The sequence below is a fragment of the Streptomyces sp. SID13031 genome, assembly GCF_010548305.1.
Classification (GTDB): domain Bacteria; phylum Actinomycetota; class Actinomycetes; order Propionibacteriales; family Kribbellaceae; genus Kribbella.
This window is the reverse complement of sequence record NZ_JAAGLV010000007.1, coordinates 226,136-281,342: the sequence shown is the minus strand read 5'-3', so window position 1 is coordinate 281,342 and position 55,207 is coordinate 226,136. Positions and strand designations below refer to the sequence as shown.

Below are 55,207 nucleotides of genomic sequence, written 5' to 3'. Positions count from 1 at the left end.
GGCGAATCACCGGCCGCGTCGCCGAGCGTCGGGTACGCCGGCGCGCTGCCCGGCTCCGGTACGTCGTCACCGGGAAAGACCCTGACCCCGCGCGCACCGAGGTCGGCGGCGAGTTCGAGGTGCGCCTCGAGCGGCTGCTCTTCGACGGCGCACAGCTTGACGTAGCTGTTGACGGCGAGGATCTCCAGACCGGCGTCCTCGATCCGGGTCCGCAGGTCGCGGCGCTGGGTGGCGTCGAGACCGACGTTGGTGAACTCGTCGTCGGCGGTCCGCAGTTCGAGGCCGGCGATGTTGTTGCCTTTAGCAAGCTTTAGGACGTGGTCGAGTGGGGCGCCCGGGCAGCCGAGCGTGGAGAAGGCGAGTTTTGTCATCCCTTGATCCCTGAGGTAGCCATGCCCGCGATGAAGTACCGCTGGCCGAAGATGAACAGCAAGATCATCGGCAGCGTAGCGAGTGCGGACATCGCCATCAGGAACGGCCACTGCACGCTGCCGGAGCCCTGCGCGAAAGTGGCCAGGCCGAACTGCAGCGGTCGCAGGCTCTCCGAGCTGGTCGCCACCAGCGGCCAGATGAACCCGTTCCAGGCGGACTCGACGTTGAACAGCGCGATCGTGACGAACGCGGGCGCGGCCAGCGGGGCCATGATCCGGAAGAAGATCCCGATCTCCGAGACACCGTCCACCCGGGCCGCGTCGGCCAGCTCGGCCGGCAGCGAGACGAAGAACTGCCGGGCCAGGAAGGTGAACAGCGGCGCCGACACGAACGGCACGATCAGCGCGGCCCAGGTGTTCAGCCAGCCGGTGCCACCGTTGCCGAGGATGTCGTTGCCACCCGCCAGCGGGATCCGCCGCACCACCAGGAAGAGCGGAACGATGAGCACCTGGAACGGCACCACCAGCAGCACGATGAAGTAGTTGAGGATGCCCTTGCGGAAGCGGATCGGGAGCTGCGCGAGCGCGTAGCCGGCCGCCGTACAGAACAGCAGGACCGGGATGGTCTGGCCGACCACGACGATCAGGCTGTTACGGAAGTACGTCGCGAACGGCGCCGCCTTGAGCGCGTTGACGTAGTTCATCCACTCGAGGTGGTTCGGCAGCCAGGCGAAGCCGTTGACCTCGTTGAGGGTCTTGAACGAGGTGAGGATCATCCACAGGAACGGGACGACCATCAGGAACCCGCCGACCGCCAGGACGACCGTCAGCACCGCCTTGCCGGGCGCGAGCCGGGGCGCCGTACCGATGCTGCTCACAGGTCCCCCCGGTTGCGCAGGCTGAGCCGGCCGAAGCTGATCAGGATGCCGACGAAGACCAGCATCACGACGGTCTCGGCGGACGCGTAGCCGATGTGCAACCGCTCGAACGCGTTGCTGAAGATGTCGAAGGTGAGCACGTTGGTGGCATTCGCAGGGCCGCCGCCGGTGGTCACGTAGATCAGGTCGAAGACCTGGAACGAGCTCGCGATCGAGGTGACCAGGACGAAGAAGTGCACCGGTGCGAGCCCGGGCCAGGTGACGTTCCAGAACACCTGCCACTTGGAGGCGCCGTCCAGCTTGGCGGCCTCGAGCAGGTCCGGCGAGATGCTCTGCAGCGCGGCCAGGTAGATGATCATCTTCGCGCCGAGGCCCTGCCAGATGCCGACCAGCATCAGGGCCGGCAACGCGACGCCGGGATCGGTCAGCCAGCCCGAGCGGGCGACGCCGAAGAACGAGAGCACCTGGTTGCCCAGGCCCGCGGCCGGGTTGTAGATCCACAACCAGACCGCCGCGACGGCGACCGTCGAGGTGACGACCGGGATGTAGAAGAGCGTCCGGAACAACGCCCGGCCGGGGACCTTCTGGTTCAGCCCGATCGCGACGGCGAGGGAGAGCGCCATCGCGACCGGGACGACCGCGACCGTGTAGAGCAGCGTGTTCTTCAACGCTTTCGCGAAGTCGGCGTCCTGGAACAGATCCGCGTAGTTCTTCAGCCCGATCCAGTCCCCCTGACCGGCCACCCGTGCATTGGTGAAGCTCAGGTAGACCGCCATCGCGCCGGGAATCGCGATGAAGATGACCGAGTGGACCAGCGAGGGAGCGAGCAGCATCCAGCCCGCCCGCGCCTTCGCCCGCTCCACGCCGTTACGCCTGCGCGGCTTCGGCGCCGGTACTACGGCTGCCGCGCGTTCGGCCAGCTGGGCGGTCATTTGCGGGCTACCGCGTCGAGGTTCTTCAGCGCGTCGGCCGCGGACTTCTTGCCCAGGATCACCTCGTCGAGCGACGGCCCGAACTTGGCCCGGAAGTCGAGGAAGGTCGCACCGCCGTACTCGAAGATCGCCTTGTCCAGGTTCTTCCAGGCGAACGAGCCGGCCGGGTTCGACTTCACGAAGGCCGAGTCACCCGCGTCGCTGCTGATCGGCACGCCGACATCGAGCTTGGAGATCGCTTCCTGCGACTTCTGGTCCTGCATCGCCTTGATGAACGCGAGCGCCGCCTGCGGGTACTTCGTCCCGTCGCCGACCGCCGCCACCCGGCCACCGACGTACATGACCTCCTTGGCGTCCTTCAGGTTGAAGTAGACGAGGTCCTTGCACTTGGCCCCGATGCCCTCACCAGAGGTACCGCAGTCGACGTACGGGCTGGCGAAGCCCATCGCTGCCTCGCCGGTCGTGACAAGCGCGGTCTTCGCGGTGTTCTGGTAGCCGTACGTGGAGGACTTGTCGACGGCGACCATCTGGTGGATCAGCTCGAGTGCGTCGGTGCCCTGCTGGCTGGCGAAGGTGGGCTGGTTCTTGTCGTCGAACATCTGGCCGCCCTTCGCGCCGAGGAAGTCGACGAACTGCTGGCGGTAGTTGCTGGCCGGCGCCCAGAAGTCGAAACCGGTCCGGGTGAGCTGGCCCTTGGCGTCGCGCTTGGCCAGCTTCTTCGCGTCCTCGCGCAGCTCGTCGAGCGTCTGCGGCGCCTTGGCCGGGTCGAGACCCGCCTCGGTGAAGGCGCTCTTGCTGTACGCGAGCAGCCGCGGGTTGGCGACGATCGGTACGGCGTACAGGTCGTCGTCGAACTTCATCGGCGGGATGAAGGCCGGGTAGACGGTCTTCTCCAGGTCCTCGGTCTTCACGCCGAGCTTCGTCAGGCTCTGGATGGCGCCGAGGTCGGCGAGCGGCTGGACCCAGCCGATGCCGGCGCTGACGACGTCGTAGTTGCGGCCGGCCGACAGTGAGGTGGAGATCTTCTGGTTCAGGTTGTCGTAGGGGACGAAGTCGGGCTCGACCTTCATCTGTGGATAAGTTGTGTGGAAGATGTCCACGATGCCCTGGAAGACGGCCTGGCCCTCGTTGTCGGCCGAGAAGTTCGGCACCACGACGCGCAGGGTGCCGGTCGCGGTCGCCGGGTCCTGACCGTCCTGACCCTCCTGGGCCGAGTCGCCGCCGCCGCAACCGGCCACCGTCGCCAGCGCCACGGCCAGTACTGCTGCCCCCGCAGCCTTGATTCCTCGCTGCATAACCCTCACCACTTCCTGCAGACAACGCGGTCATCCTGGTAAACGCTTCCCGCTACAGTAGGCATTTCTAGTATCGTTACGCAATACCTAGAAACAGACCTATCTGTTACTACGAGGAAGGCCGCCGCCATGGTCGTTGTGTTCGTCGATCTGCCGCCGAAGCTTGAGATCGAGCTCTTCGGGGCTGATCTCGCGCGCAAGCTTGCGCCGCTGGCCGAGGTCCGCCGCCGGGCCGGCAACACCGATGAAAGGGCCGACGCCGATGCCGAAAGGCTGGCGGCGGACGTGCTGATCACCGGCTGGGGGTCGCGCCCGCTGCCACCGGATCCGGGCGAGCGGCTGAAGCTGGTGGTGCACAGCGCCGGAACGATCCGGTCACTGGTCTCGCCCGGCCTGCTCGACCGGGGGTTGCGGGTGAGTCAGGCCTCGGCGGGGATGGCGCAGTCGGTGGCCGAGCTGGCGGTTTTCATGACGATCTCCCGGCTCCGCGACCTGGACCGGGTCGATCGGGTGATGACCGGCCGTCGCGACTGGGCCGGCGCTGATCTGGGTCTCGGCCTCGGCCGGACGCTGGCGGAGACCACGATCGGGGTGATTGGCGCGAGCCGGGTCGGCCGGGCGTACCTGAAGCTGGTCGTCGCGGCCGGCGCCGAGGTACTACTGCACGATCCCTATCTCGACGACGGCGAAGCCAAGCAACTCGGTGCCCGGCTCGTCCCGCTCGACGAGCTGCTCTCTGGATCGGCTGTCGTCGCGCTGCATGCGCCCGTCACCGCGGAGACCCGCTCGATGCTGGGTGTGGCCGAGTTGGCGCTGATCCCGGACGGCGGTGTCGTGGTGAACACCGCCCGATCGGGGCTCGTCGACACGGCGGCGCTGCTGGCCGAGCTTCGGACCGGCCGGTTGAGCGCGGCCCTCGATGTCTTCGACGAGGAGCCCTTGCCGGTCGACTCCGAGTGGTGGCGGCTGCCGAACGTCCTGCTCACGCCGCACCTCGGCGCCCGGACGCAGCACTCCCGCCGGACCCAGGGCGCGATCGTCGTCGAGGAGATCCGCCGCTACTGCACCGGTCGCGACCTACGGCACGAAGTACTGCCGGCTACTTACGAACTGATGGCCTAGTCCGACCTGAAGGCTGGGTCAGACCTGACGGCTTGGTCAGACCCAGCGTCGACGCGGGACCGTCCGGGGTGCAGTCGTCTCCGAGTCGTCCTTCTCGGACTCCGCCGGAGTGGCCGGGGTCGGCTCGGCCGGGGCCTCGTAGGAGTACGGGGACGACTGGTAGTCCGTGGCCGGCTGGTCGGAGTAGCTGGCGCTGTAATCCGACGTGTAGTCGCTGGAGTAGGTCTCCGGCGTGTACGTCGGGCTGTACGAGCTGTCGTAGCTCGTGCCGCTGTAGTCCGAGGTGCTGGAGTCCGAGGCGCTGCTGGAGTAGGTCTCCGGCGCTGCCGTCGGCTCCGGCGTCGTGTACGAGTCGTAGCTCGTGGTCGGGCTGTACGTCTCGTACGAGGTCTCCGACGAGTAGCTGTCGTACGACGTCGAGGTGTAGCTGGTGTCAGGCGTGTACGTCGGCTCCGGCGTCACGGGCGCCGTCGGCTCGGAGTACCCGTAGGTCGGCGAGTAGTCCGAGGTGTAGGAGGTCTCGTACTCCGGGGTGCTCGCCGCCGGGACCACCGGGGCGTCGTACCCGGTGTAGGTCGTCTCCGGCGCGTAGGTCGGGGCCGGGCTGCTGTAGCTGGTCTCCCGCGTGTAAGACGGCTCGGGCCCGTATGACGGGACGGTCGGGAGTGGCTTCGACGGGGTCAGGTAGTCGTCCTGCGCGGGCAGGGCCGGCGCCTGCTGGTAGTAGCCGTCCGATGCGGGCACCGCGGCCTGGACGGTCGACGGGCTGTCGACCGCGACCCGAGCGGCCCTGCGACCAGCGCGCGCAACGGGCGCGGGCTCAGGCTCGGGTGCGGGCTGGGGAGTCGCTACCGGCTCGGAGGAGGTCAGGTAGTCCGAGGTGTCGCTGTACGAGTAGGGCTCGGAGTACGAGCTGGCCCACGAAGGCTCTGACGGCTCAGCGGCGCGGGCGGCCGGCTGGTACGCGTACGGCTCGGGCTGGGCCGGTGCGAACGACGGCGGCGCGATGGTCTCGGCCTGCCAGCTCGGCAGCGGCGCGGAGAGCAGGTCGTCGCTCGGGGCCGGGAGGTACGGGTTGGAGGGGCTGGACCAGGTCGGCGTCTCCAGACCGGAAGCCGTCTGCTGGTACGACGGCAGCGCCTCGATCACCTGGCCGGTGTCCTCGCGCCAGCTCTCGACCGGGCTGAACTGCTCGGTGGCCGGGCCTGCGTCTTCCCACGACGGCGCGGCCGCGGTCTCGGCGGCCGGCGCGAACGGGCTCCACTTCGGCGGGGCCTCTTGGGTCGTGTCAAAGGCAGCACCGGCGGCGATCGCCAGCGCGGGCTGACGCTCCAGCCGCGGGGCCGGGGCGGCGATCGGCTCGGCGATCGCGGGCTGCTCGGAGGTGTCGTCGTCGGCGGCGATCCGGTACGACGGGACGGCCACCAGCTTGGGCTCGCGCTGGTCCCACCAGGGCATCCACTCGCGGGTGGTCTGCATGGAGTTGATCTTGCGGATGATCAGCGTCGCGGTGACGGCGGAGACGGCGGTCAGCAGCAGGGACGCCGTACCGGCGAGGGCGATGCCGCGCAGGGAGCCGACGGTGGCTTCCATCCACATCAGCGCTCGGCGGATCACCACGTCGAACACGAGAGCGCCGACCCAGGCGACCCACCACACGTTCGTGAGGAGGGGCTTCCTGAGCCGGCGCAGGTCGTCGGCGTACACAGGAGTTTTCGGATCGCTGGCTAGCCAGATGTCGTCGACGATCTGTTTCGGATAGATCAGGTTCGGGCCGGGGCAGAACCAGCTGGCCAGCACCCAGCCGTGGCTGCGGCGGTGGTCGGCCTGGCAGAAGACCTCGGAGTTGACCCGGACCCGCCACAGCCAGATCACGAAGACCACGGCGGCGGCGACGGAGACGATGACGTTCGGGATCGCGGTGATCCGGGAGATCTCGTCGGCGCGGTTCAGGTCCGGGTTGTCGACGCCGGGCCCGCCGGACAGATAGGTGTTGACGACGGAGTAGGTGTTCCAGTCCGACCACGTACAGAGCAGGTGAGTGATGGTGGAGGCGCCGAGCAGGCCGATGGCGATCTTGCCGACCGTGCTGACCTGCTGAAAGTCCTCAGCAGCATGTGGCTGCCACTCATCGTTTTCTTCAACAGCAGAAAGAACTGCTCGTTGCGGGTGGCTCACGTCGTGCGTCCCTCGCGTTGCTGGAACTCCGTCTGTTCGGCGTTTCGGTCGAATCCTGCCCCCGCGTGACCGAGCCACATTGATACCACGAAGTAAGTACCCCTGTGGAGTCGATGCCAGCACGGAGGGTATCGACTTAACGCGGTCTTTTCGTAGGTCCATCACCACTTGTAACGATGAACTCGACCTTGTGTAACGGTTTGGTTTACCCCGCAGGAGGCTGGAAGCCCTGGCCGAGCGGGTATCCGGCCTGGTCCTGGGCCCACCACGGCGTCCACGGCCGGCGTAGCTGGAGTTCGTTGACGCGCTGAATCAACAGCACCGCGAGGACGGCGGCCGCGGTCGTGCTGATCGCGGAAATGCCGGACATCACAGCATTCGTCCGGAGTTCGGAGAGATGTGGTTCGCCGTCCAGCACGCTGCGCTGGGCGACGTTGTCGAGCACCAGTCCGACCACCCAGGTCAGCCACCAGGCCCAGACCAGCCGGGTGCCGGGGATACCGCGCAGCGTCGGCGTCTGCGGCGGCGTCCGCGGGTCGCTCGCCGCGATGATGTCGTCCACCACCCACTTGGGGTACCAGAGATTCACCACCGGGCAGATCCAGCTGCCGAGCACCCAGCCACGGGTGAACCGGTGCTCGCCGCGGCAGAACATCTCCGCGTTCCAGCGGACCCGCCAGAGCCAGACGACGAAGACCGCCGCGGCGGCGAACAGCGCAAGCGCCGCGACGATGCCGAGCGAGCCGGAGACCAGGTCGGCCTGGTCGAGCCGGCTCTCGTCGTCGGGGTACCGCTCGAGGGTGCGGAAGGAGTACCAGTCGGACCAGGCGGTGGCCCAGCCGAGCACCGTGACCACGCCGATCAGCACCGAGGCGCCCAGGCCCATCGCTTCCTCGGAGCTGAACCACCGATCCATCGGCGGCTGACCGGTCACGTGCACCCCCTTGGCAGACGGCTCGGTACGACGAGGAAACAGAGATAGCACACAGACAGTGATCGAGTGGGAACCATCCGTACGGGCGAACGGTGTCGGTATCAAAGTGTCGGTGTTGAGGTGGACGATAGGACCATGCGCTGGTCCGTGTTCGATTCGCCCATCGGGGAGCTGTCCGTCGCCGTCGACGACGACGGTCTGTGCCGGCTGCGGTTCGGCGCCATCGAGCTCGGGCCGGATCGCGCCCGCGACGAGGTGCTGATGGCGGCCGAGGAGCAGCTGAAGGCGTACTTCGCCGGCGAGTTGACCGAGTTCGACCTGCCGCTGTCGGCGCGTGGCGGGTCGCAGTTCGAGCGCGCAGTCTGGGAGCAGCTGAAGCAGATCCCGTACGGCGAGATGCACACCTACGGCGACGTAGCCAAGGCGGTCGGCGACCCGGGAGCCGCGCGGGCGGTCGGGGTCGCGTGCAACCGGAACCCGATCGCCGTGATCGTGCCCTGCCACCGCGTTGTCGGGGCCGGCGGCAAGATGGTCGGCTTCGGTGGGGGTATCCCGCTGAAGCGGCATCTGCTCGAGCTCGAGGCGCGGATCACGCTCGAAACCAAGTGGCTCTGACCGACCGCCGCGGGCGAGGTCCTGAACACTGCGTGAAGAAGTTCCGGCCGGAACGTAAAGAAGTTACGGCCCGGTCGTTGCGATGGCAGGGTTCGGCCAGGCAGGCGCTAATGTCGCCGTGTGCGATCGCACTAACACGGTTCGATCACACGTTTGACCAAGAGCTCCGGTCCGTTCGCCGCTGCCGCGGTCGCACCCTGGTTCCGCCCCGACCCGCCGGAGACGAAGAGATGACGCAGCCCAGCTCGGCGTCGCATGACGACCTGAGCCAGTTGATGGACAAGAGCGCCGAAGAGTGGTCCGCGCCCGAGATCCAGGACGCGGCCCGATCGGCCCTGCAACTGCACGCACCGGATCGCGAACCGCTGACCCGGATGAAACGGTTCGGCGTGCTGCCCTGGTTGCACCGCAACGACGCCGTCTGCCGCGAGTGCGGCGGCAGCTACCCGTGCATCACCCACCGCTACGCCACCCAACTGCTGTCGGCCGGCCGGATCACCATCACCCGCCCCGACCGCCACGAGGACGACTCCGAAGACACCACCCCAAACTGACCCACCGCACCGCACCGCGCTACGCGCGGCACGGCGGGTGGGAGGTTGTCCGGGAATGACGAAGGCCGCGACCTCCAGCTGGGGGTCGCGGCCTTCGCCGTTGCGGTGGTGTCGGCGGGCTGGGTGCCCGCCGGCGATCAGGAGTCGGTCGGCTTGGCGTCGGTCGACTTGCGCGGGGCGGTGGGCTTCTTGGCAGCGCCGTTGGACGAGGCCATCGGGGCTTCGTCGGTGCCGGCGTCGGCCGCCTTCGCGTCCTCGGTCTTGCCGTTCGCTGACGGCGTCTCGGCCTTCGGCGCGGCAGCGGCCGGCTTCTCGGCAGTAGGGCGCGACGTCGTACCGGCCGGGGCCGAGCTGTAGTCGCGGCCGCTGGTCGGGGTCGACTGCCAGGCCGGCTCCGGCGGGGTGAGCAGCTTCTTCACGGCCGCGGCGGCGATCGCCCCGAAACCGAGGAACAGCACCACCTTGCGCAGCTTGTGGCTCTTCTTGGGTGCGTCGATCTCACCCTTGAGCGCGGCCGCGGTGGCCTTGCCCCGGCGTGAGCTCTCCTCGATGACCGGCTCGGCCGCGGCGGCCAGCGTCGCCAGCGCGGCGGTCACCTTCGGCAGCACGTCTTCGTTGAACCGCTCACGAGCCCGCTCAGCGGCGTGCTCGGTCGCCGGTCCGACCTTGCTCAGTGCGTCGTCGATGACCGGTCCGGCCTTCTCCACCGCTGCATGGGCCACGGCGGCGCCCCGCTCGACAGCCTTCTCGGCGTACGGCGTCACCTTCTCCCGTGCGCTGCCCACGGCGGACTCGGCCAGCGGGCGGACCCTGTCCTTCGCGGTCTCGACCCGGCCCTTGGACTTCAACAAACCCACGGTTTCCTCCATGGAGGCTTCGATTCGACTCTGGACAAATCCGGCTTTGTTTGCATCGTACGACGTACCCGGGTGCTAAACGTTCGGGCCACACCCTGAGATCACCCTGGGCACGTCGATGCGGCCCGAACTTGTGGCCCATGACAGGATCGATGCCGTAAGCCGTAACCCGATGAGGAGTTTCCCGTGGCCGAAGAACTGTTCGCGACGTTGCAGACGACGAAGGGCGACGTCGTCATCAAGCTGTTCCCCGATCACGCGCCCAAGACGGTGCAGAACTTCGTCGGCCTCGCCGAAGGCACGAAGGAGTGGACCGACCCGACGACGGGTGAAGCCAGCACCGCGCGCTTCTACGACGGACTCGGCTTCCACCGGGTCATCGACGGGTTCATGATCCAGGGTGGTTGCCCGCTGGGCACCGGCACCGGCTCGCCGGGCTACAGCTTCGACGACGAGATCCACCCGGAGCTGCAGTTCGACCGTCCGTACCTGCTGGCGATGGCGAACGCGGGCATCCAGTTCGGCAAGGGCACCAACGGGTCGCAGTTCTTCGTGACCGTGGTCCCGACGCCGCACCTGAACCGCAAGCACACCATCTTCGGTGAGGTCGCCGACGACGACTCGAAGAAGGTCGTCGACGCGATCGCGACCGCGGCCACCACGGCCGGCGACCGGCCGACCGAGCCGATCGTGATCAGCAGCGTCAAGATCGAGCGCAAGACCGTTTGATCCACCGCGAACCGGCCGCCTCGACGGCGGCCGGTTTGTACCCTTTCTCACGACTGCTGCACGACTGCGGAGGATCAGGGCGTGACCGAGACCGTCTGCTACCGGCACCCGGGCCGGCCGGCCGGCGTCCGCTGCCAGCGGTGCGACAAGCCGATCTGCCCGGACTGCATGAACAGCGCCGCGGTCGGCTTCCAGTGCCCGTCGTGTTTCAACGAGGGCGTGAAGTCGATCCCGAGGGCCCGGACGTCGCTGGGCGGCGTGGCGCGCGGTAACACCCAGATCGTCACGATCACGCTGATCGTGCTGAACGTGCTGGTGTTCATCGCGGTGAGCGCCGGCAGCCCGCGGGTCCTGAACGACCTGGTGCTCTTCCCGGTCCTGGTGGAGTCGCAGCCGTGGCGGCTGCTCACGTCGGCCTTCACGCATCAGCAGATCTTCCACATCTTCTCGAACCTGTTCATGCTCTGGGTCCTCGGCCAGCAGTTGGAGCAGTTGCTCGGCCGGCTGCGGTTCGCCCTGCTGTACCTGCTGTCCGCGCTCGGTGGCGGGATCGCCGTCTGGCAGCTGTCCGCGCCCACCGGCGCGACGCTCGGCGCTTCCGGCGCGGTCCTCGGGCTGGTCGGTGCCCTGCTGGTGATCAGCAAGGCACGCAACCTCGACATCACCTGGATCATCGGCTACGTCGCGGTGACCGCCATCTTCTCGGTCATCGTCCCGAACGTCTCCTGGCAAGGCCACCTCGGCGGCTTCATCACCGGGGCAGCAGTCGCCTGGCTCTACCTCCAAGACACCAAACGCCGCCGCGCCAAGTCCCGCCGCTGACAGAGCTCAGGGTTCTAGATTTCGCCGGTCAAGTAGCGGGTGATCGCCAGGCCCAGCCAGGCGACTGCTTCTTAGGCGACGAGACCAAGCTGGACGAGTACGCGACGGCGAGTCGCGCAGAGGCGGTCCGGGTCGTAGCACTCGCGCACCGACTGACCCGCTTGGCGACGGCACCAGCTGCCCTCCGCCCCGCCCGCAACGCCGGCCTCCACCTGCTCGCTCACCTCCCCGCCTTCCGCCGCACCCTCGCCGAGCAACTAGCCGCCATCGGCCACCGCTAAACCCTCACTTTGTGCACCGCCTGAGCGTCGTACTGGCGAGTAGATGCCTAGCCGGTGCACAAAGTGGGAGTTCAGGGGGCCAGCCGGCAGGTGCTCGGTGGTCTCCGCTTCCAGGCTGCGCGCGGGTTTCCCCGCACTCTTCCGGCAATTGCTTTCGCGTTGTGCGTGCGGGCCCTACCCTCCAGTTACCCATCGCAACAACCTCACTACTGGAGGTCACCGTGTTCCATCCCGCCCGATGGCACCGACTCGTCCCCCTCGCGATTGCGGCCGTGCTCGTCGTCGGCGCCGGCAGTCACGTCCAGGCTGTCGCGCCACCCGACCGCAAGGTGCAGGCCTACGAGAAGGCCGAGCTGATCCAGCTGCTCCGGATCAACACCCCGACCATGGCCGACCGCAAGCGGCTGAACACCCTCGACCTCGACCTGGCCGAGTCCGCAGGCAAGAACTATGTCGACGTAGTTGCCTATGGCAACCAAGATCGGCGGCTGCTGACCCTCGCCGGGTTCACCTGGTCGGTCCTCGAGGACGACCTGGTCGGCGCCGACAAGGAACGCGAGGCGGCCGACGCGGCGTACGCGAAGGCGGTGAAGAGCCGGGCGATCCTGGCCACCCTGCCGAGCGGACGGACGGCGTACCGGCAGTTGGCGGACTACACCAACGATCTCGCGGCGCTGGCGTCGCAGTACCCGACGAAGGTCAAGCAGATCACGCTGAAGAACGCCTCGCTCGAGGGTCGCACCGTCCGCGGCATCGAGATCAGCAGGGACGTCAACGTGAGCAGCGGCAAGCCCGTCTTCGTCATGATGGGCCTGCACCACGCGCGCGAATGGCCGTCGGGTGAGCTGACGATGGAGTTCGCCTACGACCTGCTGAAGAACGACGGCGTGGTCCCGCGGATCACCAACATCCTGGACAAGTCGCGTGTCGTCATCGTCCCGGTGGTGAACCCCGACGGCTTCAACCTGAGCCGCACGCTCGGCTACGAGATGAAGCGGAAGAACTGCCGGATCACCAACGGCCAGATCCCGACCACCGGCCAGTGCTCGCAGTCGTCCAACCAGTCTCGCGGCACCGACCTGAACCGGAACTACGCCGGCTTCTGGGGCGGACCGGGCGCGTCGACCAGCCTCACCTCGGAGACGTACCGCGGCGCGAGCGCCTTCAGCGAGCCCGAGTCGCGCAACATCCAGACACTCGTCTCGTCGTACCAGGCGACCACGCTGATCACGAACCACACCTACTCCAACCTGGTACTACGCGAGCCCGGGTACGCCGGTGCCGGCAACACCCCGGATGAGGCGCTCTACAAGTCGCTGGGCGACCAGATGGCCGCGCAGAACGGCTACGACAGCCAGTTCGGCTACGAGCTCTACGACACGACCGGTACCACCGAAGACTGGTCGTACTACGCGACGGGCGGTCTCGGGTTCACCTTCGAGCACGGCGCGAGCAGCTTCCACCCGGCGTTCAGCAACATCGCCAACTACTACTTCGGCTCGGGAAGCACAGCAGGCAAGGGAAACCGGGAGGCCTACCTGATCGCCGCGGAGAGCACGATCAACCCGGCTCGCCACTCGGTCATCACCGGTACGGGCCCGGCCGGCGCCGTCCTGCGGCTGAAGAAGTCGTTCACCACCAAGACGTGGAACGGGACTCTCATCCCCGACGTCCTGGACACCACGATGACCGTCCCGGCCGGTGGCACCTACACGTACCACGCCAACCCGTCGACCCGGCCGATCGTCGTCCAGCAAGGCGGTACGGAGTCCTGGACGCTGACTTGTGAGCGCCCGACCGGTCAGGTGCTGGAAACCCGTGCGATCACAGTGGCTCGGGGAGCCTCCGTCACGGCGAACCTCACCACCTGCGCCGCAGCGTTCTAGCCTGCGGAAGACTCTCTGATCTGCAACGTGTAGGGAACGGTGAGGTCGCGACGAGCGACCTCACCGGTTCCCGCGATCCGGTCCAGCAGCAGCCCGACGGCGTTGTCGGCGAGCCACTCCTTGTCCGGCGAGATCGTCGTCAGCGAAGGCGAGTGGAAGCGGCCGTCCTCGATGTCATCGAAGCCCACCACCGCGACATCGCCCGGTACCGACAGCCCCGCGTCGGCGAGCGTGCGCAAGGCGCCCAGCGCGAGCAGATCGTTGAAGCAGAACACGGCATCCGGCGGCTCCGGCAACGCGAGCAGCTCGCGCATCGACGCGGCGCCGTCCTCGCGGTGGTACCCGGTCCCGGCCAGCTCCAGTGCCGGATCGTGCGGCAGCCCCGCGGCCTTCAACGCCTTGCGATACCCCTTACGCCGTACTGCGCCCGTGCCCGCGCCGCCGCCGACCCCGATCGCGGCGATCCGGCGCCGGCCGATCGAGATCAGGTGCGTGGTCGCGTCGAAGGACGCCTGGACCGAGTCGACCGCGACGTGGTCGAGGGTGCCGCCGGCGTGCCGTTCGCCCAGCAGGACCAGCGGTTTCGCGGTCGCGGCGAGGTCGATCTTGGCCGGCGCGGTGATGATCGGCGAGAAGATGATGCCGTCGATCAGCTGCCCGCGCATACCGTCGAGGACCAGCTTCTCGGCGGCCGGCTCGCCCTCGGTCTGGTCGATCAGCACGGTGATACCGCGCTTCTTGGCGGCCCGGCTGATGGCGGCGCCGAGCTCCGCGAAGTACGGGGAGGCCATCTCCGGGATCGCCAGGGCGATGAAGTCGGAGCGGCCCTTGCGCAGGGACCGGGCGCTGACGTTCGGGGTGTACTCGAGCGCCTCGATCGCGGCCTCGACCTTGGCCCGGGTCTGCGCGGTGATGTGCGGGTAGTCGTTGATGACGTTGGAGACCGTCTTCACCGATACCCCGGCGCGCGCCGCCACATCGCTCAGTCTGGTCGCCATCCATAGTCCCTTCGCCCGCTTGTCGCCTGAGTGTGCCACGGCGCGGTGGGACCAGCTCTTTACAGCGGATGTCAATCGTTGTAGAACTCCAGGTTAATCGTTGTAAAGATCTCTCTGGAGGATCTGTGGCACGTCTTGCGGTCGACCCCGCGTTTGCCGTCGGTGCTCTCGACCGACGCCTGTTCGGCTCCTTCGTCGAGCACATGGGCCGCTGTGTCTACACCGGGATCTACGAGCCCGGGCACGCGACGGCCGACCCGGACGGGTTCCGCGAGGACGTCCTCGCGCTGGTCCGCGAACTGGGCGTGACCGCGGTCCGCTACCCGGGTGGCAACTTCGTCTCCAACTACCGCTGGGAGGACGGTGTCGGCCCGAAGGACCAGCGGCCGCGGCGCCTCGACCTGGCCTGGCGCGCGGTCGAGCCGAACCAGTTCGGCACCGACGAGTTCGTCGCCTGGTCCCGCAAGGCGGGCGTCGAGCCGATCTGGGCCGTCAACCTCGGCACTCGCGGTATCACCGAGGCGGTCGAGCTGCTCGAGTACTGCAACCTGCCGGCCGGTACTGCGACCGCCGACCGCCGGGTCGCCAACGGCAGTACGGACCCGCACGCCATCAAAGTGTGGTGCCTGGGCAACGAGATGGACGGACCCTGGCAGATCGGCCACAAGACTGCCGAGGAGTACGCCCGCCTCGCCGAGGAGACCGCGAACGCGATGCGCCGCGTCGACCCCAGCGTCGAGTTCGTCGCCTGCGGGTCGAGCAACCGGCACATGGAGACCTTCGGCGACTGGGAACGCACCGTGCTGGAGCGTACCTACGACCTGGTCGAGCACATCAGCCTGCACGCGTACTACGAGCCGAAGGACGGCGACCAGCAGAGCTTCCTCGCGGCCGCCGAGGACATGGACCGGTTCATCGACTCGGTCGTCGCGACCGCCGACCACGTGAAGGCGCTCAAGCGCAGCGACAAGGAGATCACCTTGTCGTTCGACGAATGGAACGTCTGGCGCCAGCAGGACTTCCCCGGTGAGCTCGGTCTGGACATCCGCGAGGTCGGCCCGCTGATCGAGGACATCTACACGGTCGACGACGCGGTGGTCGTCGGCAGCCTGCTGATCACCCTGCTCCGGCACGCCGACCGGGTGAAGATCGCCTGCCTGGCCCAACTGGTCAACGTGATCGGCCCGATCCGGACCGAGCCCGGCGGTCGGGCCTGGCGGCAGACGATCTTCCATCCGTTCGCGCTCACCGCGAAGTACGCGGGCTCGACGGTACTGCGAACCGAGGTGGCTGGCCCGGAGATCGACACCGCGCAGTACGGGCGGGTGCCGGCGTTGTGGAGCACGGCGACGTACGAGGAGAGCACCGGTGAGGTGGTGCTCTTCGTGGTGAACCGGAGCGAGACGGACAAGGTCGACCTCGAGGTGCCGCTGATGCCCGGCCTGCAGGTGGTCGAGCACCTGGCCCTGTACGACGACGACCGGAGCGCGGTCAACACCGCCGAGGACCCCGACCGGGTGGTGCCGCAGCACATCGACGGTACCGAGGTCGCCAATGACAGCTGTACGGCCACGTTGCCCCCTGCCTCGTGGCACATGATCAGGCTCTCCCCTGGAGGTACACGGTGAACACCATCAACCGGCGAATGATGCTGGGCGGAATCGGCGCTCTGGGGGCGGCCGGCGCGCTGGCCGCCTGCGGCTCGGGCTCGTCCGGCAAACCCGGCGCGGCACCCGCGACCGGCGACGGCGGCGCGAAAGGGTACGACGGCCCGGCCGTCGAGCTCGATTTCTGGAACGGGTTCACCGGTGGTGACGGCCCGTTCATGCGCAAGATCGTCGACGCGTTCAACACCGAGCACCCGAACATCAAGGTCAAGATGACCGTGATGCAGTGGGCCGACTACTACACCAAACTGCCCACCGCGGTGAGCAGCGGCCGGGGTCCCGCGGTCGCGATCATGCACGTCGACTCGCTCGCCACCAACGCCGCCCGGAACGTGATCGAGCCGCTGGACGACGTCGCGAAGGCGCTGGGCCTCAAGCAGGAGGACTTCGCGGACGTCGTGTGGAAGGCGGGCGAGTACAACGGCAAGCGGTACGGCATCCCGCTGGACGTGCACCCGCTCGGGTTCTTCTACAACAAGAAGCTGATGACCACGGCCGGCCTCGACCCGGCGAAGCCGCCGGCGAACGCCGATGAGTACGCCGCCGCACTGGATGCCCTCAAGAGCAAGGGAATCCAGGGCCACTGGGCGACGCCGTTCCCGTTCACCGGCGTGCTCAGCGTGCAGGCGCTGATCTGGCAGTTCGGCGGCGACCTGTTCAACGCCGACTCCTCGAAGGCGATCTGGCACGAGGAAGGCGGCGTGAAGGGGCTGAGCTGGTTCACCGACCTGGTGAAGAACGGCCACAGCCCGAAGAACGTCGCGCAGGACGCGGACAACATCGCCGTGATGAACGGCAAGAACGCCTTCGTCTGGAACGGCATCTGGAACATCAACACGTTCAAGGAGAAGCAGGGCCTGGAGTGGGGCGTCGCGCCGCTGCCGAACATCGGCGGGACCAAGGCGGCCTGGGCCGGCTCGCACCAGTTCTGCCTGCCGAAGCTGAAGACGCCGGACCAGAACAAGTCGACCGCGGCCAGGGTTTTCGTCAACTACGTCAGCCAGAAGTCGCTCGAGTGGGCAAAGGGCGGCCAGGTGCCGGCCCGCAAGCAGGTCCGTGAATCGGCCGACTTCAAGGCGCTGACGGACCAGGCCGCGCTGGCGACCCAGATCGACTACCTGCACTTCCCGCCGCCCGTGCCCGGTATCGGTGACGCACTGGCCGAGCTGAACAAGGCGGTCAACGAGGCCGTCCTGTTGAAGACAGAGCCGGCCAAGGCGCTGGCCGACGCGTCCGCCCGAGCGGACAAGCTCCTGGAGGCCAACCGCAAGAAGTACGGCGGATGAGGGGATACGGCCGGGCTACGCCGTACCTCTTCCTGGCGCCGTATCTCGCGCTGTTTCTGTTGTTCGTCGTCGGGCCGGCGATCTTCGGGCTGTGGATGAGCCTGCACGACTGGGACTTCCAGTTGCCGGGCAAGCCGTTCGTCGGGCTGCAGAACTACAAGGACCTGTTCGACTCGCAGTCGACCACGGCCGAGCCGTTCTGGCACGGGATGCGGGCGACGGCCATCTTCACGCTCGCGTCGGTACCGTTCCTGGTGACGCTGCCGCTCGGGCTGGCCGTGCTGCTCAACCGCCGCTTCCCCGGCCGGACGTTCTTCCGGGCCGTCTTCTTCGCGCCGTACGTGCTCGGGGTGGCCGTGGTCGGGCTGATGTTCCGGTACATCCTGGACACCAGCTTCGGCGTGCTCAACGCGTTCCTCGGGCTGTTCGGCATCGGCGAGATCGGCTGGACCACCGAGCAGCCGTGGGCGTTCGCCTCGCTGGTCGGGATGACGGTGTGGTGGACGATCGGCTTCAACGCGATCATCTACCTGGCCGGGCTGCAGGACATCCCGGCCGAGCAGTACGAGGCCGCCGCGCTCGACGGTGCGGGTCCCCTGCAGGTCTTCCGCAACGTGACGATGCCGGGGCTGCGACCGGTCTTCACCTTCGTCGTCACGATCACGATCCTTGCGTCCGCCAACATGTTCGGTCAGGCCCTGTTGGTGACGCAGGGCGGCCCGGGTGACAGCACCAGGACCGCGCTGATGGTGATCGCGGACACCGGTCTGTCGCAGTTCCGGATGGGCCAGGCGACGGCGATGAGCTACGTACTGGCGGCCTGTCTCGCCGTCGTCTCGCTGATCAACTTCGCCCTGCTGAGGGAGCGGAAGCCATGAGACGGCGGCCGTCGGTCGGCTTCTGGGTGCTGGTGGCGCTGCTGACGCTGGCGTTCGTCGCGCCGTTGCTGTGGATGCTGATCACCTCGTTCAAGACGATCGGCGAGTCCCAGCAGGCGCCACCGACGCTCATCCCGTCGGACCCGACCGGACGTGCGTACGGCGAAGTCCTCACCACCGGCGGACAGAACCCGGTACTGCGCTGGTTCCTCAACTCGCTCGTCGCAGCGACCCTGCACTCCGGGCTGGTCGTGCTGGTCGCGTCGATGGCCGGCTATGCGCTGGCCCGGATGGAGTTCCGCTTCAAGAAGCCCATCTTCGGGCTGATCCTGGCGACGCTGTTCGTGCCGGGCTTCGTCTTCTTGATGCCGAACTACCTGCTGATGGACAAGCTTGCCTGGCTGGACACGCTCTGGGCGCTCGTCGTCCCGGGCGCGGCCGGTGCGTTCGGGGTGTTCTTCATGCGGCAGTTCTTCCTCGCCCTACCCCGGGAGCTCGAAGAGGTGGCGATGATCGACGGCGCGAACGCGTGGACGGTCTTCACCCGGATCATCCTGCCGAACGCGAAACCCGCGCTCGCCACGCTGACCGTGCTGTCCTTCCTGGCCAACTGGAACGACTTCATCTGGCCGCTCTACGTGCTCTTCTCGCCCGAGCGGCTGACGCTGCCGGCCGGCCTGAAGCTGCTCCAGGGCGCCTACACGACCGACTATCCGGTGATCCTGACCGGCGCGACCGTCGCGTCCGTCCCGGTCCTGATCCTCTACATCTTCGTCCAGCGCTATGTCATCGAAGGTGTCGCCCGCAGCGGCATCAAAGGCTGATTTCTGTGAGAGAGGACCCCGCCCGTGCCTCCTAGACGCTTGCTGGCGGCAGCTCTGGCTGTCGCTTCGGTAGCTGCCGGTACTACAGCCGCCGTCGCATCACCCGCGCCACCACCAGTGACCACGCTCAACGCGATCTCATCACCCTTCGCCGACACATTCGCCGACCCGTCGATCATCCAGGGCCGCGACGGCTACTGGTACGCCTACGCCACCTCGGATCCCCTGGTCGCCAATGGCCCGTTCGGCCTGATGCACCTGGCCAGGACCAAGGACTTCGGCTCCTGGGAGTACCTCGGCACGGTCTTCGACGACAGCACCAAACCCGCCTGGGCCGCGCCGGGGTCGTTCTTCTGGGCACCCGACATCCGGTACTTCGGTGGCCGGTACGTCATGTACTTCACCGTCACAGACACGCTCGCCAACCCAGGTGGCGATCCGGGGATCGGCGTGGCCACCGCCCCGACTCCCGCGGGTCCCTGGACCGCCACCGACGGCCCGGTCGTCGCCCCGAAGCCCGACGGCAACGGCGGCTACTTCGGCACCATCGACCCGGCCATGCTCACCGCCGCCGACGGCAAGCGCTACCTCTACAGCGGTGGCTTCTACGGCGGCCTCTCCGTCACGGAGCTCTCCCCTGACGGCCTGCACTCGGTCGGTACGCCGACCCAGGTGACCGTCGGCGACCGCTACGAGGGCTCCTACGTCGTCTACCGCGACGGCTGGTACTACCTGATGGGCTCGTCGAGCAACTGCTGCGCCGGCCCGACCACCGGGTACTCCGTCTTCGCCGGCCGCTCCAAGTCGCCGCGCGGCCCGTTCGTCGACGCCGACGGGATAGGCCTGAACGAGTCGCGCGTCGGCGGTACGACCGTGATCACCCAGAACGGCAACAAGTGGATCGGGCCTGGGCACCACGCGTTCATCACCGACGCGGCTGGCCAGGACCACATCGTGTACCACGCGATCGACCGCGGTACGCCGTGGCTGACCGACCCGTTCGGGATCAACCGGCGGCCGCTGCTGATCGACCGGATCGACTGGATCGACGGCTGGCCGCGTACGCGGGCGGGCGCCGGTCCGTCCGACACCCCGCAGCCTGCGCCGACGACTGGCTCAGGTCTTGGCATCAATTCGGCTGATCCGACAGGTGGCCTCTGGGGTGCGACCAGGCTGGCTGGTGACCCGCTTGGTGGACCTACTGCCTCGATCCGGGGTGCAGCGACGACACGTCAGGCGGCGCCGGGTGGGTCAGTGCGGGTGGAGGCCAGCGTGAAGCTCGGCAGCAGTTTCACCACAGTGGTCGGTGGTGGCGCGGTGGTGGTCAGCGTTGGCAGCGACAAGATCAGCATCGTCGCGGGCGGCCGTACTGCGTGCGCCTTGTTGCCTGCCGACTTCGACCGGTCGCAGTGGAACCACCTGATCGTGGAGGTCTCCGGCAGCACGGTGTCGGCTCGGGTAAACGACGCCGGGCTCGGGGACCTGTACGCCGAGGCGCGACTCGAGGTTCGTGGGTTGAAGGTGCGGTCGGCTCCGGTGAGTTGGCTGGGTACGGCGGAGGTCGACAACTTGACGGTCCGTCCGGTGGCGGAGCCGGTACGCCGCGCCGCCGCAGTACCGGTGGCTGGGAAGTTGCTGGCCGGTGACGAGTTCAGCGGAAGCCTTGGGGAGAAATGGTCGTGGGTACGGCCAGACGCGCGCGCGATTGTTGCCGATGGCAAGTTGTCGTGGCCGGTGCAGAACACCGACCTGGTCGGCGGCGGCAACAACGCCGGGCTGCTCTTCCATCAGGTGCCGGCCGGGGACAGCTGGATCGCGGAGACGAAGCTGCAGCTCGATCTCGGTGCGGGCGACATCCGCAACTACCAGCAGGCCGGGATGATCGCGTACCTGACCGACGACGACTTCGCGCGGCTCGGGGACGTGTCGATCTGGAGGACGCGGCAGACGGAGTTCGGTCGTGAGTTGGTCGCGCGCGCATCGGACGGGGCCACTAGCTACGGCGGCGCGGCGATCGGGCGATCGGCGCCAACCCTGTGGATGCGGCTCGCCTACCACCGCAATGCGGCTGGTGAGCACGTCTACCAGGCTGGGACGAGTACGGACGGCAAGAAGTGGACCTGGGGTGCGTCCTGGGTGCTGCCGGCCGGGACGGCTCCGAAGCTCGGCCTGTACGCGCATGGCGACCAGACCGGGGTCAGCCCGGCGCCGGTGGCCACGTTCGACTACTTGCGGTTCTACGCGAGCAAGTGATGCCGCGCTGGCCGGGGTTGCTGCTGCTGTGCTTGTCAGCAGCGGGGTGCAGCAACCCCGGCAGTGCTACTGAGGAGACGACGATGGGTTTCACGAATCCCGTGTACGACGGCGGGTTCGCCGATCCGCAGGTGATCGCGGTCGGCTCGCAGTACTACGCGCACGCGACCAACGGGCCGCTGGGCAACGTGCAGACGTTGAAGTCGGCCGACTTGGTCTCGTGGGAGCAGGTCGGCGATGCGTTGCCGACGCTGCCGGGTTGGACGTCTCCAGGGAAGGTCTGGGCGCCGGAGGCCGTAGTACAGGGAACTGATCGTTTCGTCATGTATTACACGACTTCTGACGATGCATCGGGTCGGCAGTGTGTAGGTGTTGCGGTGGCATCGACGGCCAAAGGTCCATATGTCGACAAGTCGAGTAAACCCTTGATCTGTCAGGTTGACGAGGGTGGTTCGATCGACGCGAGCCCGTTCCAGGACTCGAGCGGGCAGCGATGGTTGTACTGGAAGAACGACGGCAACGCGGTCGGCGTCGACACCTGGATCTACGTCTCGCGCCTCTCTCCCGACGGCCTGACGCTGACCGGCAAGACCACCCGCCTGATCAAGCAGACCCTCCCCTGGGAAGGCAACCTCGTCGAAGCGCCCTACGTCATCGAGCGCAACGGCAAGTTCCACCTCTTCTACTCAGCCAACGCCTACGACAAAGCCGACTACGCCGTCGGCCACGCCCTCTGCGAAACCCCCACCGGCCCCTGCGTGAAGTCCGGCGCCCCCATCCTCACCTCATCGAACGACGCCGCCGGCCCCGGCCACAACATGGTCCTCCTCAAGAACAACCGCTACTGGTTCATCTACCACGCCTGGGACCCAGCCCTGATCGGCGCCGACCCACCCGGCCGCACCATGTGGCTCTCCGAACTAACCTGGACCGACGACGTCCCGGTCGTCCAGCCGCCACTGAAGAAGAACCCACAAACGCCCTGACAGTGCCCACTCGCCGAGCTCGCCGCCGACGCGGGAAACAGAGACAGGCACCCTGCGGTGGGTGCGTCAGTCGAAGCGCTATCCGCTCTGGCGAGTTCTACAACTCGGTCGGGGCTCGTGCTGACGGATTGATCGATCAATGGAAACGCGAAGCGACGAGGGGATGACCGTGACCAGGAAGCGTGCCGAAGAGACGACCTTCAGCCGTGGGAACGACCGGCTGAACAAGTTGCTGGCCCGTCCGGAGGTCGCTGCCGGAGTCGCCGCGGTCGAGGCCGGGGCGCGGGAGATGGACCGGGTCTACGCCGAGAACCTGGCGGCGATCCGGAGAGCCGGTGAACTCACCCAGGTCGAGGTGGCCGAGAGTCTTGGCGTCGGGCAGGCAGTCATCTCGAGGCTCGAACGCAGGCACGACATGCTGCTCTCGACCTTGGCGGACTATCTGCACGCCACCGGTGCCGAGCAGCCCCGGATAGTCGTGATGCTCAACGGTGTCGAGGTCGAACTGGATCTTGACCGGCTCCGCGAGGCGAATTCCGCCTGAGACTGGCGTCAGGTGGTTCGGAGCACATCGCAGAGGATCGTCAGGGCCTGGTGGAAGTTGGCGTCGGTGGGGGTGGCGTAGCCGATTACTAGGCCTGGGGGGCCGGGGATGGTGCGGCGGTAGTCGGAGAGGGGGGCTACTTCGACGCCGGCGGCTCTTGCTGCTGCTGCTACGGCTTGGTCGTCTGTGGCTGGTGGTAGTAGGAGGGTGATATGTAGGCCTGCGTCTTGGCCGACGATCTGGCCGTAGGGGGCCAGTACTGCGCACGTGTGGTTGCGGCGGTCGGCGTATAGGCGTTTTGATCGGCGGATGACCTGGTCCAGGTAGCCGTCGCGGAGCATGGCCAGGAAGGCTGCCTGCATGGGCCAGCCGGGCCAGTCGCCTACCTGCTCCCGGTATGCCGCGAGCTGGTTGACCACCTCTGGGGAGGCGACCAGCCAGCCGAGGCGCAGGGCGGGGCTGAGCACCTTCGACAGGGTGCCTAGGTGGACCACCCGGTCGAGGTCGAGCTGGGCGAGGGCGGGCAGCGGCGCCACGTCGTACCGGAACTCGCTGTCGTAGTCGTCCTCGATCAAGGTCGCCCCGGTACGCCGGGCCCACCGGATCAGCTCATTGCGTCTGGCGACGGGGAGCCGGCCGCCGAGCGGGTACTGGTGCGATGGCGTGACGTAGACCGCCGACAGGTCGGTGCCGAGGTCGGAGACCTGGAGCCCGTCCTCGTCGACACCGACGTCCACGACCTCGAGCCCGAACTGCTTGGCGGTCAAGGCCGCAGCGGTGTAGCCGGGGTCCTCGACGGCGATCTTGTCGCCCGGGCGCCGAGTCACGGACAGCAGCAGCCGCAGCCCGTGGGAGGTGCCCTCGGTGATCATCAGGTTCTCGGTACCGCAGGCGATACCGCGCACCCGTCGGACGTGTTCGACCAGGGCGTCACGGAGCTCTGGTAACCCGGCGACGTCTTCGTAGCCACCGGGCGGGGCCTGGCCCGACACCTCCCGCCAGGCTCGTCTCCAGCCCGCATCGACCGTCGGGCTGATGTACGGGATCCCCGGCCGCAGGGTCAGCAGGACCGGCCCGGCAGGGGTCGGCGGGCGCGCGGCAGTACGTAGTACAGGCTGCAGCGGTACTACGTCCGCCACGTAGGTGCCTGAGCCGGTCCGTCCTGCGATCCACCCTTCGGCGTGCAGTTGGTCGTACGCCGCCTGTGCCACCGAGCGCGACACGGACAGCTCTCTGGCTAGGTCGCGAGTGGACGGCAATCGGTGCCCGGCCTGCAGCCGCCCGTCACGAATGGCCGCGCGGAACTGTTCAGCCAGCTGCAGGTGCAGCGGGCCGTTGCCGTCGCGGGTCAGGACGAGGGGGAGTGAGCTCTCCAAGTGGACTACCTGATTCGGGCGGGAATGGACCGTGCCAGCATGCCAATGATAGGCAAAGGTAGGACCATGACGACCACCACGCCGCTCTCGCCGACCGACCGGACCAAGCTTCGCCGGGAGAAGGAACGCGCCGCGATTGACCGCGCCGCGCTGGCGGAGGTCCTCCTGGCCGGCATGTTCTGCCACCTCGGGGTCGTCATCGACGGCGCTCCGCTCGTCCTGCCGACGGCGTACGGGGTGGATCTGGACGAGGGCGCCGACGGAACTCTCTACCTGCACGGCTCGGTCGCCGCCCGCAGCGTGGTCGCCTCCCCCGGCCAGACGATCTGCGTCACCGTCACCCATGCCGACGGCCTGGTGCTCGCCCGCTCCGCCTTCCACCACTCGGTGAACTACCGCTCGGCGGTCATCTTCGGCCTGCCGCGGCTCGTCACCGACCCCGACGAGAAGCTGCACGGCCTCAACCGCATCGTCGACCACCTCGTCCCCGGCCGCTCCACCGCCGTTCGCCCGCCGAGCCGCAAGGAGCTGGCCAAGACCTCGGTCCTGGCCCTCGACCTGACGGAAGCCTCCGTCAAGACCCGCGCGGGCGCCGCGAACGACGACGAGGAAGACCTCGACCTGCCCTACTGGACCGGCGTCATCCCCCTCCGCGTCGTGGCTGAGGAACCCATCACCAACCCCGACTGCACCCTCGCCATCCCCACCCACATCAGGAACCGCGCCGACCAGCTCAGCGCCGCGGTGGTCACGGGCTGAGTGGCTTCAGCTTCCGCTTGACCAGCCGGCTGGTGACCGGGCCGAGGTTGTCGAGCTCGGTCAGCAACGTTTCAGTCAGTACTGCGAGTTGCTCGAGCGACCCGAGTGCGCGGGTGGCGCCGTCAGAGTCGATACCGTCCAGCAGCTCGATCCCGACGAATCCGGCTGAGATCGCCCTGGCCAGGCCTCCCAGGTCGACCAGTGGGAGCAACGGGCTGTCGGCAAGTACTCGGTGCAGCGTCTTCTCGACCTCGGCCACCCAGAGGTTGATCGCATCCGCGACCGCCGCGCCGACGACCTCGTTGCCACGGGCCCCGGCGAGCAACTGGGCCAGTACGGCGACGTTGCCCTCGGCATGTTCGGCGACGTGTACCCGCCGGCCGACCGCGAGCAGTTCGGCGAAGGTGGTCGCTTGGTCGAACTCTCCCCGGTAGAGAGCGATCCGCTGCTCGGTACTGCTCCGGCAGGCCTCGGCGATGAGGTCGTTGACCGTGCCGAAGTGGTAGAAGACCAGCGCCTGGTTCTGCCCGGCGGCCGTGGCGATGTGCCGCGCGGACGCACCGGCGAAGCCAAGGTCGCCGATCGTCCGAAGCGCGGCGTCCAGCAGGCCGGCCCTGGTGTCCTTCGCCATCACGTCTCCTTCGCCGTTGGCAACTGTCGCGGCCCACCGCCCATCCCGTCGAGCAGCAGTTGCAGCAGTTGACGGAGCACCGGCAGCTGAGCCAGCCAGCCCAGGTACGCCCACCCTGGGCCACTGTGTTCGAGTCCGCGTGCGACGGCAGCCAGCCCGCTTGCCTTTAGGCCGTCCGGACCCATGTACAGAGCCCGTTGCAGCCCAGCCACCGTATATCCCTCGGCAGCATGGATGGCGAGGTCCTGCGGTTTCGTGCACTCGACCAGAAACGGGGCGGTCACCCCGGTCACGCGACGATGCCGAGGGCGACCGCGCGACCGCCCCGGCTGCCTGTGCGGGCAACCGGGGCTGGGTCGGGCGCCGGGTCGGGCGGCCGGTGGTCGAGCGGGTCTGGGTGATCCGGTGGCGGCATCATGACCGCCAGCATAGACCGCGTTTTGAGCGATCGCTCAAAACGGTGGTTCTCAGGCGGCGGTGCCCTTGTTGTAGCTCTTCTGGGCCCAGAAGTAGCCGACGACTCCGATCGCCAGGCACCAGGCGATCGCGAGCCAGCCGTTGCCGTCCTCGACGGGAGTGTTGAGGAGAAGGTGGCGCAGGGTTTCGATGATCGGGGTGAAGGGCTGGTACTCGGCGAACCAGCGGATGCCGCTCGGCATCGCAGACAGTGGGATGAAGGTGGTGCTGAGCAGGGGCAGCAGCAGGCTGATCGGCAGGACGATGTTGCTGGCGCCCTCCGCGGTCTTGCTGACCAGGCCGAGCGCGACCCCGAACCAGGTCAGCGCGATGGTGAGAGCGACCAGCAACCCGCTCGCCAGCAGCCAGTCCACCGGCGAGGCGTTCGGGCGGAATCCGATCAGGACGGCGAAGCCGACCACGAGGGCCAGGCTGACGACCGTCAGGATCGCGTTGCCGAGCACGTGCCCGGCCAGCACGGCCGGCCGGAAGATCGCCATCGTCCGGAACCTGGCCACGATGCCCTCGGTCATGTCGGTGGCGGCGCCGACGGCCGGGGACATGATCCCGGAAGCGATGGACATCAGCAGGATGCCCGGGGTGAGGAAGTCGATGTACTCGAAGTCGGCACCCCCGCCGAGACCGGTGGAGAAGGTCTTGCCGAAGACGACGCCGAACAGCAGCAGCATGACGACCGGCATCCCGACGGCGCCGAGCGACAGGCCGGGGTAGCGCAGGGCGTGCCGCAGGTTGCGGCGCAACATCGTGGCCGTGTCGGCGATCGGGTAGGCCTTGGTGATAGCGGGGGTGCTCATCGGCTCGTCACTTTCTGGTCGGCGTTCTCGTGGCTGGTGGGTTGGCCGGTGACGGCGAAGAACACGTCGTCCAGGTCAGGGGTGTGGATGGTCAGCTCGTCCACCTCGAGGGAGGCGTCGTCGATCCGGGCCAGCAGGGCGCGCAGCGACTGCACGCTGCCGTCGTTCGGCACCTGGAGCACCAGCGCCTCCTCGTCCGGGGCGGCCGCGGGCAGCACCTGGGCGGCCAGGGTGAACTCGTCCGGCGAGTTGAACCTGAGCCGGACGTGCCCACCCGGTGCCAGCCGCTTCAGCTGCTCCGGGGTGCCCTGGGCAACGAGCTTGCCGTGGTCGAGTACGGCGATCCGGTCGGCGAGCTGGTCGGCTTCTTCCAGGTACTGCGTGGTGAGGAAGATCGTCACGCCGCCGGCCACCAGTTCGCGGATGATCTGCCACATGTTGTGCCGGCTGCGTGGATCCAGCCCGGTCGTCGGCTCGTCCAGGAAGATGATTCGCGGGCTGCCGACCAGCGTCATCGCGAGGTCGAGGCGGCGCTTCATCCCGCCGGAGTACGTCATCGCGAGCTTCTTGCCGGCCTCGGCCAGGTCGAACCGGGCCAGCAGTTCGGCTGCCCGGCGACGGCCTTCGGCGCGGCCCAGGTGGTACAGGTCGGCCATCAGGATCAGGTTCTCCTCGCCGGTCAGCAGACCGTCGACCGCGGAGAACTGACCGGTGACGCCGATCGCGGCGCGGATGGCCTCCGGGTTTGACCGGACGTCGTGCCCGGCGACCCGGACCTCACCGGCGTCGGCGGTGATCAGGGTGGACAGGATCTGCACCACGGTGGTCTTGCCGGCGCCGTTCGGGCCGAGCAGGGCGAAAATGGTGCCTTCGGCAACATTCAGGTCGATGCCGTCGAGGACGAGCTGGTCGCCGTACGCCTTGCGCAGGCCGGTGACGTCGATCGCCGCGGTCGAGTTGTTCATGAGTCCTCGCTTGTTTTCGGGCAGGGTGAACCTGACCCAGGTGGCTTAAGGAGTGGGAAGGAGGAGATTCAGGGCGTGCTGATCCAGCCGGCCGGGCTGTGGGTGAGCCGCCGGGCGGGTGGGGTCGGGCTGTTCAGTCGGTCAGGATGCTGCGGTCAGATGTCGAGGTCCTCCACGGCCGGCTGGTCCGCCGCGTCCTCGACCATGGCGTAGAGGTCCTCGGGGATCAGCTCCCGGAGCTGGTCCACCGTTTCCACGACGTGCAGCGTGGCCTCGCCCTGAGCCATGCTCCAGGTCTGGTTGCTGCTGAGGCTGCCGATCCAGCTTCGCCAGCCGGTGTAGTTCTGCTCTTCACCGTCGACGGTGGTGACGCTGTTGTACTGCTGGCGCCGGTCGGCATGCAGGACGAACTTTCCGGTCCGGCTCCGGTAGACCTTGAACGCCTCGTACCCGCTCTTGTTGGACCGGCCGCCCTCGGCGAGCAGGACGCCGGAGAACCGCTGCTTGCGGCCCGTCCCGCGCCCGACCCGGACGGTGATCTCGTCGAAGCCCTCGAGTCGCCCCTCCTCCAGCTCGACGTACCGCCGGAGCGCGGTCGAGATGGCCTGGGACAGGTTGCCGGCGAGTTCCTGGGCCCTCTTGTAGAGGGCCAGGTCGTCATCGGAAACATAGATCGTCTTGTTCGGCATGGTGTCTCTCCTCCTACGTAGAACTATACGCACAGCTCTACGTAGACGTCTACATATAATCTACGCAGACTTTCGCCCGGCCTGTCAGGATCGTCCGGTGGACACACCTGAGGCGCGCTACGACCAACTGACCGACCGGGTCGGGACCCTGTACGACGAGGGCCTGCAGCGGGTCGCATTGGATCTACTCGACGCCGCCGACCCAGGCCTGGAGCCGTGGAGCGCGGAGCTGGCCCACCTGCGCGCCTGCCTCCTCGGCTCGCTCGGCGAATCGACCGAGGCGCTGGCCACCCTCCAGCAGGCCAGCGATGCCGGCGGGTGGTGGGAGGAGGGCATCCTCACCGAGGACGACGACCTGGCCGCCCTCCAGTACCTCCCGGCCTTCCAGCGGCTGGTGGAGCTCTCCCGCAGTCGCCGAGTCACCTCCCAGGACCAGCCACTCATCCGCCTGCCATCGGGCGATGCCGACTCAGTCACTCGGCCGCGTGGGGTGGTGGTGGCGCTGCATGGAGCCGGGCAGCGGGCCTCGCACGCGATGCGGGACTGGAGTGGAGTGCTCGAGGCCGGTTATGCGCTGGTCGGGGTGGAGTCCTCGCAGCTGATGTCGCCGATGTACCGGACCTGGCCGGACCCGGTGGAGGCGGTGAAGGACATCAGCCGGGCGCTGGAGCAGCTTCCGGCGGAGTTGCGTGGGCTCCCGCTCATCGCGGCCGGGTTCTCGGCCGGCGGCCGGGTGGCGCTCAACTGGGCCGTCGAGGCCGACCCCGTGCCGGCGGACGGCGTCGTAGTACTGGCTCCGGCTCTCAGGGAGGTACCGGAGAAGGCGCAGGGGCCGTTGTCGCCCGCGACTGTCCTGATCGGCACCGAGGACGAGTTGCTGGAGGTGGTGGAGGCCGCGGAGGAGCAGTTGGCCGCCCTCGGGCTCACCGTCGAGCGGCTACCGAGACTCGGCCACGAATTCCCGCCGGACTTCGCTCCCCAGCTGTGGATAACACGGTGATCAAACCTGTTTTATCCACAGATTTCGCCGATTTTTGCCCCGATCGAGGGCAAAGCCGGGGACAACTTGGGGAAAAGTCTCCTGCAATCTGTGCACAGCTGGGGATACCCATGTGGATAACCACAGGTCTGTAATTCGACCGCGGACTTCGGCCGGTTGCGCCCGATCGCCGGCTGAGGTCCGCGGTCCAGAAGTCAGACGGCGACTAGATCCACTGGGTCGAGACGACGAAACCGCCGGCGATCAGGCCCATGCCGATCAGCAGGTTCCAGTTGTTCAGGTCGCGCATCACCGGGATGTCCTGGCCGGCCACGTAGAAGACGACCAGCCAGGCGAGTCCGAGCAGCCAGCACCCCAGCATCAGCGGGGCGACCCACACCCGGCTGGTGGTACGCGGCTTCTTCGGAGTCTTCTCCACCTTGACCTTGTCGGTGGACGACTTCTTGGTTTTGCGACTGCTCGACTCGGGCACGACTCGACTCCTCGTAACGGACACCTACAACGGACACATAAGCTAGCTCTGGCCTCGGTTAGCGTAGTGCAGACGAGAGCAAGGGGATCACGGGTGAGCAAGCTGCGGCGAATTTCGCTCTGGCGCGCGAGTGCGCCGGTGGCGTTGCTGTGCGCCGGGCTGCTCTTCGCCACCAGCGCCACGAACGCCCGCGGTACCGATCTGCGCCCCAGTCGTAACACTACGCTCGCGGGCCTGGTCGAGGAACAGAGCCGGCGCAGCGCCAGCCTGACCCGCCAGCACGCGGCGCTGAGCCAGGACATCGAGAAGTTGCAGGCGCAGCAAGGCTCGATCGAGCCCAAGCTGGCCAACCAGCTGAAGGACCTGTCCGACCAGGTCGGTACTACGCCCGTCACCGGGCCCGGCCTCACCGTCACGCTCAAGGACGCCCCGTCCGAAGTGGTCAAGGACAACCCGGATGTGGACGCCGACTGGCTGGTGATCCACCAGCAGGACATCCAGGCCGTGGTGAACGCGCTCTGGGTCGGCGGCGCCGACGCGATCTCGATCCAGAACCACCGGGTGATCTCCACCACGGGGATCAAGTGCGTCGGCAACTCGGTCGTCCTGCACGGCGTGCCCTACCTGCCGCCGTACAAGATCACCGCGATCGGCGACCGCAAGAAGCTCCAGCAGGCGCTGGACGACTCGAAGTACATCGAGAACCTGCAGGACTACGTGGTCCGGTTCCAGCTCGGCTACGAGGTGAAGAACGAGGGCTCGATCGGGATGCCCGCCTACGAGGGCACGCTGGAGCTGCAGAGCGCGACCGTGCCCGGCTTCGAGAAGCCGCCGACCACCAGCCCGTCGGCGACCGGCTGACCGGCCTGCCCGGTGCCGGGTCGTCTGTGACAATGGTCGGCATGCCGCGGATCCTCGTCGTCGACAACTACGACTCCTTCGTCTACAACCTCGTGCAGTACCTGCAGCAGTTGCAGGCCGACACGACCGTGCTGCGCAACGACGAGGTCACCCCAGACCAGGTCTCGGAGTACGACGGCGTCCTGCTCTCCCCCGGCCCCGGTACGCCGGAAGAGGCCGGCGCGTGCGTGGACATCATCAAGGAGAAGGGCGGCGAGGTGCCGATCTTCGGCGTCTGCCTCGGCCTGCAGGCGATCGGCATCGCGTACGGCGGGGTGGTCGGCCGCGCGGACGAGCTGCTGCACGGCAAGACCAGCCAGGTCTTCCACGAGGGCGCCGGCGTGCTCGCCGGGCTGCCGTCCCCGTTCACCGCGACCCGGTACCACTCACTCGCGATCGCCCAGGACACCGTGCCGGACGTCCTCCAGGTGACCGCGCGGACCGAGGCTGGCGTGATCATGGCCGCGCGGCACCGCGACCTGCCCGTCGAGGGCGTCCAGTTCCACCCCGAGTCCGTACTGACCGAAGGCGGTCACCGGATGCTCGCCAACTGGCTGCAGACCTGCGGCGACCCGGGCGCCGTCGAGCGTTCGGCCGGGATGGCCCCGGTCGTCAGCTGACCAACTTGAGCCGGCACTGACGGCGTACAACGAGAAAGGCCGCGGGAGTCGCTCCCGCGGCCTTTCTCGTCTGCTGGGCTGGTGGTCAGCCGTTGTCGCCTTCGCCGTTACCGCCGCCACCGATGATCGGGGGCGTGTCCGGGGTGTCCGGCGGGTCGGTCGGCGTGGTGCTCGGCGGGTCGGTGGGCGTGGCCTTGATGGCGATCGACAGGGTGACCTTGGTGCCCTCCTTGACCTTCGTGCCGGCCTTGACGCTCTGCTTGGTCACCGTGCCCTCGGCCGCGGTCGGGTTGGTGTCGTCGTTGACGTAGCCGACGGTCAGCCCCAGTGCCTTGAGCTGCTGGGCGGCGTCTTCCTTGCTCAGCGTCGTGACGTCGGGGACCGGCACCTCGACCTGTCCGGACGAGACGGTCAGGGTGAACTTCGTCCCGGCGGCGTACTGACCGTCCTGACCGGGATCGATCGCGACCACGGTGCCCTTCGGGGCCTCGTTGTCGACCTCCGTGGAGTTCGACGCGACCTTGAACTTGCCGGACGCGTTCTGCAGCGCCTTGCGCGCGTCCGACTCCGACTTGCCGATCACCTGCGGAACGCTGAAGGCGGACGGGCCGGACGAGACCACCACGGTCACGGCGGTGTCCTTGTCCACCTTGGTGCCCTCGGTCGGGTCCTGGCTGATGATCGTGCTCTTGCCGACCGTGCTGCTGGCCTCGTAGCTCGGCTTGATCGTGAGTCCCTGGGCGGCGAGCAGGTCGGTCGCCGCCTGCAACCCCAGACCCGACACCTTCGGCACGTCGACCTGCTCCACCGGCTGGCTCGAGTTGGTGTTGCTCGGGTTGGCTCCCGGGTCGTTGCCCTTGTCGCCCATGTTGGTGATGATCGCGTAGGCGCCGACGGCGATCGCCACGATCGCCAGGCCGAGCAGGAAGTACGCGAGCCCGCGGTTGCGCCGGGCGCGAGCGGTCTGCGCCTCGTCGTCCCCGTCGTCGGGCGGGAGCAGGTCGTTGGACTGCGGCTGGTACGCCTGGGTGGCGGCCGCGGCCGGGGCGACCTGGGTCGCTGCCATCGCCCGGGTCTCGCCGACGGCTGCCATCGGCGCGGTCACCTGCTGGCCGGCCAGCACCCGGTGGATGTCCTGGCGCATCTCGTTCGCGCTCTGGTACCGGTGGTCGCGGTTCTTGGTCAGCGCCTTCAGGACGACGGCGTCGACCTCCGGCGGGATGTCCGGGTCGAACGACGACGGCGGCAGCGGCTCCTCGCGGACGTGCTGATAGGCCACCGACACCGGCGACTCACCGACGAACGGCGGCCGGCCGACGAGCAGTTCGTAGAGCAGGCAGCCGGTCGAGTACAGGTCGGAGCGGGCGTCCACGGTCTCGCCACGGGCCTGCTCGGGCGAGAGGTACTGCGCCGTACCGATCACTGCCGCGGTCTGGGTCATGTCGGAGGTGGTGTCCGCGATCGCCCGGGCGATGCCGAAGTCCATCACCTTGACCTGACCCTTCGGGGTCAGCATCACGTTGCCGGGCTTGATGTCGCGGTGCACGATGCCGGCCCGGTGGCTGTAGTCGAGCGCCTCGAGCACGCCCGACGTCATCTCCAGAGCGCGCTCCGGCATGATCTTGCGGCCCTCGCGGATCAGGTCCCGCAGCGTCTTGCCGGCTACGTACTCCATCACGATGTACGGGATGGTGACGCCCGAACCGTTCGGATCCGGCTCCTCGCCGGTGTCGTAGACCGACACGATGGTCGGGTGGTTCAGCGATGCGGCCGACTGCGCCTCACGCCGGAATCTGGCCTGGAAGGTCGAGTCGCTGGCCAGATCGACCCGCAGCCGCTTGATCGCGACGGTGCGGCCCAGACGGTTGTCGATGCCCTTGCGGACCTCTGCCATCCCCCCTCGACCGAGCGGTTCGCCCTCTTCGTAGCGCCCGCCGACGAGACGTGCCTGCGATGTCATTACTCTGCCTTCCAACCTGCGCGGATCGAACTCGGCCAAATCTTCAAAATGCCCACGGTAGCCCGGACCATCCACCGGCTCGCACCGGCCGAACGCTCTGTTACCGGGTTATATCGCATCGTCATCACCGGCCGAGCACCGCTTCCATGACCTTCTTGGCGACGGGTGCTGCCAGCCGGCCGCCCGAGATGTCGTCCCGGGCCACGCCGGCGGCGTCCTCGACGATCACCGCGACCGCGACCTGCGGGTCGTTGGCCGGCGCGAACGAGGTGAACCAGGCGTACGGCGCCCGCTCCTTCGAGGACTGCGCCGTACCGGTCTTGCCGGCCACGTCGACACCGCTGATCGCGCCGGGCGCGCCGGTGCCGTTCTTGACCACGTCGACCATCATCGCGGTCAACTGGGCCGCGACCTCCGGGGTGATCGCCTGGTGCAGCGACTCCGGCTTGGTCTCCGAGACCGTCTTCAGATCCCCGGTCCGGACGTTCTGGACGACGTACGGCTTCATCACGGTGCCCTTGTTGGCGATCCCGGCCGCCACCATCGCCATCTGCAGCGGGGTGGCCCGGACGTCGAACTGGCCGATCGCGGACTGCGCGGTCTGCGGCTGGTTCGGGTCACCGGGGAACTGGCTGGCGACCGCGCCCAGCTCGGGCAGCGGCCGCTCGCCGAAGCCGAACTTCTCGGCCTGCTCGCGCAGCGCGTCCGGGCCGAGGTCGAGGCCGATCGAGCCGAACGCGGTGTTGCAGGAGTTCCGCAGCGCCACGGTCAGGGTCGCGTTGTTGCTGCCACCACAGTTACGGCCGTTCTCGTTCACCAGCGGAGTGGTGGTCTGCGGCAATGGCAGCTCGGCCGGTGAGTTCACCGGGGTGTCCGGCTTGTACTTGCCACTGGACAGCGCGGCCGCCGCGGTGACCAGCTTGAACGTCGAACCCGGCGGATAGGTCTCCCTGGCCGCCCGGTTCAGCGCCGGCTTGTCGTCGTTCGCGTTCAGCGCGTTCCAGGTGGCGGCGGCCTTGGACAGGTCGTGCGAGGCGAGCGCGTTCGGGTCGTACGACGGCCGGCTGACCAGGGCGAGGATCTTGCCGGTCTTCGGCTCGATCGCGACGACCGCGCCCTTCTTGTTGCCGAGCGCGTTGTACGCCGCCTGCTGGGCTGCCGCGTTCAGGGTCAGCGTGACGCTCGCGCCCTGCTGCCGGCGGTTGGTGAGCACGTCGACGACCCGGCGGAACGCCAGTGACGGGTCGGAGCCGTTCAGCTCGCTGTTCTGGTTGAGCTCGATGCCGGCCCGGCCGAACTGGAAGGAGTAGTACCCGGTGACCGGTGCGTACAGCGGGCCGCTGGAGTAGGTGCGCTGGTACTTGTACTGGTCGTTGACCTCCACGCTCCGCGCGATCGGGGTGTTGCCGATCAGGATCGGGCCGCGGTCCACCGAGAACTGCTGGTCGCGGACCCGCCGGTTGTCGTCGCGGCCGTTCAGGTCGCCGGCCCGGAAGGCCTGCAGATAGGTCGAGTTGGCCATCAGCGCGAGCATCAGGATGATCGCGCCCACGGCGAGCCGCCGGATTGCTGAGTTCACTGCTTCTGCACCGCCATCGCGATCGTTTCGTCGGAGACCGGTGCCGCCGGGGTCTGGGGGCGCCGGGCCTGGTCGCTGATCCGGAGCAGCAGCGCGATGATCGCCCAGTTCGCGACCAGCGACGTACCGCCCAGGGCCATGAACGGCGTGGCCAGGCCGGTCAGCGGGATCAGCCCGGTGACGCCGCCGATGATCACGAACACCTGCAGCGCGAAGGACATCGCCAGGCCGGTGGCGAGCAGCTTGCCGAAGATGTCCCGGCAGCCCAGCGCGGTCCGCAGACCGCGCTCGACCAGCAGCGTGTAGACCAGGATGATCGCGATCATCCCGGTCAGGCCGAGCTCCTCGCCGAACGAGGAGATGATGAAGTCGCTCTGGCCGTAGAAGCCGAGCAGTTCGGGCCGGCCCTGGCCGAGACCGCGGCCGAGGACGCCACCCCAGGCCTGGCCCATCAGACCGTTCGCGACCTGACCGACGCCGTCGCCCTTGAAGGGGTCCAGCCAGTCCTCCACCCGGCTGTGCACGTGGCCGAAGGTCGAAGCGGCGAACCAGGCGCCGCCAGCGAACAGCAGGCCACCGATGATCAGCCAGCCGGCCCGTTCGGTAGCGACGTACAGCAGGAACAGGAACAGGCCGAAGAACAGCAGCGAGGAGCCGAGGTCCTTCTCGAAGATCAGTACGCCGAGGCTGACGCCCCAGGCGATCCCGATCGGGCCGAGGTCGCGGGCCCGTGGCAGGTCGAGGCCGAGGAAGCGATGCCCGGCCAGGGTCAGCACATCCCGCTTCACCACCAGGTAACCGGCGAAGAAGACGACCAGGCAGAGCTTCGCGAATTCACCAGGCTGGAAAGACATCCCGGCGAACCGGACCCAGATCTGGGCGCCGTTGATGTTCACGCCGAGCCCGGGGACCAGCGGCAGGACCAGCAGGACCAGACCGGCCAGGCCCGCGGTGTAGGTGAGCGCCTGCAGCCGGCGGTGGTCCCGGATCACCAGGATGACCACCAGGAACAAGACGATGCCGACCGCGGTCCAGGTGATCTGCTGCGGTGCCGCCGGGCCGCGAGGAGTGTTGCCCTTGGCCAGCGCCATCGCCTCCAGGCCGAGGTCGACCCGGTGGATCATGGCGACGCCGAGGCCGTTCAGGAGCACCGCGCAAGGCAGGAGCACCGGGTCGGCGTACGGGGCGCGGTAGCGCAGGGCCAGGTGCGCGATCAGGGCCAGCAGGCCGATCCCGGCCGCGTAGTAGCCGGTACTGGCCGGGACCTTGTCCTGGACGGTGAGGCCGATGTTGACGTAGGCGCCGACCGAGACGCCGATCGCCACGATGAGCAGCATCAGCTCCACCCCGCGCCGGGTGCGCGGGATGATCTGGATGACGGATGTCGAAGCGATACTCATCTGACGCCGTCACAGTCGTCGGGGTTGACCGTGCCGTTGCTCGAGGTGGCGCCCGGCGTGGTGGGCGGAGTCGAGACGGGCGTGGTCGCCGGCGGCTTGGGCGGCGTGGAGACCGGCTTGCCGGTGACGGGCGGAGTACTGGGCTTCGGGGTCGTGCTCGGCTTGGGTGTCGGCTGGGCCGCGCACTCGTCGGCGGTGCGCTTCAGCTCGCTGACGATCTTCCGGGCCGCGTCGAGGTCGTCGGCCTGGATCGTGCCCTCGACCTGCTCCCGGCTGTACGTCGGCAGCTTGTCGACCTGCAGCGCCTGCTTCTCGTAGAGGGAGGACAGGTTGAGTCCGGGGACCACCTCGTCGACTCCCTTGAAGATTGCGACGTAGTCACCGTCCGTGCCCACGTAGTACTGCTTCTGGGTCCAGTTGTAGGCGAACCAGCCGCCTCCGCCGATCACTCCGAGCACGACGACCAGTACTGCGAGACGCCTCAGCCACAGGAACCGCTTGGGCGGGCGGGGCGCGTACCGGAGCTCTTCTGGGTCGACACCGCCGCCGCCGTGACCACCGCCACCACCGTCGCCCTGGGCGCGCATCGTCGCGGTCCCCGGGCCGGTGCTGCCCTGGGCGAGCTCGGCCGCGGCGCCGACGAGCTGCGGCTGGGTGCCGCTCGCCGGGTCCGTCTCCACCACGTCGGCGACGACGCAGGTGACGTTGTCGTTGGATCCCGCCTCGAGCGCGTGCGTGATCAGGTCGACCACCACGGAGTCCGGCGTGCCTTCGGCCATCGCCGTGGCGATCACCTGCTCGCTCACGTAGTCCGGGAGGCCGTCGCTGCAGAGCATCAGCCGGTCGCCGGCCTGGACGTCGAGTATTTCCAGGTCCGGATCCGAATCGGGCCGGCCGTCGAGGACGCGGAGGATCAGGTTCCGGTGGGGGTGGGTGAAGGCCTCCTCCTTGGAGATCCGGCCCTCGTCCACCAGCGACTGGACGAACGTGTGGTCGTGGCTGAGCTGGTAGAGCAGCCCGTCACGCATCCGGTAGGCGCGCGAGTCGCCGAGATGGGCGAGCCCGAGCTGCTGGCCGTCGAAGAGCAGCGCCGTGACGGTCGAGCCCATGCCTTCGCGCTCGGGGTCCTCCTCGACGAGCTCCGAGAGCCGCTCGTTGGCCCGGTGGACGGCGCCCGCGAGCGCCTCCATCATGTCCGGACCGGTGATCCCGGGCTTGTCCAGCCGGCGGATCACCTGGACGGCCGCCGAGCTGGCGACCTCACCCGCGGCGGCGCCACCCATCCCGTCGGCGAGCAGCAGCAGGTGCGGACCGGCGTACGCCGAGTCCTCGTTGTTGCGGCGCACCCGTCCGACATCGGACAGTGCGGCGTAGTCCAGCGATAACGTCATGACCGGCGCCCTACTTCGCGATGTTCAGCGTCGTGCGACCGATCCGGATGGAACCGCCGATCTCTGCCGGTACGGGCCGGGTCACGCGCTGGCCGTCCAGGTACGTGCCGTTGGTCGAGCCGAGGTCCTCGACCCACCACTCGCCCTCGGACATGAACACCCGGGAGTGCCGGGTCGAGGAGTAGTCGTCGTCGAGGCGGATCTGGCAGTCCGAGCCGCGGCCGATCACGACCGGCTCCTCGACCAGGGTCGCGCCCACGCCGGCCTGCGGGCCGTCGGCGATGGTGACCGAGCCGGGCAGGCCCTTGCGCTTCTTGCTGGGCTTGGCGGGCTTGGGGGTTCGGCCGTTGGGCTGCGGGGACGAGGCCGGCGCGATCGCGCGGGCATCGACCTTGGCGCCGAACAGGTCGGACCGGATCACGGACAGCACCGCGAGGACGAACATCCACAGCAGGGCCAGGAACCCCAGTTTGATCAGGGTCAGCGTCAGTTCCGACATGGAAGTCCAGTCACCACCCGCTGCTTGGCGGCTGGGCGATCGGCTCGTCCGCTAGGCGCAGCGTCATGGTGGTGTTCCCGATCCTCACGGTCGATCCGTCGGTCAGTTCGGCCTCGGCGGCCCGGCGTCCGTTGACCAGGGTGCCGTTGGTCGACCCGAGGTCGACCAGGACCACCCTGACACCTCCAGGGCCTTCGGGCATAAGCCGGATCTCCGCATGCCGCCGGGAGACCCCGGGATCGTTGATCTGGATGTCGGCGTCGGTGCCCCGGCCGAGCACGACGCCCGGCGGGTTGATCGGCCGGCGCCGGCCGTTCACCTCGAGCATCACCTGCGGGTGGCCACGGCGGGCCGGCGGGGGCTGCACGGGCGGGCTCTGGAGCACGGTCGCGTTCGGGTCCGGGGCCGGCTGGTACGACGGCTGCGGTGGTTGCTGCACGGGGGGCTGCGGCGGCCGTTGCTGGTTGCCGACAGTGGCGCTGACGACGCGGAACTTCCCGGTCGGCAGCTCGTCTTCCTGGGTCAACTCGATCTCGATCGGTCCGGAGAAGGTGTAGCGCTGGATGTCTGCGTGGTCGCGCAGTTCGTTGGCGAGCTCGTGGTTCAGGGTCCGGCCGTAGGCGTTCAGGCGCTCGAAGTCGCCCGGGCCGAGCTCGACGGTGAAGTGGTTCGGCACCAGCCGGCGGTCCCTGGACAGGATCCGCGCGGTGTTGTCGATCTCTCGCTTGAGCGCGGCAGCCAGCTCGATCGGCTCCACGTCTCCCTTGAACGCGCGCGCGAAGACACCACTTACGATGCCTTCGAGGCGTCGCTCGAAGCGCTGCAGCGGTCGCACGCGTCCTCCTCCACGGTCGGTCGTCGGGTGGACCCAACGATCGTGCTTGCCGTACGGCACCTTCAAGAGGCTCGCCGTACCCCGTGTCCACCGGCGTGTGGTGAACACACTGGTACGACGATCGATCGTATCGGCAGGTTCGACCGAACCTGCAATGTCAGAGTCTGCCTGAGGCCGTGCTAGTGTTTTCTCTCGGTTGCAGATGGCATTTTTATCAGCTCTCAGCGACCGATGCGCGAGTGGCGGAATAGGCAGACGCGCACGGTTCAGGTCCGTGTGCCCGAAAGGGTGTGGGGGTTCAACTCCCCCCTCGCGCACAGCGACTCCCGGTCAGTTTCTCACTGACCGGGAGTTTTTGTTTTCCCGGGAGTTTCGCGGGTGCGGCGTGCGTCACAGCAGCTGTTCGGTCAGCGGTTCCAGAGGCCGTGGGGTTTCAGGAGGGTCAGGATCCGGGTCTCCAGATAGCGCGCGTCGGGCGTGTCCGAGGTCACCGACCAGCTGACCTCGAGGTCGAGGCGGAGGACGGCTTCGCGGGCCCAGTCCTGGGCGGTTTTGGGGCCGTGGTGGCGGAGATCGTGGAGTTGTTGCTCCAGCCAGGCGGGGTCGGCGAGGGCGCGGTCGAGGGCTTCCTCGCCGAAGCCGCTGATGGCGCCTCGGCCGTTCCGGTAGACGGTCAGGCGGCCGTAGAGGCCTTGCGGGCGCCCGCTCGCAGCGCGCTCGCCGGCCATTCCGGCGTACCGGATGATGGCGGTCAGGGGCTCGCGGAGGAGGTAGACGCCGGGCTCCCGTGGTGCGGCCGGGATCGCCTCCGCAAAGGGCATCCACGGCGACCAGTCGGCCAGGTCGTGGACCTCGGCGTACCGCTCGCGGAGGGTGTAGTCGTGGACGGCGGACCAGCTCATGAGCCCACCCTGCCTGCCGCCGCCGACATTCCGGACAGCTTTGTGACGCTCGCCGAGTCCGGCTGGGAATGTCGGCCCGGGATGGGACCGTGGGGCGATGACGGGGATTCGTATTGCTGTTGCTGCACCGATCACCACGAAGGATGCCGCGGAGAACGGTGCCAAGGTCCGGGACCTGATGAAGGAGGCCGCCGCCGGCCAGGCGCGGCTGATCCAGTTTCCGGAAGGGCACCTGTCAGGGCATCCGCCGTGGCAGCTCCAGGACTGGTCCGAGGTCGACTGGCGGGTGGTCCACGACGAGCTGGAGAAGATCAAGAAGCTCGCCGCGCGGCTGAAGCTCTGGGTCGTGCTCGGCTCGGCCCACCCGCTGACCCCGCCGAACCGCCCGCACAACAGCCTCTACGTGATCTCCGACGACGGCCGCATCGTCGACCGCTACGACAAGCGCTACTGCTCCAGCACCGAGATCACCCGCTTCTTCAGCCCCGGCTTCGAGCCGATCGTCTTCGACGTGGACGGCTACCGCTTCGGCTGCGCGCTCGAGATCGACTACCTGGAGATCCTCAGCGAGTACGACCGCCTCGGCGTCGAGTGCCTGCTGCTGTCGGCGTACCCGGTGGAATCGACCATCGACGTCAAGGCCCGCGCCGCCGCGGCGATCAACAACTACTGGGTGGCGATGTCCTTCCCCGCCCAGGCCGACGAGATCGCGTACTCCGGCCTGATCGATCCCGACGGCACCTACGTCTTCCAGATGAAGGACACCGCCGAGCTGACGCTCGCCACTATCGACCGCAACGACCCCGACTACGCCTTCTCCCTCACCCAGTCCCGCCCCTGGCGCACCATCGCCCGCAAGGGCGACATCTACCGCACCCGCCGAGTCACCGAAGACCCCCGCTCCACCAACCACACCGTCAGCTAGCTCGTACTGCGGCCGGCCGGGTAGGGCGAGCAAACTCCACCCCAGCGCGACCCTCCCGTAGGGCGCGTGCTGGGGTGGAGGTGTGAGAGGCGCGCCCCGTCAGCGAAGCCGGAGGCGGGCCAGGAGGCGGTGGGCCGGCGCTCGGTGGCGGCCTGCGAGCGCACGGTTTTGAGGCGGAATTCCGGAATGTCGTGGCGTGCCGCGGTGAGGCGTGGTGGTGTTGGTGCCCAGCAGCGTCCAGCAGGCGAGTACCGCGGCAGCAACCAGGCCGGCGAGGCCGGCGTAGTCCGTCCAGTTCATGGTGATCTCTCTCGATGGCGGCTCGGGCGGGAGGTCCGCGATTGCGTCTTTCACCGGTAGTGACGCCGTGATCCGGATTTCGTGACGGCACTTCGGTGCCACGATTAGGTGGAGTTTCGAGGAGGTGGGCCCGATGCACGACGGATCGATGCTGGACGCCGACGAGGAGCAGGCGTACCGGCTGCTGGTCGGCCTGTCGGTCGCGCGGTCGGCGGAGCTCGCCGAGGTCGCCCGGCTGCCGCAGCAGGAGGCGGTCGAGGTGCTGCAGCGGCTGCAGGCCAAGGGCCTCGTAACGGTCCAGCCGGGCGACGACCCGGTCTTTCGTCCGCTGCCGCCTGACGTGGCCCTGGGTACAACGTTGTTACGGCGACAGGAGTCGCTTGAGTCCGCCCGGAAGACGGTGGCGTCGCTGAGCGAGGAGTACCGCGCCAGCGCCAGCCGCCGGGACGCGCACCATCTGGTCGAGGTGATCGTCGGCGCTACTCCGCTGCGGGATCGCCTCCGCGACCTGCAGGAGTCTGCTCGCACGGAGATCCTCTGGTTCTGCCGCGCCAACCCACTGGCCATGCAGGGCGCGGAGAACACCGAGGAGTACGGCGCCCTCAGCCGTGGCGTCCGCTACCGGGCCATCTACGAGCGGGCGCTGCTGGAGACTCCGGGCGAGCTGGACACCATCGCCGAGGGCATCAGCTGGGGTGAGGAGGCACGGGCACTGCCGACGCTCCCTGTGCGACTGGCGATCGTCGACCGCGCTACTGCCGTCTGCCCGCTCGTACGAGACGAGGAGGCGGGTATCGGCGAGCCCACGGCCGCAGTGATCGGCAGAGGGCAGCTACTGGATGCTCTGCTCGCCCTGTTCGAGAGCCATTGGGAGGCAGCGACTCCCGTGCGACTGCAGTCTGAGGGTGCGGCGCCCGACCCAGAGGGCTTGGACGACAACGAGCGCTTCCTGCTGTCCCTGCTCGTCGCCGGAGTGCCGGACAAGTCGATCGCGTCGCAGCTCGGCATCAGCCGCCGGACAGTCCAGCGCCGCCTGGACCGCCTGATGGCCCTTGCCGGCGTCGACACCCGTACCGGCCTGGCCTTCCAAGTAGCCCGCCGTAAATGGCTGTAGCCGGGGCCCGTGAGGGAGCCCCGGCTACAGCCGGCACTTACTTGAGCCCGTAGGCCCTGATGACGGTCTGGGTGACCCTGTTGCCGGCGTTGTCGCCAGCAACAACCTTCAGCGACACAGTCCCCTTGCCCGCCGGTACTACGGCCACGTAGTGACCCAGTGCTCCGACAGTGATGATCCGCCGCCAGGTCTTGCCCTCATCGAAGGACACCGACGCCTGCAGCGAGGTGGACCGCGCAGCAGCCGCACCGGCCTGCTGGTGGACGTTGAACCCGATCACGTGCGGCCGTGCGGCCACTCGCCCGGTCAGATCAACCGGTACGTCGTACCCGACCTGCAGCAGCGGCAGCGCTACCGCCTTGTCGGTCGGAGCCTGCTTGGACCGGAAGTCCCAGACGGTGCGCGTGCTGGTCGCCCAGTTCCACTCCCCCTCCGTGTCTTTCCGCTCCGTCGACAGATCCAGCTTGTACGCCGCGTCGCCGCCGCTCGTGATCACGTCTTCCCACGCGTCCGGCAACTCTGACACCACGGCACCGTCACGGCTCAGAACAGCGGAAGCAGCGGTCGTCTCGCCAACGGTGTAGTGCCCGTCAGCGTCCACGAACGACGGCACTCGGAGCGACAGCCGATCGCCCGTCCGGGTGGAGACGATCCCAGGAGCAGCCGCCGGCCGAACCACCGGCCCGAACCAGGTCTCGTCGGACACCCCTGGCTTGTAGCTGCGCGGCAGCGACGTCAGCCCGCCTTGCAGCGGACCCATGTCGCTCCAGGTCCAGAGGTGGTGCACCTTGTGCTGCCAGAGCGAGTCGCCGGTGGTCACCCACTCCTCGCGGACCTTCGGTGTCTGGACGAACCGCTGGTCGTCGTTCCAGGAGTACTCCTGCCACGGCCGCCAGCCGAACCGCTGCTCCTTGGCCCAGTTGAAGCCGCCGTTGTCGGCGTACGACGTGGTCACCCGCGCGCTGTTCGCCGAGGTCACCTTGTAGTCAATCTTCTTCGGGATGGACCCGCTCGACACCTGCTGTACGTCGTACAGGTAGGGGCTCGAGGTGGTCAGCGTCAGGTCGATCGTCGCGTGCCCCTTCCGCGCCCGGTCGAGCAGCTTCTGTCCGTCGTTGCTACCGGTCACCAGTGCCGGGATCGGCTCCCGGTCTCCGGTCGGCCGCCAGACCGTCCATGCAGACCAGTCCGCCGGCCGGACCAGGATGATGCCCGCGGCACCCGCCTTGGCCGCCGCGTCGATCTGCAACTTCTCGTCGCCGTCTTCGCGGGTCTTGATGACGGCGATGGCGCCCTTGACTCCGCGCAGGTCCTCACCGGGTGCGACCAGGGCGAACCGCTTCTTGCCCTCGAACGACGGCGACTGGTGCAACAGGTTGATGTCCAGCGGCCCGCTGATGCCGGGGATGGACGTGTGCACCATCGGTGCGACCAGTTGCCAGCGGGAGGAGAACTCGAAGCTGCCGGCGGCAACAGGCTTCGTGGGCGTCACCAGGACCTGCTTGACCGTGCTGAAGTGCATGACTCCGTGGCTGATGCTGCGGCCGTTCGGGTACACGCGATGCACGTAGTAGCTCAGTACCGCCTGCTGCTCGGACGGCTTGGGCGTCGTGATCGTGATCGGCACTGCCTTGCGGGCGTCGATGACGATCTCGGTGTCCTTGGTGACAGAGATGTTCGGGTCGGTGAAGAGGCTGACCTTCTCGTCCTGGGTGTTGTAGTCCTCGACCAGCGAGTGGATCAGGTACGTGCCCTCCTCCACCTCGGCCGTGTACTCCGCGCCGTCCCCGATCCACGCCAGCACGTCGGAGCGCGAGTTGTCACCGAACAAGCTGATCACCGGTACGCCGGTGGGCTTGCCGTCCAGGCCGACGGCGCGCAGCTTGACGGTGTGCGTCGGGCCGGCCTTCAGCGTGCCGACCGCGGTGTGCGTCAGCACGCCGTTGGGGCCGGTGGCAACGATCCAGCCGCTGAAGAGACCGCGGACGAGCTTGGCCGGGTCGAGCGTCAGCGGTACGTCGACGCTGCCGCCGGCCGGCACCGTGACGCTGCTCGGCACCGTGAACGCGTCCGTCTCGGGCTGCTTCGAGTCCAGGTTGTCCACATCCACCGAGAGCGTCAGCGTGACGGGTGCGGCGGTGTCGTTGCGGTAGGTGATCGTCTTCGTCGAGCCGGCGCTGACCAGGCCGAAGTCGGCGGTCGCGGTCGCGTACACCTTCTGTGCGACGGCGCGGGCGACATCCACCCGGCCCGAGCCCTGCGCGTAGACGCTCTGGTCCTGGTTCGTCTTGGCCGTGCTGACCAGCGCGTTCTTGAGCTGGTCCGCCTTCCAGTCCGGGTGCGCCTGGGCGAGCAGCGCGGCCGATCCGGCGACGTGCGGCGTCGCCATCGAAGTACCGGAGGCTGCGGTGTAGAGGGCGTCGATCGGCGCACCCATATCGGTGCCGGCGGCGCGGGCGGCGACGATGTCGACGCCGGGTGCGGTGATCTCGGGCTTCACGCCGTTGTCGCCGAGTCGCGGGCCACGGCTGGAGAAGTCGGCCAGCTGGTCGTTGCGGTCGACGGCGCCGACGGTGAGCGCGGACTTCGCAGTACCGGGGGTCCCGATCGATTGGTCGGCGCCGTCGTTGCCGGCGGCCACCACGAACAGCGTGCCCGACGAGGCGGTGATCCGGTCGACGGCCTCGCTGAGCGGGTCCGTACCGTCGGTGGGACCGCCACCGAGGCTCATGTTGACTACCTTGGCGCCGGATTCAGCGGCCCACTCCATCCCGGCGATGATGCCCGAGTCGTAGCCGTAGCCGTCGTCACCGAGAACCTTGCCGATCAGCAGGTCGGCCTTCGGCGCGACGCCCTTCCGCGTGCCGCCCGCTCCAGCGCCGGTACCGGCGATCGTCGCGGCGACATGGGTGCCGTGCCCGAAGTGGTCCTCCGGGCCGGTCGGGCTGTCCGAGAAGTCCTTGGCGTCCTTGACCTTGCCCACCAGGTCGGGATGCGTGGCGTCGACACCGGTGTCCAGTACTGCGACCTTGACGCCGCTGCCCTCGAAGCCGGCCTGCCACGCGGCGGGTGCGCCGATCTGCGGCACGCTCTTGTCGAGGCTCGCGCGGACCCTGCCGTCGAGCCAGATCTTCGAGATCCCGCGGCTCAGGGCGCGGGCGTTCCCGGTCGGCTCGAGCGACTTCCACAGCGCGGGCAGCTCGTCCTTGTCCGCGTGGACCGCCGCGGCACCGATCGAGTCGAGCGTGCGGGTGGTCGTCGTACCGGCCAGCGACTGGGCCCGGGCAGCCGACGGGTCGGCGTACCGGACGATCAGCGGGAGGGCGCTCGCGGCCGAGTCGCCGAAGCCGTCGGCGATCAGCTCGTCGACGTCGAACAGGTCGGCGTCGAGTACACCGGTCGAGATGTACGGCACGGCGTCGCTCGGCAGGACGCGCAGGCCGCCGTCGACCTCGATGGTGTGGAAGGCGATCCGCTCGCGCCCGGGGGCGGGGCGAACGCTGGCGGCCTTCTTGCCGCCGCCGGCGTCGCTGACCTCGACGACGTCACCGGTGATCAGGGTGACGATCGAGGACTTCGCAGCCGGTAGGCCGGTCGCGCGCGGAGTACTGGGAGTGGTCGGAGGCGGCGCAGCACCTGCGGGGATGACCGCGGCGACGCTGAGCGCCAGGACGGCCGCCAGGGTGACGGCGGGCTGGATCGGGGAGGACATGGGCAGATCTCCTCTTCGAGAGGCGTAGGGGCAAGGGCACCTCTACCGAGTGAGTCTGCAACCGGAACCCGCGTCCGTGCGCTGTCCAGCACTGCCGTTAGTGGGACATGGCGCAACCGCGCCACCTCGCCGAATTCCGCGCGAACAGCCGGTTATTCGCCGATCTTCTTCGACCGCAGGACGATCTTGGAGTCGAGCGCGGCGGTCGTACCGCCCTCCGGCGACTGGGTGACGACGACCCAGTTGCGGTCATTGACCAGCAGCCGTCCCTGGCCGGTGGCGTCCTCTTCGGTCAGGTAATAGAAGCCCGCGGCCTGCATGGTGTCCTGAGCCAGCTGATGATTGAGCCCGACCACAGCCGGTACTACCGCGCTGCGCGACGTCTGCGGCGGAGTGGGCGGTTTGGCCGGTGTCGGTGTCGTCGGTGCGGTCGATGCCGTGGGGGTCGGTGCGGGCGGCGTCGGGGTTGCCGTCGGCTGGGGTTGGCTCGCCGTGACGGTGACTGTCGCCGCCGGGAGCGACGGCTGCGGGTCGGCGCAACCCGCGGCCAGCAGCAGCACCGGTACGCACCAGAGAACTCTCATGTGGCGACCCCTCTCCCCTCGAGGCTACTCAGCGACGCCAACCGCAACCGAGCGTTAACGGGACACGCGTCGCGAGGGAGTGCGCCGGCCGCGTACCGGGTGCAGGATCTGCCTATGACGGCACAGCAGTTGGTGCGCAGGTGGGCCTGGGTTGGCACGTTCGTGATCGGCGGCGGGCTCTACCTGCTCGTCCTGGCCGTGCTGACCGACACCGGGAACCCGAACCTCTTCCCCACGATGATCCTGCTCGGTGCGCTCGTCGTACCGCTCACGTTCGTCATGTTCGCGGCCGGCCGCTCCGGTCGCTGGCTGATCGACGGGCCCACGCTGGGTGGCGCGCTGCTCTTCGGTGGCGTCGTTGGCGTGGTGGTCGCCGGCCTGCTCGAGTACGACGCGATGCGCAAGCTCGGGGCGCTCCCGATGCTCGGTGTCGGCCTGATCGAGGAGGCGGCCAAGCTGGTCGTGCCCGCGATCCTGGTGCTGTTCTTCGGCCACCGGTACCGCCGCTCGATCGGCAGCGGCATCGTGATCGGCGTCGCAGTCGGTACTGGGTTCGCCGTCCTGGAGACGATGGGCTACGCGTTCGTCGCGCTACTGCAGTCGGGTGGCAACGTAGGAGCGGCCGAGCAATCGCTCTTCATCCGCGGGCTGCTGTCCCCCGCGGGGCACGCCTCCTGGACCGGCATCACCTGCTGGGGCCTCTGGCGCTTCGCAGTCGCCCCGACCGGCAAGCGATTCCTGGGTTTCCTCGGGGCGTACGCCGTCGCCGTCGCACTACACACCACCTGGGACGGCATCGGCGGCAAGCTCACCTACGCGATCGTCGGCGCAATCAGCATCGGCCTCCTCCTCACCGGCCTCCGCCACGCCCAGCGCGCCGACAACGCACTCCCCGCCTAACAAACCCCAGCGGCAACGCTGAGGGTGCCGCCCACTGGATCCATCGTCGCCACCGTGCCCAGCGGGACGGTGGCAGGGTTGCGGCCGTGGCCGATGGGCAGGCCGCCCAGGATCGGCACCCCGAGTTTCGTCAGTCCGTCGCGGAGTACGTCGAGCACGCCCCAGCCGTTGATCAGATCGTCCTCGAACCCGGTGATCTGGCCCACCGCGACCCCGAGCAGCCCCGCCAGCAGGCCTGATCTCCGGAGCTGGGTGAGGCCACGGTCGACCTGGCCGAGACCTGAGCCGCGGGGTACCTCGAGCAGCAGGATCCCGCCGTCGAGACTTTCCAGATCGGCGCCGACGGCGCCGCGGACCGCCTCGAGGTAGCCACCGAGCAGAAACCCGGTGACCGCGTGGCCGCCGGTCAGCGGAGCACTCAGCTCAGCAGCATCCTGACGCACGACGATCTCCTCCGTGGTCATCAACGCCCGGCGGAAGGCTTCGATCGAACCCGCGTCGAAGTACGGCGCCCACCAGTTCATGAACGGCCCGTGGATGCCGACCAGACCGGCTTCCTTCCACAGCGGCAGATGCAGCGCGGTGATGTCGCTGAACCCGACCAGCGGTTTCGGATCACGCCGGACGGCAGCGAAGTCGAGGCCGTCCGCGATCCGGTAGGCGCCCTTGCCGCCGGTCGTCGCGAAGACCGCGCGGACACCGGGATCCCGGAAGGCGTCGTTCAGATCGGCCAGCCGGTCCTCGTCGGTGCCGGCCAGATAGCCGAGCTCGTCGAACGCGTGCTCAGCGATCTCGACCTGCAGCCCCCACCCGGTCAGCAGTGCAGCGCCTCGGGCGACCAACTCACGGTCGGGCGTGCTGGCGGGAGAGACGAAACGGACCCGGTCGCCGGGTTTGAGACGTGGCGCGAGGACGGGGGCGCGATGAGTGGCCGTCGGCATGCTCCCCACCTTGACCGAGGGGTCCGACAGTTTCGCGGGATTGGACACTTTGTCCATGGTGGACGTAGTGTCCACTCATGGTTCATCGTCTGGCTCCGATCTGCGACGCGATCTCGCGGTTGCTCTCACCGCATGCCGAGGTCGTGCTGCATGACCCGGTGACGGACGAGGTGATCGGGATCTGGAATGCGATCTCGGGGCGGTCGGTCGGTGATCCGTCGCTGCTCGGTGAGCTGCAAGAGGTGACCGAGACCGGTATGGACGTCTACGGCCCCTATCCGAAGTCGCTGCCCGACGGGCGCTGGCTGTCCAGCGTCAGCGCGGTACTGCGGGACGAGGAGGGCAAGCCCGATGTCGTTCTCTGCATCAACGTCGACCGGACCGCCTTCGACGAGGCGAGCCGGATCCTGGCCGCGTTCGCCGCGCCGGTGGTCGGTCAGCCTCGGGTGCTGTTCGAGCACGACTGGTCCGAGGCGCTGAACGAGATCGTCGGCGACCACGTCCGGCGCCGCGGCGTCACCGTCGAGCGGCTGACCAAGCAGGACCGGCTGGAGTTGCTCGCCCAGCTGGACAAGGCTGGCGTGCTCAGTCAGCGGCGCGGCGTGCCGGCGGTCGCCCGCGCACTGAAGATCTCCCGGTCGGCCCTCTACCAGCTGATCGCCGAGGCCCGGAAGGAGCCGAACGATGCCGACCCTGCCTGATTTCAAGCTGGAGACGTACTTCTCGCGGTGGGAGTTCAACGCCCGCTACCACCTCACCGCGTCCGACGCGCAGACGATCGCGATGTCCGAGCTGCTCGAGTTCGCCGACGAGGACGGCCGGCGGCGCTGGGAGACGCTCGCGCTCGGCTACACCGAGACGCGCGGCCTGCCGGCGTTGCGGGAGGAGATCGCCCGCACGTACGACGTCGTCGTACCGGAGGACGTGATGTGTTTCGCCGGCGCCGAAGAGGCGATCTACCTGGCGATGCATGCGTTGCTGGGGGCCGGTGACCACGCCGTCGTGTTGACGCCGAACTACCAGGCGGCCGAGACGATCCCGTTGTCCCTCTGCGAGGTCACCGGCGTCGCATTGGTTGCCGAGAGCAACTGGTCGCTCGATCTCGACGCGGTCGAGCGCGCGCTCCGGCCGAACACCAAGCTGGTGTCGGTCAACTTCCCGAACAACCCGACCGGCGCGGTGCCGGATCCCGCGACCTGGCAGCGGTTGGTGCGGTTGTGTGACGAGCGTGGGATCACGCTGTTCAGCGACGAGGTGTACCGCGGGCTCGAGCTCGACCGGCCGTCGTTGCCGCAGGCAGCCGACCTGTCGGAGAAGGCGCTCTCGCTGAATGTGATGTCCAAGGCGTACGGACTGCCCGGCCTGCGGATCGGCTGGATCGCCTGCCGGGATCGCGCGTTGCTGGACAAGTTGGAGCGAGCCAAGCACTACACCTCGATCTGCAACTCCGCGCCGAGCGAGATCCTCGCACTGATCGGACTCCGCGCCCGCGACCGGTTGCTCGAGCGCAACCGGGGAATCGTCGCGGCCAACCTGCCTTTGTTCGAGGAGTTCTTCGCCGGCTATCCCGACCTCTTCGCTTTCGACCGCCCGCAAGGTGGTTGCGTCTGCTATCCGCGCTATCTCGGTGCGGACGGCGTCGAGGCGATGTGCACCGAGCTGGTTGAGCAAGCCGGTGTCTTGCTGCTGCCGTCGAGCATCTACCACTCAGACCTGACCGAGACTCCACCCGACCGCTTCCGCGTCGGCGTCGGCCGCCTCGCCCCCGAAGAAGCCCTGGGCGAATGGTCAACCTGGTTGGACAAGCGCCGATGACCTCACCCGTGACCGCTCTGACCGCTCTGACCGACCTCGCCACGCTGACTGAGCTGACCGCTCTGACTGAGTTGACCGAGTTGACAGGGTTGACTGAGTTGACTGAGCTGGAGGAGCAGCGATGAGCCTGCCGGTGATCGGACTACCTGAGATCGCCGCGATAGCCACGCCTGAGGTGATCTTCGGAGCGGTCAAGGAAGCTTTGATCGCGCACGCGGAAGGCCGGACGTCGGTGCCGCCGCCGATGGTGCTGGAGTTTCCGGATCACGCCGGGGACTGCCATGTGAAGGCCGGTCATGTCGGGGGCTCCGCGCATTTCGCGGTGAAGATCGCCAGTACGTTCGCGTCGGTGAACAACGGTTTGATCCTCGTCATCGACGCGACCGCCGGCGTACCAGCGGCAGTGCTCGCCGACGAGGGAATGCTGACGGCCTGGCGTACTGCGGCCGCCGGTGCCCTGATCACACACGCGATGACACCACCCGGGATCGACGAGGTAGCGGTTCTCGGCACCGGCGAGCAAGCCCTGCTGCAGGTGACCTGGTTGCGCAAACTCCGCCCGATCAACCGCATCCGCGTCTGGGGCCGCCGCCCGGAAGCAGCCGAACGCCTGTGCCAAGCCTTCGAGAACGAAGGACTCGAAGCGCGAGCCGACGCACTCGAAGGCGGAGGGGCGCCCTGTGTCATCACGACGACAGCCGCCCGATCGCCTTTGCCCACGGAGGCCTTCCGCAACGCCCTACACGTGACCGGGATCGGCACCGACATGCCGGGCAAACACGAACTGCCGGTCGAGTTGTTCGCAGACGCCCTGGTCGTCACCGACGATCACGACCAATGCCTCCACCACGGCGACTTCGGCAACGCAGTCCGCGCCGGCATCATCCGCCCCAACGCGGACCACGCGGTCGGCGCAGTCCTACGCGACGGTCCCGCAGTCCTGCGCGACGGCCGGCCTGCGCGCGGTACGCGGTCTCCTGTGCGGAGTACGCGGTCTATTGCTGATCTGACCGGGGTCGGGGCGACGGATGCGGCGGTGGCTTCTGCGGTGGTGGGAAATCGATTTTCGACGCTGGTCGAATAGGTCTGGCCTGATCCCGAGACTTCTGCGAGGTTCGTAGTCGACCAGTGACACGTCGTCACCGCCCCTCACGACGTCTGGAAGGCATCTCATGAAACGACGGACAGTTCTCGGCAGCATCGCGGCGGCCGGAGTCGGCGCGACGGTCGTCCCGGGGCTGATCGCGCCCGCCACCGCGCAAGCCGCCACCTGGAAGAAGCGCGTCACCGGCGCCGACCTCGACACCAACAGCCGCTGGCAAGTGGCTGGTACCGACCTCGGTATCCCATACGTGCTCGAGAACGGTTCGATCGGCTACCTGTTCGGCGACACCTTCAACACGCCCTGGCCGGAGCAGCAGAACAACGACTGGCGATCCCCGGTCATGCTGCGCTCCGCCGTCCACCCGGGTGCCGCCGGCGGCATCGTCTTCGACAGTGCGGCCAAGGTGGCAGGCAACGGCCGGGCGCCCGAGATCATGCACAACGGTCACAACGGGATCGGCATCGACGGCCTCTGGGAGGTCACGGTGATCCCGAACGACGGCATCAGCTTCCCCGAGACCGGCCGGCAACTCGTCTCCTACATGAGCATCGAGAACTGGAACTCGGCCGGCCCGAACGGCCCGCAATGGAAATCCCGGTACGCCGGTCTGGCCTACTCCGACAACGGCAACGACTTCGTCCGGACCAACCTGAAGTGGTTCAACAGCGGCGACAACCTCGACCCGTTCCAGATGTGGACCATGCAGCGGTCAGGCGACTACGTCTACGTGTTCTCGGTCCGCTCCGGCCGCCAGGACGGCCCGATGATGCTGCGCCGGGTCCCCTGGGATCGTCTGTTCTCCCCGGAGTCCTACGAGGGCTGGGGCTGGAACGGCAGCAACTGGGGCTGGGGCAGGCCTTGTTCGCCGATCCTCAACGGACGCTTCGGCGAGCCCTCGGTGCGCCGGCTGGACGACGGCACCTGGGCGATGGCCTATCTGAACTGCGCCACCGGCAGCATCGTGACCCGGACCGCGACCGGCCCGGACCAGGCCTGGACGAACGAGAAGGTCCAGGTCACCTTCGCGCAGGAGCCGGCGCTGTATGGCGGGTTCATCCACCCGTGGTCGACCAAGGCGGCCAACGGCCTGCATCTGATGGTGTCGAAGTGGACCCGCGATCCGGCCGGCCACAGCACCGCCTACCACGTCAGTCAGTACGCCGGAAGTCTCTGACCGCCGCCCGCGAGCGGGTGGTAGTGGTTACCTGCCAACTAAACTGGTCCGGTAAACAACTAACCACCCAGGAAAGTGGTCTGTTGCGTATTGCGCAACGCGAAATGCGGTACTTGCTCGGAAACGACAGGTTTCGGCAAGGTTTCCGCGAGAGAGAGCACTCACGACTTAGTAACGGATCCTCCTGAACTATTGACTGGTCAGCAGAACCTGGGCGATTCTCTCCACCACTGAACGACAGGTTCATACCAGTCAGCCGGAGGCCGATCCGGCTACTTCGCCAGAGGTGATCCGATGAAGTTCCGTTCCCTTGCCGTCGCCGCAGTTGCGGCTCTATCGCTAACAGCACTCGCAGCTTGTGGGTCCTCCGACGACACCAAGGACAGCGCCGCCGACTCCGGCCCGAAGACGATCGACGTCTGGCTGATGAAGGGCAGCGTCTCCGACGACTTCCTGAAGCGGTTCGAGGCCGGCTTCGCCGCCGACCACCCGGACATCAAGGCCAACGTCCAGATCCAGGAATGGAACGGGATCGGCCCGAAGATCATCGGCGCGCTGGCCAGCAAGGACGCGCCGGACGTGATCGAGGTCGGCAACACCCAGGTCGCGCAGTACTCGGCCAGCGGTGGCGTCAAGGACCTGACCGACAAGAAGTCCGACCTCAAGGGCGACGATTGGATCGAGGGCCTGGCCGGCCCGGGTCTGTACGAGGGCAAGCAGTTCGGCATCCCGTACTACGCCGCGAACCGCGTCGTCGTCTACCGCAAGGACCTCTTCGCCGCCGCGAAGGTCGCCCCGCCGAAGACGCGCGAGGAGTGGCTGTCCACGACCGCCAAGCTGAACACCGGCGGCAACCAGGGCATCTACCTGCCCGGCCAGAACTTCTACGTGCTGTCCGGCTTCATCTGGGACGAGGGCGGCGACCTCGCGGTCAAGGACGGCGACCAGTGGAAGGGCGCGCTGGAGACCCCCGAGGCCCTGAAGGGGATGGACTTCTACAAGCAGATCCAGGCGCTCGGTAAAGGCCCGAAGGACTCCGACGAGGCCAAGCCGACCCAGACCGACGTGTTCGCGCAGGGCAAGGTCGCGCAGATGATCGCCGTCCCGGGTGCCGCTGAGCTGATCGCCCAGGCGAACCCGGCGCTCAAGGACAAGCTGGGCTTCTTCCCGATCCCGGGCAAGACCGCCGACAAGCCGGGTGCCGTCTTCACCGGTGGCTCCGACCTGATCATCCCGGAGGCCTCGGCCGACCAGGATGCGGCCTACACCTTCATCAAGGAACTGGCCGGCGAGAAGTGGCAGACCGATCTCGCCAAGACGATGAAGTACGTGCCGAACCGGACCAGCCTGGCCGCGTCGGTCGGCTCGGACGAGGGCGTCGCCGCAATGGCCGCCGGTGCCGCCAACGGCAAGGCCACCCCGAACTCGCCGAACTGGGCCGCGGTCGAGGCGAAGAACCCGATCAAGGAGTACCAGACCAAGGTGCTGACCGGCGGTGACCCGGCCGCCGCGGCCAAGGCGGCCGACGCGATCATCACCCAGGCCCTGAACACCAAGTAGAACTATGGCTGTGGCTGAAGCAGAGACGACCACAGCAGCCCCCGCCCCCGAGCCCGGTTCGCCGGTCTCGGTCAGGCGGGGGCGACCCCTGTGGGAACGTGCCCTCCCGTACCTGCTGGTCGCGCCGACCGTCCTCGGTACGGCGTACCTGCTGGTGTATCCGCTGGTCCGCAACCTGCTGATCTCGTTCCAGAAGTTCGGCATCGCCCAGCTGATCCGCGGTGGCGCCGAGTTCGTCGGGTTCGACAACTACGCGAAGATCCTGAACGACGAAAAGTTCTGGGGCGTGGTCGGCCGGACCTTCGTCTTCACCGCGATCAACGTCGGCCTGATCATGGTGCTGGCCACCTTCGTCGCCCTGCTGATCGGTGCCCTGGGCAAGTGGATGCGGTTCGCCGTGATGGGCGGCCTGGTGGTCGCCTGGGCGATCCCGGTGATCGCCGCGACGACCGTGTTCCAGTGGCTGTTCCAGTCCCAGTTGGGGGTCGTCAACTGGCTGCTGGTCGCGCTCGGGTTCGAGCAGTTCGACGGTAAGGCGTGGTTCGCGGACGGCAACTCGACGTTCGCGATCGTCGTGTTGCTGATCGTCTGGCAGTCGGTGCCGTTCGCGGCGCTGACCCTGTACGCCGCGATGACGTCGGTACCGAAGGAACTGCACGAGGCGGCCCAGATCGACGGCGCCGGCTCGGTGAAGACCTTCTGGCTGATCACCTTCCCGATCCTGCGGCCGATGTTCGGGCTGATCCTTTGCCTGGAGGTGATCTGGGTGTTCAAGTGCTTCGTCCAGATCTGGGCGATCAGCCAGGGCGGTCCGGGCGACGCCACCTTGACGCTGCCCGTGTACGCGTACCAGATCGCCACCGTGCTGAACCGGTACGACTTGGGCGCGGCGATCTCGATGGTCACGGTGCTGATCCTGGCCGTGGTGCTGCTGGCCT

Annotated in this window: 54 protein-coding genes and 1 tRNA gene (2 of these 55 cut by a window edge); 28 read left to right on the top strand and 27 right to left on the bottom strand. The window is 68.0% G+C overall.

Annotated features, from left to right (window positions below; all coding sequences use genetic code 11):
- The 4 genes in view from G3I17_RS16810 to G3I17_RS16795 are tightly spaced (each overlapping or abutting the next) and all read right to left on the bottom strand, a layout consistent with a single transcriptional unit that may run on beyond the window.
- On the bottom strand, nt 1-371 hold the start of the coding sequence (locus G3I17_RS16810; RefSeq protein WP_164597152.1) for a sugar phosphate isomerase/epimerase family protein. Its footprint begins 436 nt before the window's first position; only the first 371 of its 807 coding nucleotides appear in the window; the start codon lies at nt 369-371; the stop codon falls past the left edge of the window.
- Complete coding sequence (locus tag G3I17_RS16805) at nt 368-1,249, bottom strand: carbohydrate ABC transporter permease (RefSeq protein WP_343238332.1); 882 nt, start codon at nt 1,247-1,249, stop codon at nt 368-370. The genes G3I17_RS16810 and G3I17_RS16805 overlap by 4 nt, the downstream gene beginning before the upstream one ends.
- Nucleotides 1,246-2,181, bottom strand: a complete 936-nt coding sequence (locus tag G3I17_RS16800; RefSeq protein WP_164597149.1) for a sugar ABC transporter permease — start codon at nt 2,179-2,181, stop codon at nt 1,246-1,248. The genes G3I17_RS16805 and G3I17_RS16800 overlap by 4 nt, the downstream gene beginning before the upstream one ends.
- On the bottom strand, nt 2,178-3,476 hold the full coding sequence (locus G3I17_RS16795) for an extracellular solute-binding protein (protein ID WP_164597147.1): 1,299 nt from the start codon (nt 3,474-3,476) through the stop codon (nt 2,178-2,180). The genes G3I17_RS16800 and G3I17_RS16795 overlap by 4 nt, the downstream gene beginning before the upstream one ends.
- Nucleotides 3,477-3,605: 129 nt before the next feature.
- On the opposite strand from G3I17_RS16795, the gene G3I17_RS16790 reads away from it, so the two are divergent.
- Complete coding sequence (locus tag G3I17_RS16790) at nt 3,606-4,598, top strand: hydroxyacid dehydrogenase (protein ID WP_164597144.1); 993 nt, start codon at nt 3,606-3,608, stop codon at nt 4,596-4,598.
- A 36-nt stretch (nt 4,599-4,634) separates the two neighbouring features.
- Here the strand turns inward: G3I17_RS16790 and G3I17_RS16785 are convergent, their stop codons facing one another.
- Together G3I17_RS16785 and G3I17_RS16780 are read right to left on the bottom strand one after the other, a co-directional pair.
- Nucleotides 4,635-6,776 carry a DUF4328 domain-containing protein gene (locus tag G3I17_RS16785; protein WP_164597141.1) on the bottom strand — a complete coding sequence of 714 codons (2,142 nt, stop codon included), beginning with the start codon at nt 6,774-6,776 and terminating at the stop codon, nt 4,635-4,637.
- Nucleotides 6,777-6,981: 205 nt separating this feature from the next.
- Nucleotides 6,982-7,710, bottom strand: coding sequence for a DUF4328 domain-containing protein (locus tag G3I17_RS16780; protein ID WP_164597138.1), 729 nt, complete (start codon nt 7,708-7,710; stop codon nt 6,982-6,984).
- A 135-nt stretch (nt 7,711-7,845) separates the two neighbouring features.
- Here G3I17_RS16780 and G3I17_RS16775 point away from each other — a divergent pair, with 135 nt between their 5' ends.
- A complete protein-coding gene (locus G3I17_RS16775; protein WP_164597136.1) occupies nt 7,846-8,325 on the top strand; it encodes a methylated-DNA--[protein]-cysteine S-methyltransferase in 480 nt (159 codons plus the stop codon).
- A gap of 230 nt (nt 8,326-8,555) precedes the next feature.
- Nucleotides 8,556-8,879, top strand: coding sequence for a hypothetical protein (locus tag G3I17_RS16770; protein WP_164597133.1), 324 nt, complete (start codon nt 8,556-8,558; stop codon nt 8,877-8,879).
- A 137-nt stretch (nt 8,880-9,016) separates the two neighbouring features.
- On the opposite strand, the gene G3I17_RS16765 is transcribed toward G3I17_RS16770, so the two are convergent.
- Nucleotides 9,017-9,736, bottom strand: coding sequence for a hypothetical protein (locus G3I17_RS16765; RefSeq protein WP_164597130.1), 720 nt, complete (start codon nt 9,734-9,736; stop codon nt 9,017-9,019).
- Between the two features lie 186 nt (nt 9,737-9,922).
- On the opposite strand from G3I17_RS16765, the gene G3I17_RS16760 reads away from it, so the two are divergent.
- From G3I17_RS16760 to G3I17_RS16745, 3 genes are all read left to right on the top strand, one after another.
- Complete coding sequence (locus G3I17_RS16760) at nt 9,923-10,465, top strand: peptidylprolyl isomerase (RefSeq protein ID WP_164597126.1); 543 nt, start codon at nt 9,923-9,925, stop codon at nt 10,463-10,465.
- Nucleotides 10,466-10,546: 81 nt separating this feature from the next.
- The gene (locus G3I17_RS16755; RefSeq protein ID WP_164597124.1) at nt 10,547-11,287 is read left to right on the top strand and encodes a rhomboid family intramembrane serine protease; all 741 of its coding nucleotides are present in this window, start codon (nt 10,547-10,549) and stop codon (nt 11,285-11,287) included.
- A gap of 502 nt (nt 11,288-11,789) precedes the next feature.
- The gene (locus tag G3I17_RS16745) at nt 11,790-13,454 is read left to right on the top strand and encodes a M14 family metallopeptidase (RefSeq protein WP_164597121.1); all 1,665 of its coding nucleotides are present in this window, start codon (nt 11,790-11,792) and stop codon (nt 13,452-13,454) included.
- Here G3I17_RS16745 and G3I17_RS16740 read toward each other — a convergent pair.
- Complete coding sequence (locus tag G3I17_RS16740) at nt 13,451-14,452, bottom strand: LacI family DNA-binding transcriptional regulator (protein WP_164597118.1); 1,002 nt, start codon at nt 14,450-14,452, stop codon at nt 13,451-13,453. The genes G3I17_RS16745 and G3I17_RS16740 overlap by 4 nt on opposite strands.
- Before the next feature lie 68 nt (nt 14,453-14,520).
- Between G3I17_RS16740 and G3I17_RS16735 the strand changes: the two genes are divergently transcribed.
- The 7 genes from G3I17_RS16735 to G3I17_RS16705 all read left to right on the top strand — a co-directional run bounded on the left by G3I17_RS16735 (nt 14,521) and on the right by G3I17_RS16705 (nt 22,890).
- Nucleotides 14,521-16,080 (top strand): alpha-N-arabinofuranosidase, encoded by a 1,560-nt coding sequence (locus G3I17_RS16735; protein ID WP_164597116.1) that lies wholly within the window; start codon nt 14,521-14,523, stop codon nt 16,078-16,080.
- Entirely contained in the window at nt 16,077-17,405 is a 1,329-nt protein-coding gene (locus G3I17_RS16730) for an ABC transporter substrate-binding protein (protein WP_203590307.1), read from the top strand. Before G3I17_RS16735 ends, G3I17_RS16730 begins: the two co-directional genes overlap by 4 nt.
- Nucleotides 17,402-18,283, top strand: coding sequence for a sugar ABC transporter permease (locus G3I17_RS16725; RefSeq protein WP_164597113.1), 882 nt, complete (start codon nt 17,402-17,404; stop codon nt 18,281-18,283). Before G3I17_RS16730 ends, G3I17_RS16725 begins: the two co-directional genes overlap by 4 nt.
- Nucleotides 18,280-19,107 (top strand): carbohydrate ABC transporter permease, encoded by an 828-nt coding sequence (locus tag G3I17_RS16720; protein ID WP_164597110.1) that lies wholly within the window; start codon nt 18,280-18,282, stop codon nt 19,105-19,107. Before G3I17_RS16725 ends, G3I17_RS16720 begins: the two co-directional genes overlap by 4 nt.
- Before the next feature lie 24 nt (nt 19,108-19,131).
- Nucleotides 19,132-21,360 carry a family 43 glycosylhydrolase gene (locus tag G3I17_RS16715; RefSeq protein WP_164597108.1) on the top strand — a complete coding sequence of 743 codons (2,229 nt, stop codon included), beginning with the start codon at nt 19,132-19,134 and terminating at the stop codon, nt 21,358-21,360.
- An 83-nt stretch (nt 21,361-21,443) separates the two neighbouring features.
- Entirely contained in the window at nt 21,444-22,346 is a 903-nt protein-coding gene (locus tag G3I17_RS16710) for a glycoside hydrolase family 43 protein (protein ID WP_164597105.1), read from the top strand.
- Nucleotides 22,347-22,515: 169 nt separating this feature from the next.
- Nucleotides 22,516-22,890, top strand: coding sequence for a helix-turn-helix transcriptional regulator (locus tag G3I17_RS16705; RefSeq protein WP_203590306.1), 375 nt, complete (start codon nt 22,516-22,518; stop codon nt 22,888-22,890).
- Between the two features lie 8 nt (nt 22,891-22,898).
- On the opposite strand, the gene G3I17_RS16700 is transcribed toward G3I17_RS16705, so the two are convergent.
- The gene (locus G3I17_RS16700; RefSeq protein WP_164597102.1) at nt 22,899-24,266 is read right to left on the bottom strand and encodes a PLP-dependent aminotransferase family protein; all 1,368 of its coding nucleotides are present in this window, start codon (nt 24,264-24,266) and stop codon (nt 22,899-22,901) included.
- A gap of 66 nt (nt 24,267-24,332) precedes the next feature.
- Here G3I17_RS16700 and G3I17_RS16695 point away from each other — a divergent pair, with 66 nt between their 5' ends.
- A complete protein-coding gene (locus G3I17_RS16695; RefSeq protein ID WP_164597100.1) occupies nt 24,333-25,025 on the top strand; it encodes a pyridoxamine 5'-phosphate oxidase family protein in 693 nt (230 codons plus the stop codon).
- On the opposite strand, the gene G3I17_RS16690 is transcribed toward G3I17_RS16695, so the two are convergent.
- The 6 genes from G3I17_RS16690 to G3I17_RS16670 all read right to left on the bottom strand — a co-directional run bounded on the left by G3I17_RS16690 (nt 25,015) and on the right by G3I17_RS16670 (nt 28,581).
- A complete protein-coding gene (locus tag G3I17_RS16690) occupies nt 25,015-25,656 on the bottom strand; it encodes a TetR/AcrR family transcriptional regulator (protein WP_164597098.1) in 642 nt (213 codons plus the stop codon). The two genes, G3I17_RS16695 and G3I17_RS16690, sit on opposite strands and share 11 nt — an antisense overlap.
- Nucleotides 25,656-25,940, bottom strand: coding sequence for a hypothetical protein (locus G3I17_RS16685; protein ID WP_164597096.1), 285 nt, complete (start codon nt 25,938-25,940; stop codon nt 25,656-25,658). The genes G3I17_RS16690 and G3I17_RS16685 overlap by 1 nt, the downstream gene beginning before the upstream one ends.
- Nucleotides 25,941-25,945: 5 nt before the next feature.
- Entirely contained in the window at nt 25,946-26,074 is a 129-nt protein-coding gene (locus G3I17_RS41660) for a hypothetical protein (protein WP_275402485.1), read from the bottom strand.
- A gap of 49 nt (nt 26,075-26,123) precedes the next feature.
- On the bottom strand, nt 26,124-26,927 hold the full coding sequence (locus tag G3I17_RS16680) for an ABC transporter permease (protein WP_164597094.1): 804 nt from the start codon (nt 26,925-26,927) through the stop codon (nt 26,124-26,126).
- Nucleotides 26,924-27,892, bottom strand: coding sequence for an ATP-binding cassette domain-containing protein (locus G3I17_RS16675; RefSeq protein WP_164597092.1), 969 nt, complete (start codon nt 27,890-27,892; stop codon nt 26,924-26,926). Before G3I17_RS16675 ends, G3I17_RS16680 begins: the two co-directional genes overlap by 4 nt.
- Before the next feature lie 155 nt (nt 27,893-28,047).
- A complete protein-coding gene (locus G3I17_RS16670; RefSeq protein ID WP_164597090.1) occupies nt 28,048-28,581 on the bottom strand; it encodes an EXLDI protein in 534 nt (177 codons plus the stop codon).
- Between the two features lie 97 nt (nt 28,582-28,678).
- On the opposite strand from G3I17_RS16670, the gene G3I17_RS41655 reads away from it, so the two are divergent.
- Nucleotides 28,679-29,581, top strand: coding sequence for an alpha/beta hydrolase (locus G3I17_RS41655; protein ID WP_164597088.1), 903 nt, complete (start codon nt 28,679-28,681; stop codon nt 29,579-29,581).
- 205 nt (nt 29,582-29,786) lie between these two features.
- Here the strand turns inward: G3I17_RS41655 and G3I17_RS16660 are convergent, their stop codons facing one another.
- A complete protein-coding gene (locus G3I17_RS16660; protein ID WP_164597086.1) occupies nt 29,787-30,053 on the bottom strand; it encodes a cell division protein CrgA in 267 nt (88 codons plus the stop codon).
- A 93-nt stretch (nt 30,054-30,146) separates the two neighbouring features.
- On the opposite strand from G3I17_RS16660, the gene G3I17_RS16655 reads away from it, so the two are divergent.
- Both G3I17_RS16655 and G3I17_RS16650 read left to right on the top strand, forming a co-directional pair.
- Nucleotides 30,147-30,914 carry a DUF881 domain-containing protein gene (locus tag G3I17_RS16655; RefSeq protein WP_164597084.1) on the top strand — a complete coding sequence of 256 codons (768 nt, stop codon included), beginning with the start codon at nt 30,147-30,149 and terminating at the stop codon, nt 30,912-30,914.
- 41 nt (nt 30,915-30,955) lie between these two features.
- Nucleotides 30,956-31,573, top strand: a complete 618-nt coding sequence (locus G3I17_RS16650) for an aminodeoxychorismate/anthranilate synthase component II (RefSeq protein ID WP_164597082.1) — start codon at nt 30,956-30,958, stop codon at nt 31,571-31,573.
- A gap of 85 nt (nt 31,574-31,658) precedes the next feature.
- Here G3I17_RS16650 and pknB read toward each other — a convergent pair whose 3' ends face one another.
- From pknB to G3I17_RS16620, 6 genes are all read right to left on the bottom strand, one after another.
- A complete protein-coding gene (gene pknB / locus G3I17_RS16645) occupies nt 31,659-33,533 on the bottom strand; it encodes a Stk1 family PASTA domain-containing Ser/Thr kinase (RefSeq protein WP_203590305.1) in 1,875 nt (624 codons plus the stop codon).
- 124 nt (nt 33,534-33,657) lie between these two features.
- Nucleotides 33,658-35,112: a penicillin-binding transpeptidase domain-containing protein gene (locus G3I17_RS16640; RefSeq protein WP_164597079.1), complete on the bottom strand. Its 1,455-nt coding sequence runs from the start codon at nt 35,110-35,112 to the stop codon at nt 33,658-33,660.
- Nucleotides 35,109-36,512 carry an FtsW/RodA/SpoVE family cell cycle protein gene (locus tag G3I17_RS16635; protein ID WP_164597076.1) on the bottom strand — a complete coding sequence of 468 codons (1,404 nt, stop codon included), beginning with the start codon at nt 36,510-36,512 and terminating at the stop codon, nt 35,109-35,111. The genes G3I17_RS16640 and G3I17_RS16635 overlap by 4 nt, the downstream gene beginning before the upstream one ends.
- Nucleotides 36,509-37,903, bottom strand: coding sequence for a protein phosphatase 2C domain-containing protein (locus G3I17_RS16630; RefSeq protein ID WP_164597074.1), 1,395 nt, complete (start codon nt 37,901-37,903; stop codon nt 36,509-36,511). The genes G3I17_RS16635 and G3I17_RS16630 overlap by 4 nt, the downstream gene beginning before the upstream one ends.
- A gap of 10 nt (nt 37,904-37,913) precedes the next feature.
- On the bottom strand, nt 37,914-38,402 hold the full coding sequence (locus tag G3I17_RS16625) for an FHA domain-containing protein (protein ID WP_164597072.1): 489 nt from the start codon (nt 38,400-38,402) through the stop codon (nt 37,914-37,916).
- A gap of 10 nt (nt 38,403-38,412) precedes the next feature.
- Nucleotides 38,413-39,237, bottom strand: a complete 825-nt coding sequence (locus G3I17_RS16620) for a DUF3662 and FHA domain-containing protein (protein ID WP_164597071.1) — start codon at nt 39,235-39,237, stop codon at nt 38,413-38,415.
- 233 nt (nt 39,238-39,470) lie between these two features.
- On the opposite strand from G3I17_RS16620, the gene G3I17_RS16615 reads away from it, so the two are divergent.
- Nucleotides 39,471-39,554 (top strand) — tRNA-Leu (locus G3I17_RS16615).
- A 90-nt stretch (nt 39,555-39,644) separates the two neighbouring features.
- Here G3I17_RS16615 and G3I17_RS16610 read toward each other — a convergent pair.
- A complete protein-coding gene (locus G3I17_RS16610; protein WP_164597069.1) occupies nt 39,645-40,139 on the bottom strand; it encodes a hypothetical protein in 495 nt (164 codons plus the stop codon).
- Between the two features lie 97 nt (nt 40,140-40,236).
- Between G3I17_RS16610 and G3I17_RS16605 the strand changes: the two genes are divergently transcribed.
- A complete protein-coding gene (locus tag G3I17_RS16605) occupies nt 40,237-41,064 on the top strand; it encodes a carbon-nitrogen hydrolase family protein (protein ID WP_164597067.1) in 828 nt (275 codons plus the stop codon).
- Between the two features lie 99 nt (nt 41,065-41,163).
- On the opposite strand, the gene G3I17_RS39840 is transcribed toward G3I17_RS16605, so the two are convergent.
- Nucleotides 41,164-41,364 (bottom strand): hypothetical protein, encoded by a 201-nt coding sequence (locus G3I17_RS39840; RefSeq protein ID WP_203590303.1) that lies wholly within the window; start codon nt 41,362-41,364, stop codon nt 41,164-41,166.
- Between the two features lie 133 nt (nt 41,365-41,497).
- On the opposite strand from G3I17_RS39840, the gene G3I17_RS16600 reads away from it, so the two are divergent.
- Nucleotides 41,498-42,478, top strand: coding sequence for a helix-turn-helix domain-containing protein (locus tag G3I17_RS16600; RefSeq protein ID WP_164597065.1), 981 nt, complete (start codon nt 41,498-41,500; stop codon nt 42,476-42,478).
- A gap of 37 nt (nt 42,479-42,515) precedes the next feature.
- Here G3I17_RS16600 and G3I17_RS16595 read toward each other — a convergent pair whose 3' ends face one another.
- Both G3I17_RS16595 and G3I17_RS39835 read right to left on the bottom strand, forming a co-directional pair.
- Nucleotides 42,516-46,190: a S8 family serine peptidase gene (locus tag G3I17_RS16595; RefSeq protein WP_164597063.1), complete on the bottom strand. Its 3,675-nt coding sequence runs from the start codon at nt 46,188-46,190 to the stop codon at nt 42,516-42,518.
- A gap of 152 nt (nt 46,191-46,342) precedes the next feature.
- Nucleotides 46,343-46,774 (bottom strand): PASTA domain-containing protein, encoded by a 432-nt coding sequence (locus tag G3I17_RS39835; protein ID WP_203590302.1) that lies wholly within the window; start codon nt 46,772-46,774, stop codon nt 46,343-46,345.
- Between the two features lie 114 nt (nt 46,775-46,888).
- Between G3I17_RS39835 and G3I17_RS16585 the strand changes: the two genes are divergently transcribed.
- Nucleotides 46,889-47,674, top strand: a complete 786-nt coding sequence (locus G3I17_RS16585) for a PrsW family intramembrane metalloprotease (RefSeq protein ID WP_164597061.1) — start codon at nt 46,889-46,891, stop codon at nt 47,672-47,674.
- On the opposite strand, the gene G3I17_RS16580 is transcribed toward G3I17_RS16585, so the two are convergent.
- Nucleotides 47,671-48,615, bottom strand: coding sequence for an LD-carboxypeptidase (locus G3I17_RS16580; protein ID WP_164597059.1), 945 nt, complete (start codon nt 48,613-48,615; stop codon nt 47,671-47,673). The genes G3I17_RS16585 and G3I17_RS16580 overlap by 4 nt on opposite strands.
- A 77-nt stretch (nt 48,616-48,692) precedes the next feature.
- Here G3I17_RS16580 and G3I17_RS16575 point away from each other — a divergent pair, with 77 nt between their 5' ends.
- From G3I17_RS16575 to G3I17_RS16550, 7 genes are all read left to right on the top strand, one after another.
- Nucleotides 48,693-49,316, top strand: a complete 624-nt coding sequence (locus tag G3I17_RS16575) for a PAS domain-containing protein (protein ID WP_164597057.1) — start codon at nt 48,693-48,695, stop codon at nt 49,314-49,316.
- Entirely contained in the window at nt 49,300-50,430 is a 1,131-nt protein-coding gene (locus G3I17_RS16570; protein ID WP_164597055.1) for an aminotransferase class I/II-fold pyridoxal phosphate-dependent enzyme, read from the top strand. The genes G3I17_RS16575 and G3I17_RS16570 overlap by 17 nt, the downstream gene beginning before the upstream one ends.
- On the top strand, nt 50,427-50,555 hold the full coding sequence (locus G3I17_RS41650; protein ID WP_275402484.1) for a hypothetical protein: 129 nt from the start codon (nt 50,427-50,429) through the stop codon (nt 50,553-50,555). Before G3I17_RS16570 ends, G3I17_RS41650 begins: the two co-directional genes overlap by 4 nt.
- Nucleotides 50,552-51,514, top strand: a complete 963-nt coding sequence (locus tag G3I17_RS16565; protein ID WP_164597053.1) for an ornithine cyclodeaminase family protein — start codon at nt 50,552-50,554, stop codon at nt 51,512-51,514. The genes G3I17_RS41650 and G3I17_RS16565 overlap by 4 nt, the downstream gene beginning before the upstream one ends.
- 88 nt (nt 51,515-51,602) lie before the next feature.
- Nucleotides 51,603-52,709, top strand: a complete 1,107-nt coding sequence (locus tag G3I17_RS16560) for a DUF4185 domain-containing protein (protein WP_164597051.1) — start codon at nt 51,603-51,605, stop codon at nt 52,707-52,709.
- A gap of 294 nt (nt 52,710-53,003) precedes the next feature.
- Nucleotides 53,004-54,269, top strand: coding sequence for an extracellular solute-binding protein (locus G3I17_RS16555; RefSeq protein ID WP_164597049.1), 1,266 nt, complete (start codon nt 53,004-53,006; stop codon nt 54,267-54,269).
- A gap of 88 nt (nt 54,270-54,357) precedes the next feature.
- Nucleotides 54,358-55,207, top strand: the 5' portion of a protein-coding gene (locus G3I17_RS16550; protein ID WP_239062623.1) for a sugar ABC transporter permease. It continues 38 nt past the right edge of the window; only the first 850 of its 888 coding nucleotides appear in the window; its start codon is at nt 54,358-54,360; its stop codon lies beyond the right edge, outside the window.

What these genes read in the sequence shown, in the direction of transcription:
- G3I17_RS16800 (WP_164597149.1), bottom strand. Translation starts at nt 2,181, where the DNA reads ATGACCGCCCAGCTGGCCGAACGCGCGGCAGCCGTAGTACCGGCGCCG.
- G3I17_RS16795 (WP_164597147.1), bottom strand. Translation starts at nt 3,476, where the DNA reads ATGCAGCGAGGAATCAAGGCTGCGGGGGCAGCAGTACTGGCCGTGGCG.
- G3I17_RS16790 (WP_164597144.1), top strand. Translation starts at nt 3,606, where the DNA reads ATGGTCGTTGTGTTCGTCGATCTGCCGCCGAAGCTTGAGATCGAGCTC.
- G3I17_RS16775 (WP_164597136.1), top strand. Translation starts at nt 7,846, where the DNA reads ATGCGCTGGTCCGTGTTCGATTCGCCCATCGGGGAGCTGTCCGTCGCC.
- G3I17_RS16770 (WP_164597133.1), top strand. Translation starts at nt 8,556, where the DNA reads ATGACGCAGCCCAGCTCGGCGTCGCATGACGACCTGAGCCAGTTGATG.
- G3I17_RS16740 (WP_164597118.1), bottom strand. Translation starts at nt 14,452, where the DNA reads ATGGCGACCAGACTGAGCGATGTGGCGGCGCGCGCCGGGGTATCGGTG.
- G3I17_RS16735 (WP_164597116.1), top strand. Translation starts at nt 14,521, where the DNA reads ATGTCAATCGTTGTAGAACTCCAGGTTAATCGTTGTAAAGATCTCTCT.
- G3I17_RS16725 (WP_164597113.1), top strand. Translation starts at nt 17,402, where the DNA reads ATGAGGGGATACGGCCGGGCTACGCCGTACCTCTTCCTGGCGCCGTAT.
- G3I17_RS16720 (WP_164597110.1), top strand. Translation starts at nt 18,280, where the DNA reads ATGAGACGGCGGCCGTCGGTCGGCTTCTGGGTGCTGGTGGCGCTGCTG.
- G3I17_RS16710 (WP_164597105.1), top strand. Translation starts at nt 21,444, where the DNA reads ATGGGTTTCACGAATCCCGTGTACGACGGCGGGTTCGCCGATCCGCAG.
- G3I17_RS16695 (WP_164597100.1), top strand. Translation starts at nt 24,333, where the DNA reads ATGACGACCACCACGCCGCTCTCGCCGACCGACCGGACCAAGCTTCGC.
- G3I17_RS16690 (WP_164597098.1), bottom strand. Translation starts at nt 25,656, where the DNA reads ATGGCGAAGGACACCAGGGCCGGCCTGCTGGACGCCGCGCTTCGGACG.
- G3I17_RS41660 (WP_275402485.1), bottom strand. Translation starts at nt 26,074, where the DNA reads ATGATGCCGCCACCGGATCACCCAGACCCGCTCGACCACCGGCCGCCC.
- G3I17_RS16680 (WP_164597094.1), bottom strand. Translation starts at nt 26,927, where the DNA reads ATGAGCACCCCCGCTATCACCAAGGCCTACCCGATCGCCGACACGGCC.
- G3I17_RS16675 (WP_164597092.1), bottom strand. Translation starts at nt 27,892, where the DNA reads ATGAACAACTCGACCGCGGCGATCGACGTCACCGGCCTGCGCAAGGCG.
- G3I17_RS16670 (WP_164597090.1), bottom strand. Translation starts at nt 28,581, where the DNA reads ATGCCGAACAAGACGATCTATGTTTCCGATGACGACCTGGCCCTCTAC.
- G3I17_RS16650 (WP_164597082.1), top strand. Translation starts at nt 30,956, where the DNA reads ATGCCGCGGATCCTCGTCGTCGACAACTACGACTCCTTCGTCTACAAC.
- pknB (WP_203590305.1), bottom strand. Translation starts at nt 33,533, where the DNA reads ATGACATCGCAGGCACGTCTCGTCGGCGGGCGCTACGAAGAGGGCGAA.
- G3I17_RS16635 (WP_164597076.1), bottom strand. Translation starts at nt 36,512, where the DNA reads ATGAGTATCGCTTCGACATCCGTCATCCAGATCATCCCGCGCACCCGG.
- G3I17_RS16630 (WP_164597074.1), bottom strand. Translation starts at nt 37,903, where the DNA reads ATGACGTTATCGCTGGACTACGCCGCACTGTCCGATGTCGGACGGGTG.
- G3I17_RS16625 (WP_164597072.1), bottom strand. Translation starts at nt 38,402, where the DNA reads ATGTCGGAACTGACGCTGACCCTGATCAAACTGGGGTTCCTGGCCCTG.
- G3I17_RS16610 (WP_164597069.1), bottom strand. Translation starts at nt 40,139, where the DNA reads ATGAGCTGGTCCGCCGTCCACGACTACACCCTCCGCGAGCGGTACGCC.
- G3I17_RS16605 (WP_164597067.1), top strand. Translation starts at nt 40,237, where the DNA reads ATGACGGGGATTCGTATTGCTGTTGCTGCACCGATCACCACGAAGGAT.
- G3I17_RS39840 (WP_203590303.1), bottom strand. Translation starts at nt 41,364, where the DNA reads ATGAACTGGACGGACTACGCCGGCCTCGCCGGCCTGGTTGCTGCCGCG.
- G3I17_RS16600 (WP_164597065.1), top strand. Translation starts at nt 41,498, where the DNA reads ATGCACGACGGATCGATGCTGGACGCCGACGAGGAGCAGGCGTACCGG.
- G3I17_RS16595 (WP_164597063.1), bottom strand. Translation starts at nt 46,190, where the DNA reads ATGTCCTCCCCGATCCAGCCCGCCGTCACCCTGGCGGCCGTCCTGGCG.
- G3I17_RS39835 (WP_203590302.1), bottom strand. Translation starts at nt 46,774, where the DNA reads ATGAGAGTTCTCTGGTGCGTACCGGTGCTGCTGCTGGCCGCGGGTTGC.
- G3I17_RS16585 (WP_164597061.1), top strand. Translation starts at nt 46,889, where the DNA reads ATGACGGCACAGCAGTTGGTGCGCAGGTGGGCCTGGGTTGGCACGTTC.
- G3I17_RS16580 (WP_164597059.1), bottom strand. Translation starts at nt 48,615, where the DNA reads ATGCCGACGGCCACTCATCGCGCCCCCGTCCTCGCGCCACGTCTCAAA.
- G3I17_RS16575 (WP_164597057.1), top strand. Translation starts at nt 48,693, where the DNA reads ATGGTTCATCGTCTGGCTCCGATCTGCGACGCGATCTCGCGGTTGCTC.
- G3I17_RS16570 (WP_164597055.1), top strand. Translation starts at nt 49,300, where the DNA reads ATGCCGACCCTGCCTGATTTCAAGCTGGAGACGTACTTCTCGCGGTGG.
- G3I17_RS41650 (WP_275402484.1), top strand. Translation starts at nt 50,427, where the DNA reads ATGACCTCACCCGTGACCGCTCTGACCGCTCTGACCGACCTCGCCACG.
- G3I17_RS16565 (WP_164597053.1), top strand. Translation starts at nt 50,552, where the DNA reads ATGAGCCTGCCGGTGATCGGACTACCTGAGATCGCCGCGATAGCCACG.
- G3I17_RS16560 (WP_164597051.1), top strand. Translation starts at nt 51,603, where the DNA reads ATGAAACGACGGACAGTTCTCGGCAGCATCGCGGCGGCCGGAGTCGGC.
- G3I17_RS16555 (WP_164597049.1), top strand. Translation starts at nt 53,004, where the DNA reads ATGAAGTTCCGTTCCCTTGCCGTCGCCGCAGTTGCGGCTCTATCGCTA.